Annotated in this window: 55 protein-coding genes, 1 tRNA gene and 3 pseudogenes (1 of these 59 cut by a window edge); 35 read left to right on the top strand and 24 right to left on the bottom strand. The window is 37.3% G+C overall.

Annotated features, from left to right (window positions below; translation table 11 throughout):
* A protein-coding gene (locus tag FJR09_RS02665; RefSeq protein ID WP_168653738.1) for a peptidylprolyl isomerase crosses the window boundary here: on the top strand, positions 1-528 show its 3' portion. The gene continues 210 nt to the left of window position 1, outside the view; the window shows 528 of its 738 coding nt (coding positions 211-738); its start codon lies off the left edge, out of view; it ends in the stop codon at positions 526-528.
* A gap of 160 nt (positions 529-688) precedes the next feature.
* On the opposite strand, the gene FJR09_RS02660 is transcribed toward FJR09_RS02665, so the two are convergent.
* The 4 genes from FJR09_RS02660 to FJR09_RS02645 form a co-directional block, all read right to left on the bottom strand.
* Entirely contained in the window at positions 689-1,735 is a 1,047-nt protein-coding gene (locus FJR09_RS02660; protein ID WP_168653737.1) for a radical SAM protein, read from the bottom strand.
* Between the two features lie 158 nt (positions 1,736-1,893).
* Positions 1,894-2,064, bottom strand: a complete 171-nt coding sequence (locus tag FJR09_RS02655) for a hypothetical protein (RefSeq protein WP_168653736.1) — start codon at positions 2,062-2,064, stop codon at positions 1,894-1,896.
* A 432-nt stretch (positions 2,065-2,496) separates the two neighbouring features.
* Positions 2,497-3,456: a DUF4351 domain-containing protein gene (locus FJR09_RS02650; RefSeq protein ID WP_168653735.1), complete on the bottom strand. Its 960-nt coding sequence runs from the start codon at positions 3,454-3,456 to the stop codon at positions 2,497-2,499.
* A 384-nt stretch (positions 3,457-3,840) separates the two neighbouring features.
* Positions 3,841-4,827, bottom strand: coding sequence for a cyanophycin synthetase (locus tag FJR09_RS02645; protein WP_168653734.1), 987 nt, complete (start codon positions 4,825-4,827; stop codon positions 3,841-3,843).
* Positions 4,828-5,105: 278 nt separating this feature from the next.
* Between FJR09_RS02645 and FJR09_RS02640 the strand changes: the two genes are divergently transcribed.
* The gene (locus tag FJR09_RS02640) at positions 5,106-5,363 is read left to right on the top strand and encodes a hypothetical protein (protein WP_015078330.1); all 258 of its coding nucleotides are present in this window, start codon (positions 5,106-5,108) and stop codon (positions 5,361-5,363) included.
* Positions 5,364-5,506: 143 nt separating this feature from the next.
* Here the strand turns inward: FJR09_RS02640 and FJR09_RS02635 are convergent, their stop codons facing one another.
* On the bottom strand, positions 5,507-7,633 hold the full coding sequence (locus FJR09_RS02635; RefSeq protein WP_168653733.1) for a M3 family metallopeptidase: 2,127 nt from the start codon (positions 7,631-7,633) through the stop codon (positions 5,507-5,509).
* A gap of 681 nt (positions 7,634-8,314) precedes the next feature.
* Here FJR09_RS02635 and FJR09_RS02630 point away from each other — a divergent pair.
* Both FJR09_RS02630 and FJR09_RS02625 read left to right on the top strand, forming a co-directional pair.
* The gene (locus tag FJR09_RS02630) at positions 8,315-8,692 is read left to right on the top strand and encodes a DUF1823 family protein (RefSeq protein ID WP_168651302.1); all 378 of its coding nucleotides are present in this window, start codon (positions 8,315-8,317) and stop codon (positions 8,690-8,692) included.
* Between the two features lie 312 nt (positions 8,693-9,004).
* Positions 9,005-10,048, top strand: coding sequence for a 3-deoxy-7-phosphoheptulonate synthase (locus FJR09_RS02625; RefSeq protein WP_168651303.1), 1,044 nt, complete (start codon positions 9,005-9,007; stop codon positions 10,046-10,048).
* A gap of 142 nt (positions 10,049-10,190) precedes the next feature.
* Here the strand turns inward: FJR09_RS02625 and FJR09_RS02620 are convergent.
* A tRNA-Arg gene (locus tag FJR09_RS02620) sits at positions 10,191-10,264 on the bottom strand.
* 33 nt (positions 10,265-10,297) lie between these two features.
* On the bottom strand, positions 10,298-11,395 hold the full coding sequence (locus FJR09_RS02615) for a tocopherol cyclase family protein (protein ID WP_168653732.1): 1,098 nt from the start codon (positions 11,393-11,395) through the stop codon (positions 10,298-10,300).
* Positions 11,396-12,076: 681 nt separating this feature from the next.
* Here FJR09_RS02615 and FJR09_RS02610 point away from each other — a divergent pair.
* The 6 genes from FJR09_RS02610 to FJR09_RS02585 all read left to right on the top strand — a co-directional run bounded on the left by FJR09_RS02610 (position 12,077) and on the right by FJR09_RS02585 (position 20,391).
* Complete coding sequence (locus FJR09_RS02610) at positions 12,077-13,501, top strand: sugar transferase (protein WP_168653731.1); 1,425 nt, start codon at positions 12,077-12,079, stop codon at positions 13,499-13,501.
* Positions 13,498-14,475: a UDP-glucose 4-epimerase GalE gene (gene galE, locus FJR09_RS02605; protein ID WP_015078337.1), complete on the top strand. Its 978-nt coding sequence runs from the start codon at positions 13,498-13,500 to the stop codon at positions 14,473-14,475. Before FJR09_RS02610 ends, galE begins: the two co-directional genes overlap by 4 nt.
* A 258-nt stretch (positions 14,476-14,733) precedes the next feature.
* Positions 14,734-16,923 (top strand): polysaccharide biosynthesis tyrosine autokinase, encoded by a 2,190-nt coding sequence (locus tag FJR09_RS02600; protein WP_015078338.1) that lies wholly within the window; start codon positions 14,734-14,736, stop codon positions 16,921-16,923.
* Positions 16,924-17,185: 262 nt separating this feature from the next.
* On the top strand, positions 17,186-17,746 hold the full coding sequence (locus FJR09_RS02595; protein WP_015078339.1) for a Uma2 family endonuclease: 561 nt from the start codon (positions 17,186-17,188) through the stop codon (positions 17,744-17,746).
* Positions 17,747-18,042: 296 nt separating this feature from the next.
* Complete coding sequence (locus tag FJR09_RS02590; protein WP_168634683.1) at positions 18,043-19,506, top strand: lipopolysaccharide biosynthesis protein; 1,464 nt, start codon at positions 18,043-18,045, stop codon at positions 19,504-19,506.
* Between the two features lie 105 nt (positions 19,507-19,611).
* Entirely contained in the window at positions 19,612-20,391 is a 780-nt protein-coding gene (locus FJR09_RS02585) for a class I SAM-dependent methyltransferase (protein WP_168634684.1), read from the top strand.
* A 23-nt stretch (positions 20,392-20,414) separates the two neighbouring features.
* Here the strand turns inward: FJR09_RS02585 and FJR09_RS26060 are convergent.
* Positions 20,415-20,603, bottom strand: a pseudogene (locus tag FJR09_RS26060) (IS30 family transposase); the annotation flags it as partial.
* A 117-nt stretch (positions 20,604-20,720) separates the two neighbouring features.
* Between FJR09_RS26060 and FJR09_RS02580 the strand changes: the two are divergent.
* The 7 genes and pseudogenes from FJR09_RS02580 to FJR09_RS02550 all read left to right on the top strand — a co-directional run.
* Positions 20,721-21,668: a glycosyltransferase family 2 protein gene (locus FJR09_RS02580; protein WP_168634685.1), complete on the top strand. Its 948-nt coding sequence runs from the start codon at positions 20,721-20,723 to the stop codon at positions 21,666-21,668.
* On the top strand, positions 21,665-22,612 hold the full coding sequence (locus FJR09_RS02575) for a glycosyltransferase family 2 protein (RefSeq protein ID WP_168653730.1): 948 nt from the start codon (positions 21,665-21,667) through the stop codon (positions 22,610-22,612). Before FJR09_RS02580 ends, FJR09_RS02575 begins: the two co-directional genes overlap by 4 nt.
* Positions 22,613-22,759: 147 nt before the next feature.
* On the top strand, positions 22,760-23,968 hold the full coding sequence (locus FJR09_RS02570; protein ID WP_217361107.1) for a hypothetical protein: 1,209 nt from the start codon (positions 22,760-22,762) through the stop codon (positions 23,966-23,968).
* A 311-nt stretch (positions 23,969-24,279) separates the two neighbouring features.
* On the top strand, positions 24,280-25,437 hold the full coding sequence (locus tag FJR09_RS02565) for a glycosyltransferase family 1 protein (RefSeq protein ID WP_015078345.1): 1,158 nt from the start codon (positions 24,280-24,282) through the stop codon (positions 25,435-25,437).
* Positions 25,434-26,615: a glycosyltransferase gene (locus FJR09_RS02560; protein ID WP_015078346.1), complete on the top strand. Its 1,182-nt coding sequence runs from the start codon at positions 25,434-25,436 to the stop codon at positions 26,613-26,615. Before FJR09_RS02565 ends, FJR09_RS02560 begins: the two co-directional genes overlap by 4 nt.
* An 11-nt stretch (positions 26,616-26,626) precedes the next feature.
* Positions 26,627-27,208: pseudogene (locus FJR09_RS02555) on the top strand (ISKra4 family transposase); the annotation flags it as partial.
* A 124-nt stretch (positions 27,209-27,332) separates the two neighbouring features.
* Positions 27,333-27,482 (top strand): annotated as a pseudogene (locus tag FJR09_RS02550) (GDP-mannose 4,6-dehydratase); the annotation flags it as partial.
* A gap of 64 nt (positions 27,483-27,546) precedes the next feature.
* On the opposite strand, the gene FJR09_RS02545 reads toward FJR09_RS02550, so the two are convergent.
* The 4 genes from FJR09_RS02545 to rpsF all read right to left on the bottom strand — a co-directional run bounded on the left by FJR09_RS02545 (position 27,547) and on the right by rpsF (position 30,772).
* On the bottom strand, positions 27,547-28,035 hold the full coding sequence (locus tag FJR09_RS02545) for a hypothetical protein (protein WP_015078348.1): 489 nt from the start codon (positions 28,033-28,035) through the stop codon (positions 27,547-27,549).
* Positions 28,032-29,141: an AAA family ATPase gene (locus FJR09_RS02540; protein WP_015078349.1), complete on the bottom strand. Its 1,110-nt coding sequence runs from the start codon at positions 29,139-29,141 to the stop codon at positions 28,032-28,034. The genes FJR09_RS02545 and FJR09_RS02540 overlap by 4 nt, the downstream gene beginning before the upstream one ends.
* Before the next feature lie 384 nt (positions 29,142-29,525).
* Positions 29,526-30,086, bottom strand: a complete 561-nt coding sequence (locus tag FJR09_RS02535; protein ID WP_015078350.1) for an Npun_F5560 family protein — start codon at positions 30,084-30,086, stop codon at positions 29,526-29,528.
* Between the two features lie 362 nt (positions 30,087-30,448).
* Complete coding sequence (gene rpsF / locus FJR09_RS02530) at positions 30,449-30,772, bottom strand: 30S ribosomal protein S6 (protein WP_015078351.1); 324 nt, start codon at positions 30,770-30,772, stop codon at positions 30,449-30,451.
* A 289-nt stretch (positions 30,773-31,061) separates the two neighbouring features.
* Between rpsF and FJR09_RS02525 the strand changes: the two genes are divergently transcribed.
* Entirely contained in the window at positions 31,062-31,835 is a 774-nt protein-coding gene (locus FJR09_RS02525) for a fumarylacetoacetate hydrolase family protein (protein WP_015078352.1), read from the top strand.
* A gap of 3 nt (positions 31,836-31,838) precedes the next feature.
* Here FJR09_RS02525 and FJR09_RS02520 read toward each other — a convergent pair whose 3' ends face one another.
* Together FJR09_RS02520 and FJR09_RS02515 are read right to left on the bottom strand one after the other, a co-directional pair.
* Positions 31,839-32,315 carry a Tic20 family protein gene (locus FJR09_RS02520; RefSeq protein WP_015078353.1) on the bottom strand — a complete coding sequence of 159 codons (477 nt, stop codon included), beginning with the start codon at positions 32,313-32,315 and terminating at the stop codon, positions 31,839-31,841.
* Positions 32,316-32,778: 463 nt separating this feature from the next.
* Positions 32,779-32,976 carry a hypothetical protein gene (locus tag FJR09_RS02515; RefSeq protein WP_015078354.1) on the bottom strand — a complete coding sequence of 66 codons (198 nt, stop codon included), beginning with the start codon at positions 32,974-32,976 and terminating at the stop codon, positions 32,779-32,781.
* Positions 32,977-33,328: 352 nt separating this feature from the next.
* Between FJR09_RS02515 and glyA the strand changes: the two genes are divergently transcribed.
* Positions 33,329-34,612 carry a serine hydroxymethyltransferase gene (gene glyA / locus FJR09_RS02510; RefSeq protein WP_015078355.1) on the top strand — a complete coding sequence of 428 codons (1,284 nt, stop codon included), beginning with the start codon at positions 33,329-33,331 and terminating at the stop codon, positions 34,610-34,612.
* 231 nt (positions 34,613-34,843) lie between these two features.
* Here the strand turns inward: glyA and FJR09_RS02505 are convergent, their stop codons facing one another.
* The gene (locus FJR09_RS02505; RefSeq protein ID WP_168634676.1) at positions 34,844-36,376 is read right to left on the bottom strand and encodes a YifB family Mg chelatase-like AAA ATPase; all 1,533 of its coding nucleotides are present in this window, start codon (positions 36,374-36,376) and stop codon (positions 34,844-34,846) included.
* Positions 36,377-36,496: 120 nt separating this feature from the next.
* Between FJR09_RS02505 and FJR09_RS02500 the strand changes: the two genes are divergently transcribed.
* The gene (locus FJR09_RS02500) at positions 36,497-37,102 is read left to right on the top strand and encodes a Uma2 family endonuclease (protein WP_168651313.1); all 606 of its coding nucleotides are present in this window, start codon (positions 36,497-36,499) and stop codon (positions 37,100-37,102) included.
* 40 nt (positions 37,103-37,142) lie between these two features.
* Positions 37,143-37,706: a Uma2 family endonuclease gene (locus FJR09_RS02495; RefSeq protein ID WP_015078358.1), complete on the top strand. Its 564-nt coding sequence runs from the start codon at positions 37,143-37,145 to the stop codon at positions 37,704-37,706.
* Positions 37,707-37,770: 64 nt separating this feature from the next.
* Here the strand turns inward: FJR09_RS02495 and FJR09_RS02490 are convergent, their stop codons facing one another.
* Complete coding sequence (locus FJR09_RS02490) at positions 37,771-38,676, bottom strand: Rpn family recombination-promoting nuclease/putative transposase (protein WP_168653503.1); 906 nt, start codon at positions 38,674-38,676, stop codon at positions 37,771-37,773.
* A 96-nt stretch (positions 38,677-38,772) separates the two neighbouring features.
* On the opposite strand from FJR09_RS02490, the gene FJR09_RS02485 reads away from it, so the two are divergent.
* The 7 genes from FJR09_RS02485 (at position 38,773) to FJR09_RS02455 (ending at position 44,027) form a co-directional block, all read left to right on the top strand.
* Entirely contained in the window at positions 38,773-39,123 is a 351-nt protein-coding gene (locus tag FJR09_RS02485; RefSeq protein ID WP_015078360.1) for a histidine triad nucleotide-binding protein, read from the top strand.
* Positions 39,124-39,346: 223 nt separating this feature from the next.
* Positions 39,347-40,429, top strand: coding sequence for a photosystem II q(b) protein (gene psbA, locus FJR09_RS02480; protein ID WP_015078361.1), 1,083 nt, complete (start codon positions 39,347-39,349; stop codon positions 40,427-40,429).
* A gap of 146 nt (positions 40,430-40,575) precedes the next feature.
* Positions 40,576-41,853: an AAA family ATPase gene (locus FJR09_RS02475; RefSeq protein WP_168652615.1), complete on the top strand. Its 1,278-nt coding sequence runs from the start codon at positions 40,576-40,578 to the stop codon at positions 41,851-41,853.
* Positions 41,850-42,353, top strand: a complete 504-nt coding sequence (locus tag FJR09_RS02470; protein WP_168652614.1) for a hypothetical protein — start codon at positions 41,850-41,852, stop codon at positions 42,351-42,353. The genes FJR09_RS02475 and FJR09_RS02470 overlap by 4 nt, the downstream gene beginning before the upstream one ends.
* Positions 42,354-42,382: 29 nt before the next feature.
* Positions 42,383-42,859, top strand: coding sequence for a GNAT family N-acetyltransferase (locus FJR09_RS02465; RefSeq protein WP_168652613.1), 477 nt, complete (start codon positions 42,383-42,385; stop codon positions 42,857-42,859).
* Entirely contained in the window at positions 42,856-43,515 is a 660-nt protein-coding gene (locus FJR09_RS02460) for a ComF family protein (RefSeq protein ID WP_168652612.1), read from the top strand. The genes FJR09_RS02465 and FJR09_RS02460 overlap by 4 nt, the downstream gene beginning before the upstream one ends.
* A gap of 56 nt (positions 43,516-43,571) precedes the next feature.
* Entirely contained in the window at positions 43,572-44,027 is a 456-nt protein-coding gene (locus FJR09_RS02455) for a PPC domain-containing protein (protein WP_015079953.1), read from the top strand.
* A gap of 431 nt (positions 44,028-44,458) precedes the next feature.
* On the opposite strand, the gene FJR09_RS02450 is transcribed toward FJR09_RS02455, so the two are convergent.
* From FJR09_RS02450 to cobS, 4 genes are all read right to left on the bottom strand, one after another.
* Positions 44,459-44,746, bottom strand: a complete 288-nt coding sequence (locus FJR09_RS02450; RefSeq protein WP_015079952.1) for a type II toxin-antitoxin system PemK/MazF family toxin — start codon at positions 44,744-44,746, stop codon at positions 44,459-44,461.
* Positions 44,736-45,101: a hypothetical protein gene (locus FJR09_RS02445; protein WP_200863818.1), complete on the bottom strand. Its 366-nt coding sequence runs from the start codon at positions 45,099-45,101 to the stop codon at positions 44,736-44,738. Before FJR09_RS02445 ends, FJR09_RS02450 begins: the two co-directional genes overlap by 11 nt.
* Before the next feature lie 325 nt (positions 45,102-45,426).
* Positions 45,427-47,013 (bottom strand): hypothetical protein, encoded by a 1,587-nt coding sequence (locus tag FJR09_RS02435; protein ID WP_168652611.1) that lies wholly within the window; start codon positions 47,011-47,013, stop codon positions 45,427-45,429.
* A gap of 345 nt (positions 47,014-47,358) precedes the next feature.
* Positions 47,359-48,138, bottom strand: a complete 780-nt coding sequence (gene cobS, locus FJR09_RS02430; protein ID WP_168652610.1) for an adenosylcobinamide-GDP ribazoletransferase — start codon at positions 48,136-48,138, stop codon at positions 47,359-47,361.
* 211 nt (positions 48,139-48,349) lie between these two features.
* On the opposite strand from cobS, the gene FJR09_RS02425 reads away from it, so the two are divergent.
* The 5 genes from FJR09_RS02425 to psbM all read left to right on the top strand — a co-directional run bounded on the left by FJR09_RS02425 (position 48,350) and on the right by psbM (position 51,029).
* Complete coding sequence (locus FJR09_RS02425) at positions 48,350-48,802, top strand: hypothetical protein (RefSeq protein ID WP_168652609.1); 453 nt, start codon at positions 48,350-48,352, stop codon at positions 48,800-48,802.
* A gap of 253 nt (positions 48,803-49,055) precedes the next feature.
* On the top strand, positions 49,056-50,192 hold the full coding sequence (gene tgt / locus FJR09_RS02420) for a tRNA guanosine(34) transglycosylase Tgt (RefSeq protein ID WP_015079948.1): 1,137 nt from the start codon (positions 49,056-49,058) through the stop codon (positions 50,190-50,192).
* Positions 50,193-50,267: 75 nt separating this feature from the next.
* On the top strand, positions 50,268-50,405 hold the full coding sequence (locus FJR09_RS02415; protein WP_006195022.1) for a photosystem II reaction center protein K: 138 nt from the start codon (positions 50,268-50,270) through the stop codon (positions 50,403-50,405).
* 133 nt (positions 50,406-50,538) lie between these two features.
* Positions 50,539-50,835 (top strand): 2Fe-2S iron-sulfur cluster-binding protein, encoded by a 297-nt coding sequence (locus FJR09_RS02410; protein ID WP_015079947.1) that lies wholly within the window; start codon positions 50,539-50,541, stop codon positions 50,833-50,835.
* An 89-nt stretch (positions 50,836-50,924) separates the two neighbouring features.
* A complete protein-coding gene (psbM, locus tag FJR09_RS02405) occupies positions 50,925-51,029 on the top strand; it encodes a photosystem II reaction center protein PsbM (protein ID WP_015079946.1) in 105 nt (34 codons plus the stop codon).
* A 146-nt stretch (positions 51,030-51,175) separates the two neighbouring features.
* On the opposite strand, the gene FJR09_RS02400 is transcribed toward psbM, so the two are convergent.
* Positions 51,176-52,027 carry a universal stress protein gene (locus tag FJR09_RS02400; protein ID WP_015079945.1) on the bottom strand — a complete coding sequence of 284 codons (852 nt, stop codon included), beginning with the start codon at positions 52,025-52,027 and terminating at the stop codon, positions 51,176-51,178.
* Positions 52,028-52,536: 509 nt separating this feature from the next.
* On the opposite strand from FJR09_RS02400, the gene FJR09_RS02395 reads away from it, so the two are divergent.
* Both FJR09_RS02395 and rnhA read left to right on the top strand, forming a co-directional pair.
* The gene (locus FJR09_RS02395; protein ID WP_015079944.1) at positions 52,537-52,947 is read left to right on the top strand and encodes a GNAT family N-acetyltransferase; all 411 of its coding nucleotides are present in this window, start codon (positions 52,537-52,539) and stop codon (positions 52,945-52,947) included.
* A 33-nt stretch (positions 52,948-52,980) separates the two neighbouring features.
* Positions 52,981-53,889 carry a ribonuclease HI gene (rnhA, locus tag FJR09_RS02390; protein ID WP_015079943.1) on the top strand — a complete coding sequence of 303 codons (909 nt, stop codon included), beginning with the start codon at positions 52,981-52,983 and terminating at the stop codon, positions 53,887-53,889.
* Between the two features lie 85 nt (positions 53,890-53,974).
* On the opposite strand, the gene FJR09_RS02385 is transcribed toward rnhA, so the two are convergent.
* From FJR09_RS02385 to FJR09_RS02375, 3 genes are all read right to left on the bottom strand, one after another.
* Positions 53,975-55,855: an ABC transporter ATP-binding protein gene (locus tag FJR09_RS02385; RefSeq protein ID WP_168652608.1), complete on the bottom strand. Its 1,881-nt coding sequence runs from the start codon at positions 55,853-55,855 to the stop codon at positions 53,975-53,977.
* A gap of 47 nt (positions 55,856-55,902) precedes the next feature.
* The gene (locus tag FJR09_RS02380) at positions 55,903-56,367 is read right to left on the bottom strand and encodes a hypothetical protein (protein WP_168651125.1); all 465 of its coding nucleotides are present in this window, start codon (positions 56,365-56,367) and stop codon (positions 55,903-55,905) included.
* Positions 56,368-57,176: 809 nt separating this feature from the next.
* A partial coding sequence (locus FJR09_RS02375; protein WP_371725015.1) for a WD40 repeat domain-containing protein occupies positions 57,177-57,671 on the bottom strand: 495 nt, incomplete at its 5' end.

Genomic DNA, 57,671 nt, shown 5'->3' with positions numbered 1-57,671 from the left:
TGGAAATGGTTAGAAAAATATGGTTTATCTATAGATGATTTTGAAGATATAGTCTATACTGGTGTGGTTACTGCTAAGTTAAGCAAACATTTATTTTCTGATCAAATCGAACCTTTCTTCTTTGAAAATCAGCTAAATTATGCTGGTGTGGTCATGTATGAAGTTGTATTTAATGATGAGGATTTAGCAATAGAACTTTTCTATGCAGTCAAAGAAGGTGAAATGAGTTTTTATGATGTAGCTCACCAATATATTCAAGATATAGAATTACGTCGTAAGGGAGGATATTTAGGAATATTAAATCGTCGGGATTTAAAGCCAGAAATATCTGCTGCTGTCTTTGGTGCGAAACCTCCACAGGTAATTAAACCGATAATTACTTCTAAAGGGGTACATTTAATTTTTGTTGAGGAGATTATTCAACCGGAATTGAATGATAAATTGCGTCAGCAAATTGTTAGCGATTTACTATTAAGTTGGATGAAAAAACAAGTTAATCAAACAGAGATTAATGTGAATTTCGAGTGATTTAATCACAAAAATGAAAAATGTTCTCGTTCCCATACTCTGTATGGGAATGAATTACAGAAGGCTCTGCCTTCATTGATACTAAGTCACGGAGGCAGAGCCTCTCAGTAGCATTCCCAGTCGGAGACTGGGAACGAGGAAACGAGAAAAAAATCTTTTTTTACACAGCAACAGACTTTCTTGATAAATTAGCACTAATTTCATCGCTACTGGGTAATGAAACTAAAGGACAACCTAATGTTTCAAAATCAAGGGTTTCAATTCCACGAACCCAAGGAGCAAAACGCCCTGGTATAAGTTTAAGCTGACCATCTGGCTGTAAAGTACCAACGTCATTACGTTCATCTGTAAGCGCTACTGTACATTTATTAACTTTTCCGTTAGCACGAATAACTAAAGAGTTAGGACGTGCAGCATAACAAACATATTCCGGTGATACATCATTATTCTGTGGTGATTTTAAGTCATCACCAAATAATTTAGATTGAAGTATTTTATTAGCTGCTTCCTTCTCAGCTTCTGAAAAAACCTTGATTGAACTATCATTAGGTCCACCAAAATGCTCAATACCTTTAAAGAAAGCAGAGAACCTGGAATCAGGTAAAAATTCTTTTTTAATATCTTCCAACAAAGGATCAAGCAAGTTAAATGTATCTGGATTAAAATGAAGACGTAACAAGATAGAAACTGGTAATGAACTATCCCGTATTGCTAGTAAATTATTCCAAATTCGCTCAAATGTACTTTTACCATCTGCCCGAATCCGGCTCTGATCATGAATTTCCTTTGGTCCATCAAGGGAAATTTGGTAATGTGTAACCCCTACATTAGCTAAAGCAGAAGCAGTATTAATATCTAGTAAATAACCATTGGTTGTCATAGATCCTGAATACTGCAAATGAGAATTTTTTGCCGCTAAAGATGTAGCATATTCAGAGATATCTAAAACAATATCCTTAGCAATCAGGGGTTCACCACCAAACCAGGATAGGTTTAAAAAATTCAACTTTGAAGATCGTTTGTCTAAAAGAGCTTTAATACCTGAGATTACTTCAGGTTTCATTCTCCCTATGGAAAAATCTTCATAGCAATAAATACAACGAAAGTTACATTGTTCTGTTGGGAAAATAATTAATTCAAAAGCTTTATCAGATATTAATCCCGCACGCACCAAGTTAGCTTGTTTTACAGTTTCTATTGTTGTCATTTGACAAATTCCTTATATTAGTTTTTTGCTTGAAAATGCGATCGCTACATTTAGTATGTTGTAACGATCGAATTTCAAGTAAGTGTTATTATTCAGAGGATATCTGATTGGATGAAGAATGAGATTGAGGCGTTAGACTGAACCTAGACCACTTCTCATTATTTGATTTTGCACTTATTGTTTATTACAACACATTTTTTGTTTGTTGCACCACCAACTATCATGTTAAGTTCTTCAGGCTTTAACTCTTGAAGCGCCCCTGCTAATGCTGGATCATTTACTAGTAATTCTCCATCTTCATTAATTTCAAAGATTTGAATGTTAGCCATCTTAGTATTCTCCTTGGTTTTAAAAAGTCAAAAAATCTAGAAAAAACAGGAAATGTTATACTTTTTCATTTCCTGACTACATCCTATTCAAAATAAAAACCTCTGTCTAGAGACTTAGACAAAATAAAAGTGACATAATTGTTTCAGTTTTGTCACTTTCAATAGCTTGATGATAACAGCATTTTCCGCACAAATATCCGTAAAATTGCCCTTTTAAGTTGAAAATATCACTAAAAAACGCACAATTACGGACTAAAAATAGCCAAAAAAAGTGACATAATTGCAGCAATTATGTCACTTTTGCCTATTAACTTAAATACAAACAAATGCCCGACTTACTTAAGAAGTCAGGCATCTATCTTAATCAAGACTTATTTTATGTACTTTATTGCTAATCTACCTTACATATATTTGAAGATTTCAACAAGAGGATTAATCTAATTGCAACCAATTAAGTAAATCCGCCATACTGCTAAAATCTAGTAAAGCCTCGCTTAGATTTTCCAACTGATTAACAGAAAGAGATTGAATCCGCTGTGTTGTTTCCGGTGATAATTCACCCAATCGCCTTTTAAGCAGTTTTAAAATAACCAACCGTTCTCCTTCCTGTCTACCTTCTTCTATTCCCCGCTCGTAACCTATGCGCTCACCAGTGGTAATATATCTCATAGTTCGCTCCTGCTCGAATTTTTTATACTCCGACCACAATTGATTTTCCAATGGTTTTGGTAAAATCATCACCCAGTCTATAAAGCGATACAGGTTACGAATATCTTGCTCTTGTAAGCCTAAATCGTATAACCTGCGAATTAAACTGAATTTCCAGATTTTGCGTTTTTGGGGATATGAGCGCGTTTGCTGGGTTTTCAAATGCGCCATAACCACTGTAGCAAAAGGATTCTTACTATTTTCTAACTCTTGCCACCGTTGTTCATAATCTAACAGTTTAATGCTACCAAATTCAAAATTTAACTTTGTCTGGGGATAATTGTAACCGTAATTACTCGGTCGCCATTCACGGTTTGTGTCACATAAAATCGCCAAACTGGTTGCGGGTTGACCAAAACTGTCAAAAATGCGATAATTGTAGGTAAACATCCGTTGACTGAAATTATCTTCTTTTTTTCCCTGAATTTCTACATGGACTAATAACCACAATTGTTCACCCTGAATTTGCCAAACTTTGACTAATTGATCAGCATATCTCTTTCCTTGTTCGGCTTCACGGGTAATTTGTTGAAATTCTTTATCCAGAAATTCATAAGGACGTTCCCAGTTAATTAGTGCCTCGGTTTCGGGAAAAAAGAATTGCATTGCTTGGGGAAAATATGCGGTGAGAATTTCTTTCCATGGACTATCAAAATCAGCCCGTTTATTAGTAATATTGGTCATGAATTAATGGCAGATGATTATTTATCTTACCTCAAATTATTAGTTACTGAATAAGAGTTATATAATCTGAATTATAGATATAGCAATTCTCCCTGGTTTGTGAAGGGATTTTTTGGAACGAACCACAGAGGACACAGAGGACACAGAGGTAGAGAAAAGGAGGTATTTATGTCTTATTTAGGATACATAATTGCAGCAATTATGTCCCTTTTATTTTTTACTTTCAATATAAACAGATACCCGACTTCTTTAAGAAGTCGGGTATCTATATTAATCGAGGCTGATTTAATGTATTCTTTTGCCAACCCACCTACGCTTTAAATAGGGATTAATCTGATGGAAACTCCAGCAATTTTTCACTCCTATTGCTTTTTTCAGCCAGCCCTAACTATCATTCTCTAGGACTTGGAGAATTTTCAGATAAAACTCTTCCACCCTTTTTGCTGCTACTTCACCACTAGCAGCATAGTGATTTAAACCAGGAGAACCATTGACTTCAATGAGCGTATAATCTACCATCGGCATAGTTATATCATGGGTGAGTATATCCACCCCTGTTAATCTTAATCCCATATCTTTAGTAATGTTAATTGCTAATTTTTGAAAATCAGGATGAATCCTTTCAGAAAAATCTACCGCTTCACCTCCACTGGATAAATTAGCACTATCCAAAAGATAGATAATATTATTATTAGGAATCACACTATTCCAATCAATATTTTGCGTTTTTAATTTTTGGGAAATGCGAAAATCATCAAATTTAATCACATTTTTTCTCCCCATGTTCAAAAATTTTTCCTGTTTTTGTTGAAGTAACTCTAAAACATTAGATATACCATCACCAACAACAAATAAGGGAATTCTTTGATAAGCGGTAATCACCTCATCATCCAAAACAACAATTCTATAGTCATTACCACTATAAAACTTTTCTACAATCAATCCTGATTTAATTTCAAAGATTTTATGAGCTACATCATAATATTCTGCCTGATTATATACCTTAGTCACCAAAATGCCTTGACTAAGATTCAGAGGTTTAACAATTACTGGAAATCCGATTGATTGTGCATAATTAAATCCATCATGAATATTTCTAGGATGAGCTATTTTCGCACATAACTGATCAGTAAAAAATGTCTTACCCTCCGTTACTCGATATCCAAGCTGCTTGAGGAAAAAATTACTATAGGCTTTATCTTTGACTAACTCGGCTGAAGCAAGACCGTTAATATTCAATTTGGCATAACTAAAAACTGATCTTTTCCCGTTTTTAAAAGTAATATGCCCAACTAATTTATATTCTGGTTCAAGTAAAACCACAGCCCCTATTTGTAATGCTACTTTTTGGATGATTGATGTAATTGACATTTTTATTTTGCAAGATGATCTCAAATGATTGAAGCTTGGTATGGTTTATACCAATATTTCTTGTCTCTATTTAAGTTTAAATACTGAACTAATACAGTATATATTAGTCCGAATTAAATAAAAGCAAAGATTGTCAGAAAATAAGTTGTTGCACCAAGTATTGACAATTTTTAAAATATGTAATAACAAGGTGGCATCATCAATAAAAGACGCTAGTAAATCTTTGGTTAAGAGACATACTAACGCCCTTCACTCAAGTTCTTATGCATAAAATAATCATGCCACAAAATACGGATTACAAAAATAGCACTTCAGAAGATCTCACAATTCCTGCGGCAAGAGAAGATAACGCCTACAAAAAAAGGCTGAATGGTTGGGCTGTAGCCCGTATCGTTAGCGAACGGGAAAAAGTTATTGTTTCCCGGTTTCGCAGTCGTTCTGATGCCGAAGGCTATATTCAACACATCCGTCAGATGATTCCTGATACTGTTTTTGAACTTTTCTTTGATTGCCAACGGGAAGAAGTTGTCGTGTAAATTTACGGAATGGCTGACTGGTGCAAGGGAAAAATTATCTTCCCCAACCTCCCCAACCTCCCCAACCTCCCCAACCTCCCCAACCTCCCCTACTTCCCCTACCACCCCTACCACCCCTACCACCCCTACCACCCCTACCACCCCTACCACCCCTGCTTATCCGAACAGCATTGAGTCAGCAGTCCATTGTGCTTGAGTAAAGCCTTGGTACTGGGTTCTCGTCCCCGGAAGGTTTTAAAGACATCCATGGGATGCTGACTGCCACCTAGTGCTAAAACCGTATCTCGGTAACGTCTGCCAATGGCGTGGATTGCGGCTTCATCTTCTAAGCCCACTTCTTCAAAAGCAGCAAAAACATCAGCACTGAGAACCTCAGCCCACTTATAGCTATAGTATCCGGCTGCATAACCCCCTTCAAAAATATGACCGAAAGCACATAGAAACGCATCCTCCGGCAATGGTGGTAATACAGTTGTTAACTTAGCAATGCGGTGTCGCAGATCTGTCACGGTTTCCTGACTATTGGGAGAATAGCGGTAGTGTAATTCCAAATCAACACTACTAAAATCTAGTTGCCGCAACATAGTTGAACCGCTCATGTAATTACGTGCTGCCAACAATTTTTGGTAATAATGCTCTGGTAATGATTCCCCTGTTTGATAATGTTTAGCCATACCAAACAAGGTTTGGCGGTCATAGCACCAGTTTTCCATAAATTGGCTCGGTAATTCCACAGCATCCCACTCAACATTATTAATACCTGCTGCTCCCAGATAATCCACCTTAGTCAGCATATGATGTAAGCCATGGCCAAATTCATGGAACAATGTCTCCACCTCATCAAAAGCCATCAAACTCGGATTTCCATCCACAGGGGGAGTTTGGTTACAAATCAAATAAGCTACAGGGAGACGGATAGTAGTCAAATCATTTTCTGTAACTTTCCTCCGGTGAATGCAAGCATCCATCCAAGCCCCACCACGCTTTTCTGCGGGACGGCTGTAAGCATCTAAGTAAAAATAAGCAATAGGTTCACCATATTTATCAGCAATTTGGAAATAACGCACATCCTCATGCCATATTGGGGCTTGGCCATCAGCCGGTGTCACCGTCACCCCAAAAAGCCTTTTTACTAGCCCAAATAGCCCATCTAGGACTTGAGGGAGGGGAAAATAGGGCAGTAATTCTTCCGCAGTAAAAGCAAATTTTTCTTCCCGTTGCCGTTCAGCCCAAAAGCCAATATCCCAATGCTGCAAATTTTCGGCTTCTGCTGCTCCCTTGGCTTTAGCAAAGGCTTTGAGTTTTTCTAAATCTTTGACAGCAGCATGATAACTAGCTTGACGGAGTTCTTCTAATAGTTTTTCGACAGAGGCAACATCTTTGGCCATCTTACTAGCCAAACTCAGTTCAGCAAAAGTCTCAAAGCCAATTAATTGAGCTAGTTCTTTTCTTAACTCTAAAATACGGATAATCAAAGGATTATTATCTAATTCCCCAGAAGATGCCCTGGTAATATAAGCCTTATAGATTTTTTCCCGTAAATCCCGCCGGGTACTGTGCTGCATGAACGGGAAATAGCTAGGAAAATCTAAAGTAATATGCCACGGTCCATGTTCTGGTGTAGCATTTTCCTCTCCAGCCGCCCGCGCAGCTTGGGCTGCAAGACTCAACAAGCTACTTGGTAAGCCATCAATGTCATTGTGGGTGGTGAGAATTAAAATAAAGCCTTTAGTGGCATCTAGAACGTGATTAGCAAATCTAGTCGCTAGTTCTGCTAATTCCATTTGGATATTATTAAACCGTTCTCTGTCTTTTCCTTCTAAACCAACACCAGACAATTCTGCATCTCGAATTGCCGCTTTGATAATTCTCTGTTGGGCTGAATTTAAAGTTTCCCAGGTAGGACTATGGCGAATTGCTTTAAAAGCATTATAAATAGGTTTGCTTTGTCCCAGGATATTCATAAACTGAACTACTTGCGGCTGTACCTTTTCATAGGCAATACGTAGTTCTGGACTATTTTTTACACCCATTAAATGATTTAGGATTCCCCAACTCCAATTTAGCCGTTCTGTCAATTTTTCTAGAGGTTCTACTAAGCCGCTCCAAGTAGGCTCTATATTTGCCTCTAAGTCAGTTAATTGCTTTTCAAGTTCTCCTAACAGATAACTAAAAGCTGGTTCGACTTGCTCCGATTTAATAGCCGCAAATGCGGGTAAACCAGAGCTTTGAAGTAGGGGATTCTGATAAATAGTAGCAGTTGCACGCATGGTAATGAGCTAATAGCCGATGAATTAATTGGGAACAACGATTGATTTTTCTTTATATAACTAATAATTTAGCGTTACGACAAAATTTCGCATTGCTAGAATGGCAATCTTACTAAACAGAATACAGAAGTTAGGAGATTATGAGCAATTAAGTAAGGTTTTATACAATAAATAATTGAATCTACCTCAATTCTTATGCCAGTTATACAAAAAAGTTCATTTTGATAGCGTAGCGTAGTGTGGCGTAAACCATCCTCCTGCAACTTTTAACAACTGAATTCCTGTTTGATAACTGAGATACATCATCCAGAAGCTAAAAGCAGAATTGTAGCAATTATTTTCAAAATAATGACTTTTATTTTGTCGAGTTTTGTGGTGATAATTCACCATAATCAATTTTGAATACTTAATAAAGTTATGAAATTTTGACTTTCTGTTTTGCTGACACTGCGCTAGTGTTGTTAAGTTCTGCTCATGTATTAGCAGAACTTAAAACTAAAACAATTGAGTACAAGCAAGGAAGTACAGTATTAGAAGGATGTCTTGCTTATAATGATGCTATTGAAGTTAAGCGTACCTTTACTAAGTAATATTTTGTGGGTTTGAACACTGATTATATCTGCAAGGGCTGGTAATTGGTAAAATTATCATCTGTTACCTGTTCCCTGTTTTCTCAAAATTATGTCTCATCTTCCCCCACTAAATACAGAAACAATTTGGGCAATCATTAATGATAAAATTGATGATGATACTGTAAAAAAATTATTATGGTATCACCTGGGTTATCGCTATAATCCCATTACAGACACATGGACTAATAGTGAAGTAGCACCAACCTGGAGAGATGAATATCCACAACCACCGGATTTTATTGATTCTCGTCCAGCAATTATGAAATTGACTCGTTCTATTCCTCCAGAAAATAAACAGGCTCTCAAAGAAAAACTCGGTTTTAAAGGTTACAAAATCGGTGAATTTAGTCCGCGACAAACTCGCAGAGCCACATCAGCAAATTGGTTATTAAGTTATATGTTAATAACCACTGGTAAAATTGAGTAAAGTTACTATATTTAGTAATTTTCCAAAAATATCCCCTGCTTCTCTAAGGTTGGGGACAGGAGCTTTTTATCTAAATTTCTGGATTAAATTATTGTTTTATGTCCAAATGTTATGGAAATAACACGGACTTATCTTGTATTTTTCTGAAAAACTGTGTATATTAATATATTCAACCCTTGCATAGAGTAATCTGATCTAAATTTGTGCAACTTGTTTTTTTAACAAACTACTTTAGGCTTAAAGAGAACAAGAAACGTTTTCACAGATATTTGAGAATTACTACCGTATAACACAAATCCAGAGATTTCTGCTATGATCCACAAATTAATTAACACTAACATTAAGAGTTCTCATGTTTTACCAACTCCTAATGAAGTGAAGGCAAAATTACCTTTAACGAAAACTGCTGAAAATACAATTTTAAAATTCAGACAAGAAATAGAACATATTCTAGATTTTCAAGACCGACGTAAATTCATTGTCGTCGGTCCTTGTTCAATTCATGATCCAAAAGCAGCCATAGAATATGGAGAAAACTTGCTAGGTCTAGCCGAAAAAGTTCAGGATAAACTGCTGCTAATTATGCGGGTTTATTTTGAAAAACCCCGAACTACAGTAGGCTGGAAAGGATTAATTAATGATCCAAAAATGGATGATTCTTTTCATGTAGAAGAAGGAATTTCAATTGCCAGGAACTTACTATTAAAGTTGACAGAGTTAGGATTACCAACTGCCACAGAAGCACTTGATCCCATCATCCCTCAATATATCAGTGAATTGGTATCTTGGTCAGCAATTGGCGCAAGAACCACCGAATCGCAAACACACCGAGAAATGGCCAGTGGTTTATCTATGCCGGTGGGATTTAAAAATGGTACAGACGGGAATATTCAAGTTGCAGTAAATGCGCTTAAATCAGCGAACACACCCCATCATTTCCTGGGTATCAATCAAAAAGGACAAGTGAGTGTATTTCAAACTAAAGGAAATGCTCATGGCCATGTAATCTTGCGTGGAGGAACTCAGCCTAATTTTGATGCAGAGAACATTAAACTAGTAGAAGAACAATTAAAAGCAGCCAACTTATCACCAAGAATAGTTGTTGATTGTAGTCATGGTAATACCAACAAAGATTATAGATTACAATCCATAGTCTTTGAAAATATTATTCAGCAAATAATAGATGGCAATAATTCCATCGTCGGCATGATGCTAGAATCAAACTTGTACGAAGGTAGCCAACCGATAACCGGAAAACGAGAAGACTTGCAATATGGTGTTTCCGTAACAGATAAATGTATCAATTGGCAAGAAACAGAAAGAATTATTTTAGCTGCTCACGCTAAATTGGAGTAAACCGACAGCATTTTTCATGTATTTACACCGTAAATAGATATACCTCTTCCTTTGCGTCTTTGCTCCTTTGCGTCTCTGCGCGAAACAAAAACAAAATGTAGTTGCGCTTTAATTCCAAGTGCAGCTACATGACAAATACAAATGGGATTGGTGCGGATCGAACGCACGGCCTAGCGCTTAGGAGGCGCTCGCTCTATCCAACTGAGCTACAACCCCAAGAATGAACCAAATATTATCATAGCAGTATTTTTAGTGAGACTGCCAGTAATTATCCCAATCATCACCACCAACTTCTAAACCGCATAGATTACTACTGGCATTGAGGATAACTTGAGATTTGCTGCCATTAAGTTCTCGCAATTCTAAATTTAGCTCCCCTTGCATAGTATCCCGACAACAAAAATTTAAACCATTGCTTGTCGGTGCGCGGAGAGATGTACCTGGTAACTGGGTAGTTCCTGTCAGTTCAATTTCGTAATTTAGGTTTTTGGCTTGCATTTGCCATCTACCCCAGGGCTGAATTTGCCATTTTACTTCTGAATTCCAAGGAACAAATTCATAAAATTTGCCTTGGTGGTGGATACCAATCATCGCCACTGATTCCATCCACCATAATACACCACGTTTACCGCCACCGGCTGTTAAAGCTAAATCGGGTTGATTAATAAAAGAATTGCAATTTAGCCAAAACCATTTTTGGGGAAAAGCACCACCCCAATTTTTTTCTGCGTATGCTGGAGCATTTGTAAATTCATAAATTTTACCATGCCAATCAATCCAACCACTGGCTAAACCGTGAGCCATTAAAATTTGCCAGCCGGGTTCAAATATCTGCGAAAATGATAGCCAACCAGCGGTTGATTGCTGAAGACTATTTTGATTTCCCCATGCGTATACGGGTTTAATTTCGTATTCCCATCGGCAATAATTACCAGTGGCAGGATCTGTAATTATGCCTTGATTTAAGGTGGCTGTGGCTTGATAACCTTCTTGAATATGGTGTGTAAATTCACTGGGGATAAGATACAGGGGGGAAACTTGTAAGTTAGTTTTTCCCCAATGTCCTAATCCTAAAACATCCCGACTCGCCCAAAATTTATTCACATCGGGAAAGGTGCGACAAAGATATTCATCATTTATGCCCAGTATTTGGGCTGCACCGCCGCTGTAGGGCTGATTACCGCTGGGATCTTCGATAGAGTACATGAAGGCGATAGTTTGCTTAATTTCGGGCAGTGTGACGCGGTAATACCAGCCTTCAAAGAAACGACGATGGCTACAGTCCCAATGATAGCCGCTATGGGGAGTTTGAGTGAAATCGAGGAGGTTTTTAGGAATACTCGGCATAAGGTGTCTTTTTTGCTTACTTTTCAGTATGGGCAATGCGGAGATTTTGGATTAAGATGATTCAGGATGCGATCGCCATATCAAAGCAATCACTGAATTTAATCTTATGTCACATTCCGTAATCTCGCTGTTGCTATCCATAATTACTCGAAAAAATGCCCCCCCAAAAATAAAATCAAACATCTGTAGCCACAAAAGACATTTGATTAGCTGTCAATATTCCCATCTGCCAATAAACCCTACTTTCAAATGCGGGTTGGGTTGGTAAGTCTCCCATTAACTCAGCCTTGCTGTATCGTCTTTGTACCGCTTAGTCTCAACTTCAGCAGTGAGAAACTTTACATTTTAGTATCTGCTGTGATTAAATATTTAGTGTTGGGTATATCTATTTAGAATTCACCCACTAACTGTCGCAAAATCCCGCAGTCTATTTAAATTGTATCCATCCGGGAAGAATTGTGAAAGTATGGGGCTGAATATTTTACAAAGCAACAGCGCAACACAACGCTCATGTTATGTTTCATGGTGATTGCTCTGCAACGCAAAAGTAAACAACCTAACCTACAAATTAAGGCTTCTTACAATTTTGACAAGGTATTTATGAATTAAAGCTTTTTTTCAATTTGGCGAAGCTATTGTTTACAAGTTCATTTTTTTACAAGCAACTTCAAAAAAATACTTATGTTAGAGATAGGATTTGAGACTAATAGAGGCAGCAGCAGCATTCAGTTAGTAAAACTCCCACGCTTTATATCTCTATTCCTGATGGTGGGGGATGTCCTTGGCCTATTTGTCTGCTTGGGACTTACTTCTTACTGGACGTTAAATAATCCATTGACAGGATTTGACCCATTTGTCTGCGGATTTATCTTACTGGTTTTAACAGGGATGTATTTGTCAGATACATACCATCCAGAGAAAGAAATTGCAGGTTTACAAGCTCCAAATCGCATTCTCATCAGTAGTGGAATAATTACCCTCATCACTTCATTGGTAATTTATCTATCGGAGAGTTGGGAACAGGATTCAGGAGGGATGAGGGGTATATTGCTAGTTAATCTGGGAATATTTACAATCTGGGCAATCATATTAAGACTATTGGCATTCAATTGGTGGCGATCAAAGTCCCACCAGGGTCGTTGGTTAATGCTAGGATCTGGCAATCATGCGATAAAGTTTGCCCAAATGTTCTTAACACGGAATCCCTTGGGAAGATTAGTTATCCTGACTGAAAATGGCCAACAACTGCCTGAATTAGCAGAAATAGAACCCCAACTAAGTCATGAAGGCTGCCTCAGCGACCTATCTGATTGGAGTCAGCAACCCTTATTAGGGGTGGTAGTAGGGACAAAAATCAGTCTCTCTGATGTACAAGTGCAAAGTTTAATGCAACTACGACTCAAAGGCATCCCTGTTTACCAGTTGCCCGATATTTGGGAAACTTTATGCTACAAACTTCCCTCCTCTCTACTTGAAGATGAGTGGTTTGCTTTTAGTAGTGGCTTTAACCTGGTATTTTGTGGTTTTAGTCTCAAAATCAAGCGGTTTACAGATATAATGCTGACTGGAGTATTATCTGTGCTGCTACTGCCACTCATGGTCATTGTTGGTTTAATCATTAAGTTAGATAGTCCAGGTCCAATTTTCTATAGCCAATTACGAACAGGATTATACGGTAAACCATTTCGGGTTTACAAGTTCCGTTCCATGTCTCAGGATGCTGAAAAGAAGGGCGCACAATGGGCAATTCAACGAGATCCACGCATTACCAGGGTGGGATATTGGCTACGAGTTTTGCGAATTGACGAACTACCTCAGATTTGGAATGTGTTATCTGGAGAAATGAGCCTGATTGGTCCTCGTCCAGAGAGGCCAGAGTTTGATGTCAAGCTCAAAGAAGCAATTCCTTATTATGAAATGCGCTATTTAGTCAAACCAGGAATCACAGGTTGGGCGCAGGTACTTTATCCATACGGAGCTTCCCTGGAAGATGCCTATGAAAAGCTGGCTTACGACCTTTACTATATCAAGAACTATTCTTTATGGTTGGATATAGTCATAGTCTTAAAAACCATCAGAGTTGTTTTATTGGGTAAAGGCAGATGAATCAAAAAGTCTTGGTGACAGGAGGTGCAGGCTATATTGGTTCCCACGTCGTGCGTCAACTAGGCGAGGCTGGTTATAATATAGTCGTATATGACAATTGCTCTACGGGTTTACCCCAATCCGTACTCCATGGTGAGCTAATTATTGGCGATTTAGGAGATATAGACCGCCTTTACCAAGTCTTTGGCAAACATCAATTTAGTGCAGTCCTGCACTTTGCAGCTAGTCTAGTTGTACCAGAATCCGTTGCCTATCCCCTCGATTACTACGCAAATAATACACGGAATACTCTGAATTTGCTCCGGTGCTGTAGTGTCATGGGTGTTAACCAATTGATATTTTCTAGTACAGCCGCAGTTTACGGCGAACCCCAAGAAAATCCAGTCACCGAGTCTACTCCTACCCTACCAATTAATCCCTACGGACGCTCCAAACTGATAAGCGAATTCATGATTCAAGACTATGGACTAGCTTCTTGTCTGCGGTATGTAATTCTCCGCTATTTCAACGTCGCCGGAGCCGACCCCGGTGGCAGAATCGGACAAAACTCAAGCAATGCAACTCATTTGATTGCCAATGCCTGTAATGCCGCCCTGAAACGCCAATCAGAATTGAAGATCTTTGGCACTGATTTTCCCACCCCAGATGGTACAGGAATTCGAGATTATATCCATGTTGAAGACTTAGCCGCAGCCCATGTTGATGCGTTACGCTATCTGGAACGAGATGGAGAAAGTCAAGTTCTCAACTGTGGTTATGGAGAAGGTTATAGTGTCCGGCAAGTTGTGGAACGGGTCAAAGCTATTTCTGGTGTGGATTTTCCCGTAATTGAAGTAGCGCGTCGTCCCGGAGATCCAGCCTGTGTGACTGCTGATGCAGAGAAAATTAAGCAGGTATTGAACTGGCAACCCAAGTATAATAACCTAGACAATATCATCTACAGCTTTCTATCGTGGGAAAAAGGTAAGACATGAACTTCTTTGATTAAATTTCATAGCCTGTAATTTTGCAAACTCTTCAATTTATCGAATAGTGTGTAAAAAGGATTATTTACTACCTTGTCCATTTTCTGTTTTGTTGGATTTCGCTGTCGCTTAACCCAACCTACAAATCAAGACTTTTGGCGATTTGGACAAGGTATTGCCGGAAATGACTTAATTTTGTGCAAATACATGATCTACAATTTCTACAACACTTAAGTTCTAACTTAGTATATTTTTTTAAATTAATTTATGTCTATTAACCAAGAAGACCAAGATTCCTCTTTTGATATCCAACAATACTGGCTAACATTCAAAAGACATTGGCTGGTGACATCAATTGTCTTTGCCTCTGTCTTAGGAGTCACAGCCTTGCTCACTTACTCAGCAAAACCAATTTACGAATCCGAAGGCAAGCTGGTTTTCACCAAAAAAAGTGGGGCTTCCTCACTCGCAGGTCTCTCCCAATCTCTGGGAGAACTGGGCGGATTGACAAACCTCAGTAACCCAGTAGATACCGAATCTGAGATCATCCGCTCCTACCCCATTGTTATAAAAACTATTACCACACTGAATTTGACAAATGATCAAGGCAAACAGATTTCTTTGGAGAACTTTCTCAAAAAACTGAAGCTGAAGACTATCCGAGGAACGGATGTGATCCAGCTTTCTTACAGGAGTACTAATCCGCAAGAAGCAGCAGATGTGGTCAATTCTTTAATGAAATATTATCTGGAGAGTAATATTCGCACTAACCGCACCGAGGCCAGATCCGCGCGAGAATTTTTAGACAAGCAATTACCAGAGGTCGAGAAAAGAGTTACGAAGGCAGAAATGACCTTGCGTCGCTTTAAAGAAAACAACCGGGTGGTAGCTCTGGATGTAGAAGCCAAAACTGGTTTGGAATCTCTTGGAAAACTAGATGAGGCAATTACCCGCAGCCAAGGCGAATTAGCGGCAGCTTACACTCGATCTGTGGCTTTGCAGTATGAAATGAAGTCAACTACACAAGAGGCGGTTGATCTCAGTGCATTAAGTCAATCTCGTGGCGTACAGCAGGTACTCACAGAATACCAGAAAACACAATATGACCTAGCAACAGCGCGAACACTTTATACTAGTGATAATCCAAAAGTTGTGAATTTGGTATTGAAAGAGGCATCTCTTAAAAAGTTACTAGAAGAGCGAGTTACCCAAACCATTGGTAGTTCCAAGTCTCTCCCCCAACAGAATTTGCAGGTAGGAGAACTCAAACAGGCATTAACTCAAGATCTAGTCAAATCAGAGGTGGAAAGGTTAGCCTTAACAAACCAAATCGGAGAATTGCGAAAGGTATTTATAATTAATAGGCGACGTTTGGATAGCTTACCTCGACTGGAACAACAACAGCTACAGCTACAGCGACAGTTATCCGTGGCACAAATCACCTATCAAGAATTTCTGAAGCAATCTCAGTTAGTTCAGGTGCTAGAAAATCAGAATGTAGGTAATTCGCGGATTATCTCTGAGGCTTTAGTTCCTGAACGTCCCGTTTCTCCCAAGATTCCCCTCAACTTAGCACTAGGCGGATTTTTGGGAATCCTCTTAGGTGCGGGAACAGCGCTGCTGTTGGAATCTATGAATCAATCTCTCAAAAATGTTGAAGAAGCGAATCGGCTGTTGGGTTTTCCTTTGCTGGGGGCGATTCCCCAATATGGTGAAAAAAATCCAAAACATCGGCAGGAAGGTCGGCAAGAGTTGCCCTTGTTGGATAACCCCTATTCACCAGTCAGTACATCTTTTGAAATGCTCCAGACTAATTTAGGCTTTACCCTATCTGACAAAGAATTACGGGTAATTTTGCTCACTAGTTCAACCCCCGGAGAAGGTAAATCTTTTGTGGCAGCAAATTTAGCCCTAGCCGCAGCCCACGTAGGACGACGAGTGCTGTTAGTGGATGCCGATATGCGCCGTCCCCGTCAGCACCGCGTTTGGGAAATACCCAATTTATTGGGACTAAGCAATATCTTAGCAGGTCAGATGCAGTTAAAAAATGCTGTCCAGGAGGTATCTCCCCAGGTGAATATGTTGCCAGCCGGAAAAATTCCGCCTAACCCAGTCGCACTTTTGGATTCCCAGCGCATGGCTGACTTGATTGCAGAAGCAAGGAATGATTATGATTTTGTCATCATTGACACACCACCCTTGACTGCTGTTACTGATCCACTGATTGTTGGTAAGTATGTGGATGGATTATTGCTGGTTGTCCGTCCTGGCAAGGTGGAATATTCAGCGGTGAAGTCATCGAAATTATTACTTAATCATGGGAAAGTGCCTATTTTGGGAATGGTAGTGAATGGTATTAGTGAGGAAAGTAGTTATGGTGGGTATTATTATCAGAGAGGTTATTACGGTCAGAAAGTAGATAGTAAGGGGAAGTTTTCTCAGGCCAATCTGCGGTAAGATTTGACTTTATTTCCCGCTCATGTAATATTAACCTAATAAGATGTAGAGTTTTTTGGTTGGTGCAAATACAGTTTGCACCGCTAAGAAATTAACTAAAATTATTCGTTTTTTAGGAGTTGAGCTTTGATGGTCTTTTGATCTCAGTTCCTCCCTCGCCACCTACTCGTAACTGGGAAGGCTGAAGTAGGGGAAAGCTATGTCTAAATTATGGTATAATTATCAAAACGATGTCGACTAAGGGCTACAATAATTATCCTTTATGACCATCAGCGCCATAAAATATCTCACATTGCAGGAGTTTCTGATGCTACCGGAAACAAAGCCAGCATCAGAGTTCTTGGGTAGGGAAATTATTCAAAAACCTACGCCGAAAGGAAGACACAGCCGACTGCAAGGGAAACTTAGTGGCGAAATTAATTTGGTGAGTGAATCTGAAAAAATTGCCTATGCTTTCCCTGAACTCAGGTGTAGCTTTGGTAATCGCTCAATTGTTCCTGATATAGCAGTTTTTACATGGGAACATATTCCTTTCCTTAGCAGTGGAGAAGTCCCAGATAGATTTGAAGTAGCTCCCGATTGGGTAATTGAGATTCTTTCTCCTGAACAGAAATCAAATAAAGTGATTGGCAATATCTTGTATTGTATGGAGCATGGGTGTAAATTAGGATGGTTTCTTGATCCTGATGATTTAAGTATTCTAGTATTTTTGTGCGATCGCCAACCAATACTGATGGAAAAAACCGATATTCTGCCTGTATTGGCAGGAATAGAGTTAAAATTAACTGTTGATGATGTATTTGGCTGGTTGAGAATGGCTTAACTAAGCAATACCTTGTTTTAGGAGTTGAGCTTTGATAGTCTTTTGATCTCAGTTCCTCCCTCGCCACCTAGTCGTAACTGGGAAGGCTGAAATAGGTGAAAGCTATGTCTATATGATATAACCACTCAATTGTAACCGCTCAATCAATAGGGACAGACTACCTGGCTGAGAACGGTTTTAAGTTAGTTGATACTTATAACTAAACGCGCTACCGTGAATTATTGGGCGGTTACACTTAAATTATTCAAAAAATCTATTGTTTAACGACACCAAATTACTGAAGTAAATTTACTAAATTGAAAAACAGCTTTTTAAAGAATGGATTCTATAATACTGCTGGCGGAATTATCCGAATTGGTTTGGCTATACTTACAATTCCTTTACTGATTCGCTTGATTGGAGTTGAGGAATATGGACTTTGGACTCTAGCTTCTAGTGTTATCGCAATTGTTGGTTTAGCTGAAGCTGGTCTTGCTACTGCAACCACTGTGTTTGTTTCTCAGGACTTAGGAAAGGAAGATAGTGATGGGTTATCACAAACTTTAACTGTGACAGTTGGAGCCATGCTGATATTGGCTACAATCGCAGCGTTCGCTCTTTGGTTTGGTGCTGAGGGTATTGTTAGTATATTTACTAAATTAGATAATACACAACAGTTGACAGGGGTAAAAGCTTTACAGATTGGTGGATTAGTATTGTGGTCGCGATTACTTCAACAGGTTTTAGTTGGTGTGGAGCAAGCATATCAGCGCTATGGTTTGATGAATCTGCTAAATACGATTCAGTCTGCACTAATTACACTGGGAATGTTAGTGATAGCTTACAGAGGAGGACGGACAATAGCATTGATGCAGTGGCAAGCTGTTGCTGCTGTAGCAGTTTTGTTAAGCCATGCCTGGGTGGTGCAATCATTACTTAAAACTGTAAATCTCCACCTGGCTTGGAGTAAAGATAAAGGACTTGCAGTAGGACGCTATAGCGTAATGATTTGGTTGAGTTCTTTGGGAAGCGCACTTTTTGCAAGAGGAGATCGTATAATTGTAGGAAGTTTGCTAGGGACTCAAAGTTTAGGGGTTTATGCGGCGATAACTGATATTACAACACAAATTAATGTACTTTCTTCATTACCTGTACAACCTTTAGTTCCTGCGGTCAGCCATTTAATCCAAAATTTAAATAATGAACAAACAAAACAAAACATTAAGCAAGCTATTCAGTTGAATGGTCTCGTTGCTCTTGGTTTAGGAGGTATATTAATAACACTTTCCCCATTGATATGTAGCTTAATTTTCACAAATGTAATAGATATTAAATACATATTTTTATTTTGTATTTCTACGGTAATTTATTCACTTTATTCTCTCAATGCTGTTGGTTACTATATCCTACTTGGCATAGGTGCAGCTAATATTTGTGCTATTGTAGTAGCAGCTAGTGGCTTTTTATCTCTCATAATGATTGCGTTGGGGGCATATAATTTTGGTTTAATCGGAGCAATCTGTGGAAATTTCCCTTATTTATTAACAAATCTTCTATTATTAATGGGAGTTAAACACTTTTGTATTCCTCAAAATACATTGATAAAATGGTTGAAGTTCCCTTTGCTGTTTTTTTGCATTGTCGTGTGTTTACATTATTTTATACTTTATAGCAATGTATTAAGACTAGGATCTGCTATACTGCAAAGTTGTATTTTATTGATTTGGTTCACCGCCAATAACAAAGGTTTTTTCGCAAAAAAATTACTTAACTTTAAGTGAGGTCTAATTATGAACTGCGTTTACTGTAAGGGATATCTTAAGGAATTTAGTGTCCGAAATGTCCGAAACGACCCAAATACTAAATCCATAAAAGAGCATGTGCTTATGTTAAATTCTTCTGATTTAAAGAATATTCTTCCATCAATGACTCATGGTAAATGTGTTAGTTGTGGTTCTATTATCGCTACTGATAATAGAATGAAAAGTGAAGAATTATTACTAAGCATGTACAATGATCTTCCAAAAGATTATTGGCAAGAACTCGAAACAGAAAAAAGTAATTCTTTCTTTGTTGAATTGGGGAATCTTCTCAATCCGAATCAAAATAGTATTATGTCTATCTGTGACGTTGGTTGCGGTGATGGTAAATTCTTAGATTGTATCAACGAATCTTGGCAAAAATTTGGTGTAGAGCCAGGTAAAGCTAGTGAAAATATGATAAATCATGAAAAAATTACTTACTTTAATGGAACTTTAGATAAAAGCCCATTTAGGAAACATTCAATGGACATCATCACTTACATAGATGTTTTTGAACACTTAGCTGATCCTATAAAAGAGATAAAAATAGCAAAAGAATTTTTATCCCCAAATGGTAAGATAGTGATATTTACAGGTAATGCTAATAGCATATACTCAAAAATGTCTGGAAAAAACTGGATATATCTTGCTTATGTCGGTCATATTGCAGTTGCTTCTGAAAAAGGTCTAATAAATGCTTTAAATTCATGCGGTCTTAATAAGATAGATGTATTAAACGTAAATCATCATTCTTCTGTGAGTTTTCCAAAGTGGCTATTTTATTTACTTGCTAGTAAGTTGTTAGGGAATCGAGGTAATATACCATTATTCAATGACCATATGATTGTGATTGCAAGTGTTTGAAATATTAAATTTTGAAGTATGGATATTTTAAAGTTCGTGGGTTTGGGATAGAATTGTCGAGTTAATCCATTCGTGTATTCGTTCAATCCACGCTTCCATAAATGATACGGCTTTGAAAAGAAACATTCTAATTTCAAGCTTTCAGATAGCTTCTGATGTCCACAGAATTCTCCTTCATTATCAATCTCAAGCCTCATAAACGTCTCTTTTTTCAACGTGGCTTTCAGGCTCTATCCCTTATGAAACAAGCTGTTTAGCCGCCTTGTCACCCGTTAAGGCTCTATGGTCGTAGCACTGACACTCTTGAATCTTTCCTTTTTTATGACTTTATGGAAATCTCCAGCATCCCAGAATATTTGAAAAAAAAATCTTGTCCTGAACGTATAGAAGGCGGATCTAGAAAGATTAATAGTAATCGCAAGGATGAAAATCACCAACATAATCAACCATTGGTGACGATTATAACCGTTGTGTTTAATGGAGAAGAATATATAGAATCTACAATTAAAAGTGTAATTAATCAAACACATGAAAACATAGAATATTTAGTGATAGATGGTGGAAGCAATGATGGCACTTTAGAAATACTTAAAAAGTATTCAGCCCATATTGATTACTGGCTTAGTGAACCAGATAATGGGATTTATGATGCTATGAATAAAGGTATAGCCTTGTCTTCTGGTGATATTATAGGGTTGCTTAATGCAGGTGATACATATCTACCAAATGCACTTTCATTGTTAGTTGAACAATTTGTTCCTAGCGATGATTTATCCATTTATTATGGTGATATTTACCTTGGCTACACAGATGCGAATATTACTATAAAATCTCCTGCAAGTATTGATAGACTAAAATACTCAATGACTATTTGTCATCAAGCTATATTCATTACGAAGCATACCTACTTAAATCAAGGACTATATAATCTTAATTACAAATATGCTTCAGATTACGCTTACGTATTCTCTTTGTTACTCATTGGTGCTGAATTTCATTACTTAGATGGCGTAGTTGCATATTATCAAACTGGAGGAGTAAGCGATAATAAAATTTTTAATTTGAAATTAGAGTATATCAAAATTCATCGGAATTTGAAAAGCCCATTTTTCTATCGTGCATTAATTTTATACATTCAAGAGTTATTTTCATACTATTTCTATAAAATAGTAGGATATTTTTTCGGAAAGCAAAAAGGCGCAGAGTTCAGAAAACAACGTTTAATAAATAAATATCAGACACACATACTACAAAATCAAGAGGTTAAATCTAAATGAATAAATTAATAAATACCCCAATTTTACTTTCGCTTATTGTCCCCGTGGTAAAGCCTGAATTGTTTTTAGAAAAACTATTTATTTCTCTTAGCAATTTGAAGCATGAACAAATCGAACTAGTCTTGATTAACCAATCAGGGAAGGAAATAGATATACTTAGGAAAATTCTTAATATTGAATTAGTTGAGTATGTACGAAATAGCGTAATTCCTGCTGCTGAAGCCAGAAATCTTGGAGCATCACTAGCATCCGGTGAATATCTCTTTTTTTTGGATGATGACGCTTTTATCTACTCCAACATAATATCCCTAGAAGAACTGATTATTAGTTTGCCAAATGGGCCAAATCTGCTGGTACCTCAACGAGGAGAGGTAATAGATGGCTGCTATATTTCTCACTGGCCACAGAATACATCGAAAATAACGTATAGAAATTTTTCAAGATTTATAATTGAATGGAACTTAATTATAAAAAAAGAGCTATTTTTGCAATTAGGCGGTTTCAATGATATGGGTCCTGGTTCAAATCATGCATGTCAATGTGGGGAAGCTTTTGTTCTAACTTCAAAAATCATAGTAACTGGCCAATCAATCAAGCTATGTCCTAACATTAAAGTTGCACATCCTGGACTATTTGAAAAGGCTAAAAACACTAAAAATGCTCTTGCTTATGCTTATGCTACAGGATTTGCAATTGGAATTGGATTAAATTATTTTAATTTTATCGCTAAAATTTATTGGATTAATAGGGGAATTTTCTCTGCTTTTTATGAACTATTGAGACATAGTAAAAATCAAATTAAACTAATTGAAAATGTTAATTTATTTGCATATAGGATAGCTATATTGAAATGTAAAATTTTGGGTTTAATTGATGCTGTTACTAAGAGTAATCCCCGGTCTTTAATATGGTTAGATGCAGAAGCAAAAAAAATAATAAATTAGTGATAGTGAAAAATGAACGATTTTATATTCGATTGGATATGTTTGTATACACAAATTTTGTTACTAATTATTCTAATAATTCGAGAGCTTGTTCAAAATCGTAACCGTAACTTATATGTTGTATTTACATCAGTAACAATGTTGACTTTGGTTCAAGGTCAAGCATGGTGGTTATTAAGTCAATTCCAAAATGGAGATTCGGATATTGTACATTTGTATCAGTTATTGAGCTTGGAAAGCACACGATTAGCAAATTTATATGCAGGTTTATGTACTATTAGCCTATTCATAACTTATACATGGATGGCAAGGCATAAATTTAAAAACAAAGGGTTTTTAAATTCAGGAGTAGTTGTTTTTTCAATCAAAAATACTAACTCCCTCGTGTCATACATAGTGATAGCCCTTTGGGTTACGGTTTTTGGTGGAATTTTAATACTTCTGCTAGGTGGGTTACAAGCAGCTATAGATAATCCAGGAAATTCTGTTGGAGGACAGACTTTCCTTCTAATTGGTGTTAGTTTGGGTAAAATGCCTTTACTATACAAATTATCTCTTAAACAAAGGCTGAATAGAGTTGATATCCTAACATTTGGCTTTACTTTCTTGCTGACCTTAATCAATTCCCGTTTTTTAGCAACTTTCATGCTTGTTCAAGTCCTATTAATATTCAACTACTGCTGGAAACAAATTCCACGCCGTTGGATTATTGCTAGTGGTTTTGTTTTCATATTTATCTTTATAATTTATGGACTGTATAGAGATAACAGTGCAATAAATTATAATTTAAGTCTATTTGAAAGGTTAGAAGAAATCTCGAGTCGTTTGAATCAGCAAGACAGTCCAATTGAATGGTTTTACCGTACCAATGTTGAGGTTTTTGCGGGCTTAGCAGGCATTTTAACTTATGAAAATAACGTAGGAGGTATTAACAGTGATTTCGGTTTATCTAATCTAAGCTTATTCACGCAATTTATTCCAAATATGATTCGCAATGACCCATATCTAGTAGGTCCGTTAACAGATTTCTTGAAGTCATTGTATCCATACCCTGAAGGTTCAGTTGTTCCATCAGGACTGGAAACTTTTTATGCTCATTTTGGTGTATTTGGACTAATACTTTTGGGCATATTGTTAGGATATTTATCCTACTTTTTGCATATGAAAATGCTTTATCAAAATGATGATACTTTGAAAGTATCTTTACTATCAGTACAATTAATTAATATAGTCCGAACTATGCTTTCTAATGTTCTATTTTTTGGATTAGCAGATTGGACTATGCTTTTCGCTTATAGACTGATATTAAATTTTGGAAAAAAGCAAGATAAGCGAGCAGATTACAAGAGTTATTAGGTTGTTTATTTGATGACAACGAAATTGTTCTTTTATACAAGGAATTGTAAAATGATTAAAAGCTTTGAATCAGACTGTCAATATATCATTAATTCAGCACATAATTTTGCAGTCAAAAATCCAGATTTTACAGGTTCTCTTTGGTTTCTGCTAAAGAGGTTTATCGATAAATTATGGTGGGTTATAGGCTATAAGCCTTAATTATGCTGGATTATTACTTTGCATCAACACCATAATTTATTTCAACATGAAATAGTCATTAACCCTACCTGCTATTTACGATTACGTCAAGACTGAAGGAGTACCTTTAATTGATTATTGGAATTGATACCCGCTTTGCACTCAAAAAGCGTAGGGGAATAGGCAACTATACCCTCAATTTATTGCAATCTTTAGCAAAAATAGATCAGGAAAATCAGTATTTTCTTTATACAGATCAACCTGATTCTGAAAATATTTTACCAAAAGCTGCAAATTTTGAAGTTAGAATCCTAGTCCCAGCCAATTATTTACTATGGGAACAGCTAGTTCTGCCAAGACAAGCAATTAAAGATGGTATAGACGTACTTCATTGCACTGCTAACACATCTCCAGTTTTTCTAAAAAAAAGTACAAAACTGATAGTCACTATTCATGATGTGATGTATCTGAAAGATTCCGTACTATTGCCAAAGTCAAATGTTGCTTATCAAAGACTAGGTAGGATATACAGAAGTGCTATTGTCAGCAAAACTATTAGAAATGCTACTAAAGTGATTACAGTTTCTAACTTTTCTAAAAGCGATATTCTGCATCACTTTCCCAGTCTTCAAACAAGCTCAATTATAACTACCTATGAAGCACCGGATGCTGCATTTAGGATACTTGACAGGGGAAACGCATCTAAAATTATCAAGAATAGTTTTAATCTATCTGGAAAGTATTTATTAACTTTAGGTGGTACAGATCCACGAAAAAACACAAAATTAGTTATTAGAGCTTTTTCAAAGCTAAAGCAAACGAAAAACATTGATGAAAAGTTAGTTATCGTAGGAATTCCGAACTGGAAGCAGTCTGAATTTTATGATCTTGTGTGTTTACTTGAATATGGAAATGATGTTATTTTTACTGACTATGTTACTCAGGAGGAATTAGTATGTCTCTATAATTGTGCAACATTATTTATCTATCCTTCTTTATACGAAGGCTTTGGTATCCCACCCTTAGAATCAATGGTTTGTGGTACTCCAGTTATTACCTCTAATACAACATCTATTCCTGAAATTGTTGGAGATGCCGCTTTGCAAGTAGACCCCACCAATCAAGAAGAACTTGAAACAGCAGTATATAAATTATTGATTGACAGTTCTTTAAGAAATAACTTAATTCAGCGTGGATTAGCAAGAGCAAAGCAATTTTCTTGGCAAAGAATGGCTGAAGAGACTCTAGATATCTATAAATCTATTATTGCTTATGATAATAACTCATGAAAATACTTTTTGTTACTCCGAGATTTCCTTACCCCTTGTTACAAGGAGACCAACTGATACTCTATCATCGTCTTCGTATCTTAAGTCAGCGACATGAAATTACATTGTTGACCCTTTATCATAGTTCGTGGGAACTAGAAAATATTGATCAGATACGTCCTTACTGTAAAGCAATATATACTGTTCCTCTTCCTAAATGGCAATCACTTATCAATGTAGGAAAAGGTTTATTTACTTCACAATTACCTCTTCAAGCTTGCTACTACTCTTCTAGTAGGTTTCAGCAACAGCTAGATTCAATTTTAGCAGCCAACAACTTTGATATAGTTCATGCTTTTATGATGAGGATAGCCCCTTATTTTCATCATATACACACCCCTAAAATTATAGAACTGATTGACTCGATGCAACTAAATTTAGAGCGTCGTGTAGTGTTGGAATCTTTTCCTCGACGCTGGATTTTTCAGGAGGAACTTCAACGAGTCATCCGCTACGAACGTGATTTGCCTAACTTATTTAATAAGTTAGTAGTTGTATCTGAAAAAGATGCACAACTAATTCCTAGTGACCGAGTGAAAGTTATCCCAAATGGGATAGATACTGATTTTTTTAGTCTACAACAACAATCTCCAATAGATCCAACTCTAATTTTCTCTGGAAATATGAGTTATGCACCTAATATTCATGCTGTTAAGTGGTTTGTTGAACTTTGTCTACCAATAATTCAACAAACAGTTCCTAATGTTTCTCTTATAATTGCTGGAGCAAAACCTTCTAGAGAAGTTCGCAGTTTAGCGCGAAAAGAAGGAGTTATAGTGACTGGTTTTGTAGAGTCTATGCCAGAAACTCTGAAACAGGCAAAGGTTGCGATCGCTCCTATGCAATCAGGATCAGGTATGCAAAACAAAATTTTGGAAGCAATGGCTTCTGGACTACCTGTAGTCACTACAACATTAGGACTTGGTTCTCTGAGTGCAAAACCTGACAAGGAAATTTTGATAGCAGATAGTCCAGAAGATTTTGCGAAAGCTACGATTACTCTGCTACAAAACTCTGATCTAGCTAGAGAGATTAGAAATCTTGCAAGACAATTTGTTGTGAATAAATATAGCTGGGAATTTTCAGCTAACCAAGTTGAAAACCTGTACAATCAGATAATCATTGATAGAGGCAGATAAACTGAAGTTTTCAAACTATCAAGAAAACAACAGCCGCGCAAGTACCCAAACGGCAAGTGGAAGAATTAGCGCAAACAATTGCCAGAGACTTTAATGAGTTCTATGAATACCAGCAATCACAATCACAGCAATTAGAACAGACAGGAGAAATCATCGTCATCAGTGCCGATGGCAAGGGTGTAATCATGGGTCGAGAAGATTTACGCCCCAGTACCCAAAAACGAGCAATTGCTAGTCAAAGGAAACTAGAAAAACGATTGACCAAAGGGGAAAAGCGTAACTCAAAGCGGATGGCAACGGTAGCTGCTGTTTATACTATCAAACCATTTATTCGTACCGCCGAACAAATTATCAACCCCAAGGAATTTCCCCAGAGCCAACGTCCTCGTCCTGAAGTCAAGCGCGTTTGGGCTTCTTTAGTCAAAGAACCGGAAACGGTGATTTCTGAGGCGTTTGATGAGGCATTGCACCGTGATCCAAATCAACAAAAACACTGGGTGGCATTAGTTGATGGCAATAAGACACAATTACGTCTTCTCAAACAATTGTCTCGAAAACACAATATTAAGCTGACAATTGTTCTTGATATTATAAGGAAGAACGCCGAAAACCCTTGAAAATGTGGCTGACTCAGGAAGCCACATTTGGGCCAAAGGTGTCTCTCAAGCTCGTTGCTCTACTACTCCACCACCAATACCAATGGTTGTTTGATCTCCTGCTTTTAACTTTGTTGGGTTAAACTGGCAAGATTACGTTGTTGTTGATCCTGCTTTTTACCGACCAGATGAATCAGTGCAATTAGTGGGTAATATTGATAAAATTCACAACCAATTAGGTTGGAAACCCCAATATTCCTTATTTTTTTAGAGGAAGATATTAAATTTCTCTTTTTTTAGGCTTTTTCTTAGCAGTGTAACTATTGTTTCTTGGTTTAATTTGGAAACAAAAATGGTTTAATAGATAAAATCATCCGTTCTAACTCAGGTTTATTATGTATGAGAAGACAATGTTCCCATAATTTATGATTGTTTTCCGCGCAATCTGTAGCCAGAGATTCTCCAATAGTCTCAAAATTCTTTTGAATATCCCTTTTAAGACTCTCTGGATTAGATTGTACACCTAAAACAAATACTCTATTTTTTATATCATCTGGAATATAACTTTCTACAAAATTTAATCTATCTTCACATTCATCAAAATCAATAATTAATAGGATGTTTCTCTGTGGATATTGTCGCATAGCTTTGATATGATCATTTGTGAATTTATCTACAGCTTTTTTCCAACCATCAGCAATTGGTAGGATTTGAATAGCCCGATTATTCACATTCAAATTTTGAATAAATCCATTAACAATCTGACGATTAGCATCATCTTCAGGTAAAATTAACAAATGTGGTTTATTCTTATTTATACTCATAATTCTATATCACCACAAATCAAAGAATTAATCAAATCGCCAGTAACAGGTATATCACTAAGCAATCTAATTAAAGTTGGTTCTAAGTGACTTTTTCTATCCAGAATAAAAGTGTTTTCATTGGAGAATTTTCTAATTGCTTCAGGATTATGAGAAGTTACTAAAATTTGGCCACTATCCTTAAATGAACGTCTCAGAGATGTGATAAAATGACCTACTTCTGAGATAGAGAGATAGTTGTCAGGTTCATCCCAAAAGCAAAAAACTGACCCATAGAATTTATTAGCTGCTAATACCACAGCACAAAGAAAAAAGCATTTTTCACCATCTGATAAATCTTGAAAGTTAACATTCAAGGTTGCATTATTTTCAGCAAATCTCACAATTAGACTTTTGAACTCTTTACCGATAAGTTCATTCAAGAAATCTTGAAAATCGGGCATAACTTCCCGTAAATATTTATCAACGTCTCTATAGGCCGCAGGATATCTACCAAGTAAACCAGAAAACCATTCCCCAATATTTGCACCATCTCTGTTTGGTTGTAAAGTTTCTCCGTGGGAATCTCCAGTCATTAAACTAGGAATTGGTGCTAGAATAATTATATGAGCCAGCCAATTTTTGAAAGTATGAAGTGGATCTGTTTCTGATTGCTCCTGAATAACTGGAAGGGCTACTAAATGCCAATCTACTAAAAACTGAGATTCACGATTTTGTGAACTACTATAAATAGTAACTTGTGCTTCTTTCCGAGAGTAAATTGGATTTCCTGCAACTAAAAGTTGTTCTTCAAAAACTCGCAATTCTTTAAATTTTTCTGGCAACTCTAAGGCCAGGACGTATTTATATAATTTCTCCTCAAGTAATACTTCTATTTCCAAGCGAATGGGAACATCATACCTGCCACGAGTAAAATCTTTAGACTTGACAAGTTGACCAACTCTATTTATGCCTCTACCAATAGATTGAAATACCTCTAATGCGGTTGCAATAGTTGATTTACCTGTGCCATTTTTTCCAATCAAGAGAGCAGATGACATCTCCTTCATTGTTAATTCAAAGTTTTCTAAACACCTGAAGTTGTGTACATATAGTCTTTGGAGCATAATCAAATAATTTCCCGGAATGGCAAGTGAAATAACTTTTTGGTGAGATATACCAATTATAGGTTCAGATACCTGACTTCGTAGAAAAATCAGGGTTTTAGCTTAACCATGAGTGGTTATCACTAACTTATTCTCAATGTCTGCAACAAGTCTATCTAGATATCCTCAATTTTCCAAATCCGACAAAGAAAAATGCACCTATTCTATTTTGAGACACCATCAGCCAAAACCTTGCACTTTTCGACAACAAAAAAACCTGAAACCCTTATCTGTTATTCCTTCTAATCTTATTCAGCAAGCCCTAACTAAAATCCGCAGTACCTCAAAAAAAGATAGGTACTGCGGAATAAAAATTTTGATTTATTTCAAATACAGTCACAAATTTTAGACATTTTGGGCAGCAGGTAAACTATCGGTTGCAACTTCCGAACGAGGAAAAGTAGGTAAATCAATACCGCCATGATTGGTGTAGCGGTTCTTGAGTGCTAAACGATAACTCACACTTTGCAATTCGGCTTGCAATTGGCGATTTTCTCGTTGTAGGATTGTTACCTTGTCTCGCACTGGTGTCATGCGTTCCTCAAACTTACGACGGTAAATTTGGGGTAATTCCTGTACTACCTGCTCCAACATTCGACTACGATCAGTTAGTTCTTGTAAAGACTGTCGTAATTGGTAAATCTCCGTATCACGATTCGTAATTTGTTCTTGGTAGAACGTCAACTGCTGTTCGACGGCTTGGATTTGATCTCTTAAAGCCTGCAATTGACTCAAATCTATCTCTGGCTCAGATTTTGGCGGTGTAAAGTTAGTATTACCCTTAACTAGCCGGAATAGTTCTTGAGATAACTGTTGAACTAATTGATCTCGCAGTTGCAAGTCTTGGCGCAACTGCGAGATTTCGGTGGACAGTTCTTGGATGTTTGGTATATCAGATTGGCTCACAGTCACTTAAAGCTCTTACTTAATATATATAGTTAATTTTTCACTTGCGCCGATTATATCACATAGGTCGCAGTTCGAGTGAAATAATTGAGCGATTTTTAGTAATTTCCTGATGTCGCAGTATGACGCAGGCCATACTGCTGAACTGCTAAGAGACTTCCAATTAAAGAAATATCCAAAATTTCTTGTAGTGCGGGCATACTTCGACCCTTCGACAGGCTCAGGGCATCGCAAGCTCAGTACAAGTCTTGCCCGCTAATAATACAAGAACGATACCACAAACTTGGACAGCGAAGCCCTGCTGCAAGCAGTTCATCTTTTTTGTGGAGTTATCTAACTAATAACCTCGGAAAACGCGGTTATTAAGCTGCTACAACTTCTTCTGGTTTTTCTTTGTGAACTTCTTGCTTGACTGTCATATAGCGAATCACTTCTTCACTCAATCGCATTGCGCGTTCCATGATAGCAATTACAGTTCCAGGACCTGTGTAGTTGAGTTGAACATAAACGCCATCACGATGCTTTTGAATTTCATAGGCCAGACGACGCTTACCACGGTTTTGAATTTCAATATTCTCAGCACCGTGTTCACGAATTAAGTTTTCGTATTTGGCGATTTGTTGTACTACTTGCTCATCTCCCAAGTCAGGACGCAAAATGTACATGGTTTCGTAAACTGTGGTCATGTTTTTTAATTCACCTTATGGACAATGGCTGAAGAGGTATTAATTTATACAAATATTGCTATGGGCGATACTTTAATTGATTAACATCTCAAGCAACAAGGAATTTTGACAATTTTTTAGTTATTCTACAGTAGCACAATTTTGAGCAGGATTTGTCCACTGGTTAATAGTTTGTTAATTAAGGTCATAAGATTTTCAATATTTATCATATAATCTTACAAGTTTTTAATGGCAATCATTAAGCACATTCTGCTGGAACAAAGTATATTCAAGGATATTTGTCAAAGTTATGGCGCAGCGATATGTGCGAGTTCAAAGTCAAGAAGGGAAAATTTACTATGGGTTACTCCAGCTTTCTCAGAATGTAGAAGTGCTGGATGCTCCACCTTGGTTGGATGGTCAACCTACGGATTTAATCCTGCCATCCAATTCTTACAAGATTCTAGCCCCCTGTGCGCCTTCAAAAATTGTGGGTGTAGGCAAGAATTATGCTGATCATGCGGCGGAAATGGGAACACCTGTACCCGCTGAACCGCTAATTTTTTTCAAACCGCCTACATCTGTGATTGCGTCAGAAAGAGAAATTAAGTATCCTCATCAGTCTCAACGGGTAGACTATGAAGGAGAATTGGCTTTGGTGATTGGCGATCGCACAAGTGATTGTACCCCAGCCCAAGCCCAAAGTAAAATTTGGGGTTATACCATTGCCAATGATGTTACAGCCAGGGATTTACAAAAAAAAGACCCCCAATGGACAAGAGCCAAAGGTTTTGATACTTTTTGTCCTTTGGGACCTTGGATTGTCCGAGAATTAAACCCAGGAGCGAGATTACAGACGTTTCTGAATGATAATCCCCATCCAGTCCAATCTACTTGTATTGATCAAATGGTATTTTCCCCAGATTTTTTGGTGTCTTATATCAGTCAAGTGATGACCTTATTACCTGGGGATATAATATTAACTGGTACACCAATGGGGGTAGGAGCTTTGCAAATAGGCGATCGCATCCGTGTAGAAATTGAAGGAATTGGTCGCCTAGAAAACACAGTTGTGGAGCGTTAACTGTTAGCGTACTTGCATATGTACTGCATCGGAAATCGCGGGAATTTCCGCATACTTACCCATTAATGACTGAGCAACGGAATAAACAACTGCTGCTACTATCCCCATGAAAATGGTTGTATAAAGTGTTTGCATAGCAAATCCACTACCAGGAACTAATTTCACAATATCGGTCAAGATGCTACATAAAAAGATCACAATATCGAGAATGATGGCTTGCATCGTGTTAAAACGAATAAAATGATTAATTTTCTCGTTTCTGACCACCAACAGCCACAAAGCAAAGAAAATAATCATTCCCGCATAACGGACACCATAGTAAATTCTTAATAGTGGCAACAGGGGCAAAAATATCAGTCCTAAAAGTGGAAAATCATTCATTAAAAACTGACCGAAAGCAAATACCTCAATCAAAGGCAGTAGATAAGGTAAACAGGCAAAAATTCGATCAGGGAAAGTTGTAGACCCGCGCCAAGACATTTTGTGTTCTCCTGTGGCTAAATTTTAACAGCTATTGAGCTTAGGATAACGCAGATGCTTGACCTTGCTGACAAATCACCAAATAGAACGAAAGGCACGGAAGCCACTTGGCAATAGATGCGTGGAGGAAGTGCCAACGGCGAATTTATTCGCCGTGACATGATAGAATTAATTAGCAAGTAGGAATAACCATCAACGCCAAGAAGTGTTTTATTAAGGAGAAACCCCTGATTTATCTCGTCTCGGCATAGCCGTAGCCTGGGTAAACAAGCAATGGTAAATCATGGAGCGTTTAACATTAAAAATTGATGGACTCACAAAAGCAGCAAAAAAATCAAAAGTAAGCGCAATTGCAATACCTGTCGTACTGGTAGTTGTCTTGAGCGTCTAGGAGGATAATTGACTATCCTTTTTAAGCAGGTCTTAAAGAATCTGCGTGTCTTTAGACCGCAGAGTATCAACATTATTCTACATTGGCGACACGAAAGCCCATGACACACTCGTATTGATCTGGCTGTTGTTCCGTAAACTTACTAATTGCTTGACCACAGCGCAGTTTACCTCCACCCCAGCGAGGTTGTCCACTACCATTTGCTAGTAAACAAGACTGACAGACCTTTTCAGAGCTAAGGATTTGATTGTCCATTACAATGACTAACATCTCAACCCCTCCTTGTTCCAAATAGAGTCAGGAATGTAATCTAATGTTGGGTTACACTGTCGCTTCACCCAACCTACAAAGAATTGTAAGTTAATAAATCCACGTTCCTAACTAGATAATCTAGGTTTATTGTATCTTATATATCTTAGATTTTTGTAAGTTTGAGTACAAAATAATACATAAATTCAGGCTACCACGTTGATGAAAGTCAGTAATTCTTAAATAATGACGTTCCCAGTTCTCAAAGCTTTTCAGTCTAAATCCTATAATAAACAAGTTGCCTGATTTCTAACTTTGGTAATAGGTTTAACCGCAATCTCGATTTTCGTCAACTGCCATAAGGATAATAAACGTGACAAAAACTAATTCAGACCTGTTAAAAAACTCTGATCCTGCTATTAATGAACTAATTAACCAAGAATTACAGCGTCAACGAGACCACTTGGAATTAATTGCGAGTGAAAACTTTACCTCCGCTGCTGTATTAGCTGCTCAAGGTTCAGTATTAACCAACAAATACGCTGAAGGATTACCAGGTAAACGCTATTATGGCGGTTGTGAGTTTGTTGACGAAATTGAACAAATAGCCATTGACCGGGCTAAACAGCTATTTGGTGCGGCTCATGCCAATGTTCAACCCCATTCCGGCGCACAGGCTAATTTTGCCGTCTTCCTAACCCTGCTGCAACCAGGGGACACAATTATGGGTATGGACTTATCCCATGGAGGACACCTTACCCACGGTTCACCAGTGAACGTTTCTGGTAAATGGTTCCAAGTCCGTCATTATGGCGTAAGTAAAGAAACTGAACAATTAGACTATGACCAAATTCGTGATTTAGCTATCAAAGAACGGCCTAAACTCTTGATTTGTGGTTATTCAGCCTATCCTCGGATTATTGACTTTCAAAAGTTCCGCAGTATTGCTGATGAAGTTGGCGCGTACTTACTCGCAGATATTGCTCACATTGCTGGTTTAGTGGCGACTGGTCATCATCCCAACCCCCTGCCTTATTGTGATGTTGTCACAACTACAACTCATAAAACCTTACGTGGACCTCGCGGCGGCTTGATTTTGACTCGTGATGCAGAATTGGGTAAAAAGCTGGATAAATCAGTTTTCCCCGGTACTCAAGGTGGACCACTAGAACACGTGATTGCTGGTAAAGCTGTGGCTTTTGGTGAAGCTCTTAAACCTGAGTTTACAACCTATTCTGGACAAGTAATTGAAAATGCTCGCGCTTTGGCTACGCAATTGCAAAACAGAGGATTCAAATTAGTGTCTAATGGCACGGATAATCACTTAATGTTAGTAGATTTACGTTCTATTGCCATGACTGGGAAGAAGGGAGATCAACTAGTCAGCACTGTTAATATTACCGCCAATAAGAATACAGTTCCTTTTGATACTGAATCACCTTTTGTTACCAGTGGTTTAAGATTGGGTTCTCCCGCTATGACTACTAGGGGTTTAGGTGTGGCAGAATTTACGGAAGTTGGCAATATTATTGCTGATCGTTTACTTTCTCCAGATGCGGATACAGTCACTAAAGATTGTTTGATGCGAGTGGCGGCATTGTGCGATCGCTTCCCATTATATCCTCACTTGGAAATTCCTGTACCAGCCCTAGCTTAATAAACTTTGGATTTTGGGTTATTGATACTGATCCAAAATCCAAAATTTGGTTTTTAAACCGACTATTTTTGCTTTATTTGTTCTATCGCACTGGACAGGGTAAGTAGGTGAACACAATAAAACCAATCTGTGTAAAGAAAAGTAAAATCGCCCAAACCCTCTTCACTCTTGCCTCTTGCCTCTTGCCTCTTGCCTTGCCATAACGACAATTTTTAATGCTAACCTACTTAGTTATTGCATTCTATCAATTGTCCGATATTGAATTGCTTCGGCTACGTGCTGGGGTTTAAGGTTTTCATCTGCTGCTAAATCTGCTATAGTTCGTGCTACTTTAAGAATGCGATCGCTTGCTCTTGCTGATAACCCTAATTTCCTAATTGCTGCTTCTAATAAAGTCCGACTAGCATCATCTAAATTACACCATTTTTGTAAATGACGACTTTGCATTTGAGCATTACATTGTAAATCTTCTTCTTTTTGAAATCGAATCATAGCCAATTCTCGTGCTTTTTTCACTCTTTCTGCTACAGATTTTGACGCTTCTCCCGTTGGTTGTTGAGTAATTTCTTCGGGTTTCAAACGATTTACTGCTACTTGCAAATCAATTCTATCCATTAATGGTCCAGACAATTTTGCCCAATATTGTTCCCGTTGTCGAGGTGAACAAGTACATCCTTGAATTGTATCACCATAATAACCGCAAGGACAGGGATTTGTACTGGCTACTAATGTAAATTGTGCCGGAAAAGTGACAGATTGTTTAGTTCTAGAAATTGTCACAAAACCATCTTCCAAAGGTTGACGCAGAAACTCCAAAACATCTCTTTTAAATTCTGTTAATTCATCTAAAAAAAGTACACCTCTGTGAGATAATGAAATTTCGCCAGGACGAGGAAAAGTACCACCACCAACTAAAGATGGACCAGATGCAGAATGGTGGGGACTTCTAAAAGGTCTTTCTCTAACTAATGAACCTCGATTTTTCAACAATCCAGCCACAGAATGAATGCGTGTTACTTCCAAAGATTCAGGAAAACTTAAAGGTGGTAAAATTCCCGATAAACGCCTTGCTAACATCGTTTTTCCGCTTCCTGGTGGTCCAACGAAAATCAAATTGTGTCCTCCCGCAGCCGCAATTTCTAAAGCCCTGCGGGCGTGCGCTTGTCCTTTGACATCTTGCAAATCTGCTAAATTTAAAGATGTTTCTTGGGTAGTTTCTACTGCTTTATTTAACTGGACAGGTTGATATTTTTTAGGATTATTTAATAAGTCCACTACATCAGCAATATCTTTACAACCATAAACCATTAAACCTTCAACAACAGCAGCTTCTTGGGCATTATCAGCAGGAACAACTAAACCTGTAATTCCCATCTTTTTTGCAGTTGCAGCAATAGGTAAAACACCAGCAACAGGACGCAAACTACCATCTAAAGAAACTTCCCCCAAAAATAAAAAATCTCCTAACAAATCGGCGTTAACTTGTTCAGAAGCTGCTAAAATTCCCACACTAATCGGTAAATCAAACGCGGGTCCCTCTTTTCGTAAGTCTGCGGGAGTTAGGTTAATGACAATCTTTCGGATGGGAAAAGCAAAACCCGCATTTTTTAAAGTTGCTTTTACCCGTTCTTTAGATTCTTGAATTGCGGAATCTGGTAAACCTAAAATCACAATTCCCGGTAAACCACCAGAAACATCAACTTCCACACCCACTTTTACAGCGTCAATCCCGATGATAGATGCACTCCAAACTCTAGCCAGCATTTTTTATATATCAATAAACCTTGATCATATCAAAGCAGATTTGTGGGTATATTAACAATGAGTGAAATCACCCAAGAGGATTGTTAATATAATAATAGCAGCTAAAGATGCAGGTGAATTATGGTTCAAGCATTAACAAAATTATTAACCTTTGCACAATTCATCCTTGAATACGGTAACAACCCCCGCTATGAACTTGCAGACGCAGAATTGATTGATATGGAACCAACTGGACCACATGAAGCCGTGGGTGGTAAACTGGCAACCAAACTGGGTATTGCTATTACTCATGCTGAACTTCCCTGGTTTATTCCTCGCACCTGTCTAATCCGTCCTTTTGCAGAAACAGCCACAGCCCGCCGTCCTGATATTGTAGTATTAGATGAAACTGTACTTGACGATGAGCCTTTTTGGGAACATGAACCAGTGATTGCTTTAGGAAAATCTATTAAGTTAGTTGTGGAAGTTGTTAGCAGTAATTGGGAAACTGATTATGCGCGTAAAGTTGAAGAATACGCTTTATTAGGAATTCCTGAATATTGGATTGTTGATTATCGGGGATTGGGTGGCGTTGTTTTTATTGGTAAACCAAAACAACCTACATTTACAGTTTGTCAACTAATTGGAGAAGATTATAGTCAGCAAAAATATCGGTTAGGAGAATTTATTAAATCTCCTCTTTTACCCTCGCTGCAACTGCGGTTAGATGATGTGATGCCACGATAATTGATTTAGAATAATTACAATTCACTTAACTCAAACGATAATGGTTCAAACTCCCACTAAACTCCTAACCTTAGATGAATTTCTCAAACAGCCAGAAACCAAACCAGCCAGCGAATTTATAGACGGTAAAATTATCCAAAAACCTATGCCTCAAGGAAAACACAGCACGGTGCAACTTGATCTCGGTGCTGATATCAATATAGCTCTCAAACCCCAGCATATCGCTCGTGCTTATTCGGAACTGCGCTGTACCTTTGGGAGTAAATCTATTGTTCCTGATATCGCAGTTTTTACTTGGGAACGTATTCCCCGTGACGAAAATGGTAAAGTATCTAATACCTTTGCACTCGCACCAGACTGGACAATTGAAATTCTTTCTCCTGATCAAAGTCAAACTAAAGTTGTTCGCAATATCCTTCATTGTCTCACTCATGGGACTGAAATGGGGTGGTTGATTGACCCAGAAGAAGAATTAGTATTTGTTTATTTTAGCAATCGTACCATTGAAGTTTTTGAAGTTGCAAGCGATCGCCTACCTGTTCCCCATTTTGCAGAGTCCTTTAAGCTAACAATTGGTCAACTTTTTAGTTGGTTAAGCGAATAGCAAAACATGACAAATTATCTCCATTTTTACCTTTTATACTCGTGATAGTTGAGATTTGAACTTGTTATGACAAATTTTGGAGTATGTGTTTTAGTTCCTCTAAACTTGCAACGGTGAGAATCGAACGTTGAACTATTTTTAGTGTCTCAAGATCAGATATTTCTGATATTTTCGGCATGAATTTTAATCCTTCATTGCCAAATTTAACTTCTAAACATAACTCAATGCTAGAGAGTCTGTCTTTTCTTTCTCCTTGTTGTTCACCTTGTTGCATTCCTTGTTGCATTCCTTGTTGCATTCCTTGTTGCATTCCTTGTTGCAATATTTCTTGATACCAAGGTGATTCGCGTAAAACTGTCATATCCCACCTCATAATTTCTTGAACTAAGGAACTATCTAATACAAACGTAGCAAAAAAAGCAAGAACCGTTTCTAATTGATTTAATTGTTCATCAGCTTGCAATAAACGCAATGCTTCCCGAATTATAGATTCATCTTCACCACCTTTGAGAATCGGCACAAAAGGCAGTAGAGACGGTAAAGGTTGTTCTAAGGCAATTTTAACATCTACTTCCCACAGGTTAATTACACGGTAATCTTGACGCACTTCTAAACCAGCAAGATTAGATTCATATCGCGTTGGTATTTCAGCATCACCTGTTTTGAGAATGTTAATTAGTACAGGATATGTGGGTAATTTATATTTTTCCTCAGCTAATCCTGCATAAGCTCGCATTCTTCGCGGCATTTCTGGTTTATACCGCAATTGTAATTCATTGAGAACTAAAAACTTCCCATATTCTTTACTTTCAACCCGGATAAGGACATCACTTTCTCGACTAATCCATTGAAATTCAGAATTGAGAATTTCCCCAGCAACCACATCCGGGATTTGCGTTACCCATTTTACCCAATTATTGGGTGCAAGACTAATTAAGCGTTTGGTACTAACATCCGCAGGTTTGGCCATAAAACTATAAATGCACTGACTACACAATAGCTTAACTTTTTATCGCCTGTTCCAGCGATCGCTTAAAATCTTGAGCAGATGAGTAAGTAAAACTGTATGAGTCAGAACACAGAAACGATTTTCAGTAAAATCATTCGTAAAGAAATCCCCGCGAATATTGTTTATGAAGACGATTTAGCACTAGCCTTTACAGATGTTAACCCTCAAGCACCAGTTCACATCCTTATTATACCCAAAAAACCCATAGTTAGCCTAGCTACCGCAGAACCTGAAGATCAAGCACTTTTAGGACATCTATTATTAACAGTCCAGAAAGTTGCAGCACAAGCAGGACTGGAAAACGGTTATCGCGTAGTTATGAATACTGGTGTTGATGGCGGACAAACGGTCTATCATCTTCATATACATATACTAGGCGGTCGTTCTATGTCCTGGCCTCCTGGTTGAATTTTACATCTGAAATAGTCCAGAACTCTTGTGGGGTGGGCATCCTGCTCGCCCAATTATCACAATAGCTGCTGTAAATCCCATGATATCAGAAAAACTAATGACTTTCATAACTAATACCTACTTTAAATAGCTTTACAAATCCAAACATAAAGCTTAATATAAGTTCATGAGGTAGAAACACCTACCAAAACATACATAACTCAAACGCAATTATAAACACATGACAACTACCTTACAACAGCGCGAAAGTGCTAACGTATGGAATCGCTTCTGCGAATGGATCACCAGCACTGACAACCGTTTATATATCGGTTGGTTCGGAGTATTAATGATCCCTACCCTCCTCGCTGCAATTACTTGCTTTGTAATTGCATTTATCGCTGCTCCTCCCGTGGACATTGACGGTATCCGCGAACCAGTTGCAGGTTCTCTACTCTACGGAAACAACATCATCTCCGGTGCAGTAGTTCCTTCCTCCAACGCTATCGGTTTACACTTCTACCCTATTTGGGAATCTGCTTCTTTAGATGAGTGGTTGTATAACGGCGGTCCTTACCAGTTAGTAGTATTCCACTTCTTGATCGGCGTATTCTGCTACCTCGGTCGTGAATGGGAACTTTCTTACCGCTTAGGAATGCGTCCTTGGATTTGCCTAGCATTCTCCGCACCTGTAGCTGCTGCTACCGCAGTATTCCTAATCTACCCAATCGGTCAAGGTTCATTCTCAGACGGTATGCCTTTAGGTATCTCTGGAACGTTCAACTTCATGATCGTGTTCCAAGCAGAACACAACATCTTGATGCACCCCTTCCATATGTTAGGTGTAGCTGGTGTCTTCGGTGGTTCTTTGTTCTCTGCAATGCACGGTTCACTCGTAACTTCTTCCTTGGTTAAAGAAACAACCGAAAACGAATCACAAAACTACGGTTACAAATTCGGTCAAGAAGAAGAAACCTATAACATCGTTGCTGCTCACGGTTACTTCGGTCGCTTGATTTTCCAATACGCTTCCTTCAACAACAGCCGTCAACTACACTTCTTACTCGCTGCATGGCCTGTAATTGGTATCTGGTTCACAGCTTTGGGTGTTAGCACAATGGCTTTCAACTTGAACGGTTTCAACTTCAACCAATCTGTCATGGATTCTCAAGGTCGTGTTATTGCTACCTGGGCTGACGTAATCAACCGCGCTAACTTAGGTATGGAAGTAATGCACGAGCGTAACGCTCACAACTTCCCTCTAGACTTGGCTGCTGCTGATGTTGCTCCTGTTGCTTTAAGCGCTCCTGCTATCAACGGTTAATAACTAGAGTCTAGTTAAATAAAAAACGCTCTCCACGAGGGGGGCGTTTTTATTATGAAAAATAAATTATTGTTAATCAGATTTTGAATTATAATGTTTTTACTAGAAAAGGAAAACGAAGTAAATACAGCAAATAAAGATGATATATGAGTCAAATAAAAGTTAAAAATTTCGGACCAATTAAGTCGGGTTTTGCAGAAAATAATGGATTTATAGACATTCGCAAAATTACTGTTTTTATCGGTAATCAAGGAACGGGAAAAAGTAGTATTGCTAAGTTAATTTCAACATTTAGCTGGTTGGAAAAACAGTTATATCGTGGAAATTTAGAAATAAAAGACGTGAAAAACTATAATAAGTTTATTAAAACATATTGTAACTATCACAATTTAAAAAACTATTTCTTGCCAGAAACTGAAATTGAATATCTAGGAAATGCTTTTAATTTTTCTTTTCAAGATAGGAAATTAAACATTGATTCCAGAAATTTTGAAGCAATCATTTTCAATAGTCTGTGTATTATTAATAATATTCCCAAAGAATATTTTGTACCTAAAATCATGTATATTCCGGCAGAACGAAACTTTTTTAGTGTTGTCAAGGGTGCTGAAAAAGTAAAAGGGTTGCCTCAATCATTATCTACTTTTTTTGAGGAATTAGAGCGTTCACAACAGGAATTATCAGAAAGTCTGACTTTACCAGTGGGTGATGTAAAGTTGGAATTTGATAAAATTAATAGTAGTTTAAATATTCTAGGACAGGATTATAAATTAAATATTTCCGAATCTTCAAGCGGGTTTCAGTCTTTTATTCCTTTGTTTTTAGTTTCTAGAAATATTGCGTTGTCTATTGGTCAAAATAAAGATTCTTCCCAAAGTGAATTGAGTGGAGAAGAACAACAAAGATTAAAAATAGAAATCGAAAGAATCCTATCCAATGATAATCTTTCTGAGGAAGTTAAAAAAGCTGCTTTGGAAGTATTATCTTCTAAATATAAAAATGAATGTTTTTTAAATATTGTTGAAGAAATAGAACAAAACCTGTTTCCAAAATCGCAAAAAGACGTTTTATATAAATTATTAGAATTTGCTAACCTTACAGAAGGTAATACACTAATTCTCACTACCCACAGTCCTTATATTATTAATTATCTGACATTAGCAATCAAGGGATATCAGGTTTTACAGAAAATTCTAGATTTACCAAACAGCAATTTACTAAAAGAACAACTAGAAAATATTGTTCCTCAAGTATCTTGTGTATCTGATAAAGATTCAATTGTATATGAATTAACAGAGACAGGGGAAATTATCAAACTTTCTACTTATGAAGGATTACCTACTGATGAAAATTATCTCAATTCTTTCTTAGCAGAGACTAATAACCTTTTTGATAATTTACTGGAAATTGAGGAACAAATATGAGTATAAATTTTTTTAAATCTACTTGTCAAAGTCAGACAAATCAGTATAAATTTGGACTTTGTGATGATCCTAACAAAGATAAAGATCCTGCTTATATTGACACTGTTGATTGTAGTAAATGGATTGCTATTGTTGAAAATAATCAAGAAATAGAGGTGATATTTACCGCTATTGATAATTGTATTGAAATTCTCAGATCAGATGGTACAATGGATAATCGTTGTGATGGTATGCTGACTTACAACAATCATCTTATTTTCGTGGAATTAAAAGAGAAAAATTATAGAAATAATTGGGTTGTAAACGGAGAGAAACAATTAAAAAATACAATTAATGTTTTTATAGCAAATCATGATTTAGCAATTTATAAATCTAAAAAGGCATATATAGCTAATAACAAAAAACCTAATTTCCAGTCTTCACAAATGGGAAGAATGGCCAGATTTGAAGCTGAAACAGATTTTAGATTAATCATCCGAAACACTATAGAAATTTCCTAAATAGTATTCTAATTTAATGGACTAAATTTATGTATCAATACCAAGATTTTATCATTCGCAATTGGCAAGAAAAAGACCGCATTTTTGCACCCACAGTTATTAGTTCTGTATTATCAGAATACGGTTTACCTTGGCAACCGGAAGCAGCAGACAAGGATGTATTAAATATTGAAGAATATTATTTAGCAACTGGTGGAGAATTTTGGGTAATTGAACATCAAAATCAGATTGTCGGGACTGCTGCCTATTATCCCATAAATCGCGGCGAAAAAGCGGTAGAAATTAGAAAAATGTACCTTTTACCAAAAGTGCGCGGTTTAGGATTAGGCAAATATTTATTACAACAACTAGAAACAGCAATTGCTTTACGGGGATTTAAGCAAATTTGGATTGAAACCGCCAGTATTTTAGCTGAAGCTGTTAAACTTTATGAAAGTAATGGTTATCTACCAACAACAGGTGTAGAAACTAGCAGATGTGATTTAGTCTATGTAAAATATCTATGATCAAGATATTCCAAAACCTTCTGAGTCTTTTTCTTAAATCCTCTTGTCCCCTGTGTCAACGTCCTACACCCAGGGAACTTTGTCCATATTGCATCAAACAAATTCAAAGTTGTCACAAACAAAATCCTGCTTATTTATGGAAACAACCATTACCAATATTTGTGTGGGGAAATTATGGTGGTGCAGTCAAAAGAGCGATCGCTGCATTAAAATATGAGAATCAGCCACAAATTGGTTATGTGTTAGGAGAATGGTTAGGGGAATCATGGTTATTACATTCACCGCAACCACAACAACAGCTTTTAGTTGTTCCTATCCCTATGCACCCCAAAAAACAAAAACAACGGGGTTTTAATCAAGCTGCATTAATAGCTGAAGGTTTTTGTAATGTGACAGGATACAAATTGAAAATCAATGGTTTAGAACGCATCAAGGAAACCAAAGCACAATTTAGTTTATCCGCAGTTCAAAGACAAGAAAATTTAGTAAATGCTTTTGTGATTGGTAAAGATTTGCGTCGTCATCCCCATATACCAATCTTATTAGTGGATGATATTTATACTACTGGTGCTACTGTTAAAGCTGCTGTACAGACTCTTGAACAACATCAAATTACAGTCTTGGGTGTAGCTGCTGTTGCCACGACAAATAAATAAAAATCAAGCTATATTAGATTAGTTACCCTGTATTTCTGGGAACAGTATTTCAATTTATGAAAAAGATTTTTGCAGTGGGTTTCAGAAACATCTTAATTATTCCTATTACATTGCTAACAATGGGGATTTGGATCAAAACAGCCTCAGCACAAAATAAGTTATATAGCCCTATTCCGTTAACTAATTTGACAGAAATTTCTGATACCTTATCAAACAAAGATATTCCCACAGGACAAGGGGGATTTGCTCGTGATTATGCAATCAAATTAAATCAGGGTGATAATTTATCTATTGATTTGTCATCGGAAAACTTTGACAGCATTATTACACTATTAGCACCCAATGGTTCAACAGCAGGAGAAAATGATGATGCTCCCGACGGTACAAGTAATTCTCTATTATTTACCCGCATTACAGAAACAGGAACTTACATTGTGCGCGTTCATTCTTTTGGGGAAACTGGGGTAGGGAAGTTTAAACTCAAGGTGACAAAACTGCAACCTGTGAAGTAGGGTTTGCGCGTTCAATCCATCCTTAATTGGGTATAATTGAATTGACGAGTTAAACGAAATAAATTATGAAAATTCAAGTAATCATATATGAAGCAGAAGCAGGCAGTTTTTGATTAATTTATCACAGATTATACTCAATAAAACTAAGAAAATAAAATTTTATGTTTTCAATAGTCGGTTTTAACCGACTTTAGCTATAAGACAGGGAATTTTTTCCCTGGATTTTGGAACATCAATTTTGAATATAAAAATCCGCTAATTATATATCTTGACAATAGCACAAAATTTCAAGATGTCAATACCCTAGTAAACTCGTTAGCTTATTGATTACATTCTCAATAATCTTGAGAATTAACTCAGAATATTCTCAATAAACACAAGGATGTGATTTTTTTGAAAAAGAGAGATTGAAAAAACTTATATGTCTGATGTCAGACTACCACGATATGCCACAATCCGAGAAACATCAATCGAAGTGTTACCAAATGATCAAGTCTGATGGTTGATGATTTGCGAAGACCACTCATAATAAAATCTGGATTTTCTGGTCTGAGAATAATATCTGTATGAAGGGGATTTTCGGGAATACGGCTGGTGATTAGGGCAAAAATAATGTGCTGATATGCTCCAATTGTATTGGTTAGACAATAGGCAGGACGGACTTTACTGGAAGATAAATCGTCAAAGGGAAATTGAATTAAAACGATTTTACCCTTCATGAGCTACAGGTTGTCCATCTTTCAGGGTATAAATATCTTCTTCTGGATCATGCAGAAAAGCAAAGCTAGGGTTATTGGAAACAGCATCTAACCAAGTTTGTTCATTAAGTTCATCTTCTGGCATTAAAAGAATAACGCGCACAACCCTGTCCTTTGCTTGGGGAATGGGATGATCAAGTTTGATTTGCCCTTGGGTATTTAGGATACCAGTGGTTTCAATCGCACGCATAGCTAAATCTAAGAGGGGTGATTTTATTCTAACATTATTTGGCTCGTTTATTGTCGCATGAGAAATTAGTAACTCGCGGACAATTTGGCGATATTTAGCTACACAAGTATCAAGTAAATATTGCATAAATTCAATTAAAAATATTAAACTGAAAATATGGTTTCATCAGGTGGCAGCAATTCGTTTCGATAGGACTCAAAGGTAATACTATCTGCAAAACCTTGATGTTGCAAAATTAGATTTGACCAAGTTCTAGTTTTGTTTTCTAGAAATGTAGCTAATACAGTGCCTTCGTGAATGTCCTTTGGTATTTCAGCAAGTTGGATTTTTCCATCTTTATAAATTCCCTGAACAGTTTTTAGTATGGATTAATCTCAACCAATTGGGCGATCATTATTACTATCAATTGTACTACAAGACATCCCTTGTTATTGTCGGCGTACGTCCTTAATTAAATATAATATATGTCATCAATATCTTGATTGTCTTTGGTTATTTTTATCATTATGACACATTCCACATTAGATAATTCTCGGTTATTTTCTTTAATCTTCTTCGTCAGTTTTTCTGATACCTTTTCCCAATCTTTTTTTAAGAATTTTGCAGTTTCTAATGTTCCTTCCGATGATATACCACCAACAATTGTTACTTGTTTTTCATTTATCTTAGTTTTGCATATTAATCCCCAAAAAACGTTAGTACCATTATCAGAGTCATCTTGGTATGACACTTTTTTACCGGGCGAACTATTTATATTTATAATAATTTTCTTGTTTCTAGTATCTGTAGTATCTAACGTAAATAAGCGATTATTTGTTTCAAAATGAGATACTAATTTATTAGAAAATAAACCTAAAATAATTAGACTTTTATATTGATATTTTTCGATTTCGGAAATGTCGATATCATCTGTATGAATTTTGTCTATAATATATTCTTTCGCTGCCAATAAACTAGTGATATAACAGAGAGATTTTGTATCTGAAGTTGCCACAAAGTTAAGTTCACTTAATTTTTTACCAGTATTTTGTTCTAGATCACTGTGTTTAATTTTCTGTGCAAGGTATTTTGCATATTTATCTATTTCATCTTCTTTTAACATATTTTTATCTATCTTAAATATCGTCATTGCTTTATCTATTGTGTCCTTAATATTAATATTAGGATAACTTTTGAAATTTATCCTAATAATTTTCTTGATATAAGCTTCTCTTATCTCTTTTGCATATTCACTGTCTAGAGTGTTCCTGGAATATTGAATATTTTTAAGAATTTTAGATATCAAGTCCGAGAGTTTAAGATTTGGATTTTCTACTATGTATTGTATTTCATCCATTATATTATCTACATCTATATTTTCATATCTGTCGTTGTCAGTTATATAGTTGGAGGTATATAAGTATTCTATTAATTTTTTTAACTTATTCTTGTCGATATTCTGATTCTCCATTATGTCGATATTGTTCATTATTTTTTCTAACAATTTATCGGGATCTCTCCTGTATTCTTCATATAAACCGGTTATTATTTCTTTAAAAAACGACATCGGAAAAGCCTGAATATGAAGTATTATATGATTAATTAAAAATTCTTTTGGAAAATAATTTTCACTATTATTAAAATTAGGATTTTTTAGTATGTGATTTATTACATTTTCTAAAGATTTCAATGGGAAATCTGGGATTACAATTGCAACATCATTCTTATTATTTATAGGATAAGAATCAAACCCAAAAAAATCATCGAATGCTATTTTTTTATCTTGTGTTGACCAAATTTCAGCTACGCGAGTAAAAATTTGTACTAGTGAAGCAGTAAACAAAGCCCACTCTAAAGTAGTAATTCTATTCCATACTTGACAACTAAGTTGTTTGTCTCCACAATAATCATTTTTTGAAAAAAAGCTTGTCTTAATTATTGTAGTTATCAATATTACAAGAATAGCAAAAATAGCCAGATACCAAAACTTTTTGTACCCAGTTCCAAGTTTAGAAGATGGACTAAAAAATCTGAAAAGTTTTCTAATATCTTTCAACATAATCCTTTTATCCTTCATTGCTTTTTGGTTTCAGTTTTAGCATACAAAAATTTTAGTATTTAAAATATTTAAAACAGACATTTTAGTTATAAATTATAGTTACAAAATACACTAAATTAACTTCATAGTTGGTTTACAGGCAACTACTCAATAACCCTCTTTCATCAATTTGGCTTTTCCAGGCTATATTTATCCTTTCCTCAAGATTTCGGCTCAATAGCACCATACCGAATATCATCAATGAGTTATTTCTAATCAAAAAAGTGTCACAAGAGTTACATTAAAAGACTTTGCTAAAAAAATTATGCAACAAACTGGTAGATATATTTTTTATCACTCTGTCTTCTAAGTCGAGATAGTGCTAATTACACACAAAAACAACGCTTCAGTCCACTCCACCACAGCCCCATAAGTATCTCCCGTATGTCCACCCAACTTATAATCAAACCAAGCTGCGGTAACAACAGAAATCACACTTCCAGTCAAAACCATCCCCACAGATAAAACTAACTTATGGGGATTAATTAACCAAACAACAGCACTCAAACCTAACAATAAAAATAAACTTGGTAATAAATCTAAATAAGAACGAATAGCTAGTTTATGAAATGCACCCTTACCAGTTGGTTTTAGATAAGGATATTGACAAATAGCCATTTGTTGTCCCCAACGTCCCCAGCCACAACCAGCCATTAACACTAAATAATGATTTTCGGCTATATCTGTTAAAGCAGTAATTTTCAAAATAATAATCATAATAGCAGACATTGCCCCAAATGCACCAGTAGCACTATCCATCATTACCTGCAATCTACGTTCAGAATCACCTACTGCTAAACCATCAGCCGTATCCATCGCACCATCTAAATGTAACCCTCCCGTAATTGCTATCCACGCACCTACTACCAAAGCATTACGAGTTAGCACGGGGACACCCAAATAATTCATTCCCGTATCTAATCCACCTAAAATCCCCCCAATCATCAACCCAATCACCGGTGCAAAACAAGCAACCTTCTGGAAGTCCAAATTTTGCAGATAGGGTAAGGGAATAGCTGTATAGAAAATCACAGCCGCAACTAAATTTAGCAATTGCTGTTGCCACCAGCGCAAAACATTAGCCATACTTTAGAAAGAGTTCAATTAGCTAAATACTTCCAGTATTCATGAATATAAATGTTCTCATCATAAATCACTCCCAGGCTGACAATCTACCTCAAAAGATGAGACGATCGCCTCCTAAACTTGATATTTTGGAACTATGGGAAATTAACAATCCATCTTATTGATAGTCTGGCTGCGTTGTCACTCACCTTTCATAAACCGCTATTTCTCTATGAGTAATCATCTACCCCACACCAAAACGCCAGCCCCGTGCATAGTCAACATGGGCATAGTTGTCAACAAACTCGATATCCGCCGATTGCTGAATGATTTAGGTAGAGTCCACTACATTTACACCCAAGAAAATAAGCTACTGAGTGAGGGTGACGGGGATGTAATGGAAGTATTCGCTAATTCCCATCGCTCTACCTTAGTCACCAATAATGCACTATATGTGAATGTGGATAGTTTTGATTATCTGGAGTTAAAACTATCCCCACAACAAGAAACCTACTTCGACTTAGTTCAAGAGGAAATGTGTTTACGGTTGATTCCTCTTTCTACTCCTTTACAAGCAAGACGCGATCGCCAATTTAACGTTACGGTTATAGAAGCGATGATGGATCAAGTCCTAGCAGCTAGATGGGATGCGGAAATTGATGACGACTGCTGTGATTCTTTTTAAAGGAGTCAGGAGTCAGGAGTCAGAAGTCAGGAGTCAGGAGTCAGAAGAAGGAGAAAAAGAAAGGATGTAACAACGTAGGAATTGTAGATCCCCCTACGGTATTAGCAAACCCTAACAAAAAAATCATATCCTCTTTGGGGTCATAGTGGATTGCGGGGTATGACCCTCACAAGACAAAAACCCCCACGAACGCCCTAAGTAACACCAAAAATGTTAAGTTGATGGATAAATTTAGCTAACTAGTATTTTTGCCTTGAGCGCCAATTTTTCCTTTGAAAGTCTCGCTACCTGTAGCCAGACCAAAGCTAGAGCCGGAATATTTTCTACTCCCCACGGAATTGTAGAAACACCCAGGTTTATGCCTGTGGGAACATTAGCTAATGTCAAAACTATCACCCCTGCCCAACTGGGAGCAACAGGAGCGCAGATGGTTTTAGCTAATACCTATCATTTACATCTCCAACCGGGAGAAGCCATTGTTGCTGGTGGTGGTGGATTACATAAGTTCATGGGTTGGTCTGGTCCCATGCTCACCGATTCCGGTGGATTTCAGGTTTTCAGTCTGAGCGAAATGCGGAAAATTACTGAAGAAGGTGTAACTTTCCGTTCTCCTCATGATGGGCAAATCATTAAATTAACGCCAGAACGCTCTATTGAAATTCAGAATATTTTAGGGGCGGATGTGATCATGGCTTTTGATGAATGTCCTCCCTATCCTGCCACTCGTCAGGAAGTTGAAGCCGCCACTGACCGAACCTATCGCTGGTTAAAACGCTCTATATCCGCCCATCAACGCCAGGATCAGGCATTGTTTCCCATTGTCCAGGGGGGAGTATATTTAGACTTACGCGCCCGTGCTGCTCAAGAATTGGCGCAGTTGGATATGCCGGGATATGCCATTGGTGGGGTCAGCGTGGGTGAACCAACGGATTTAATGGCGCAAATTGTCCAAACTACAGCGCCGTTGTTACCGCTGAATAAACCCCGTTATTTGATGGGTGTGGGAACTTATCGAGAAATGGCCATTGCGATCGCTTCTGGTGTAGATTTATTTGATTGCGTTATTCCCACCCGCTGGGCTAGACATGGAACGGCTATTGTCTCCGGTGAACGCTGGAATATCAAAAATGCTAAGTTTCGTGAAGATTTTACACCATTGGATGCAGATTGCCCTTGTTACACCTGTGAAAATTTCAGTCGGGCTTATTTATCTCATTTAGTGCGATCGCAGGAAATATTAGCATATACTTTGTTGACTATTCATAACATCACCGAATTAATTCGCTTTACTCAAAAGATTCGCGCATCAATTTTGAGCGATCGTTTTGTTACCGATTTTGGTCATTGGTTAGAACCATCAGCAATTGATTTAGAAAAAACTGAGGACTGATCATTGAGCTAATCATGATAAAATATATCTCGCATATAAAATCTGTATTTGATTATTAGGTGGATTTAAACAAACATGGAAGCAGCACTATTACTAGCGAAATTGCCTGAAGCTTACCAAATCTTCGACCCCTTGGTAGATGTTTTACCTGTTATTCCCGTCTTCTTCTTGTTACTTGCATTTGTTTGGCAAGCAGCAGTGGGTTTTAGATAAATTACCCATTGCCAATTTTTTGGACAGGTAACATCCACCTGTCCTATTTTTTGGTAAAATTAATAGTTCTTAATATTTTGCAAGAAATCCATATAATTAATCCAGTCACATACTAAATTACCAGGAAGCTACGATGGGAAATATCAAATTTGTTAAAGAAAATCAAGAAATAGTCGCCGCAGATGGTGCTAATCTCCGACTTAAAGCTGTAGAAAATGGCATTGATATATATAAATTTTTCGGCAAAATGACCAATTGTGGTGGTGCTGGACAATGTACTACTTGCGTTGTCCAAATCACTGAAGGATTAGAAAACCTGTCTCCGCGTACAGATTTAGAAACCAAAAAATTCAAAAACAAGCCTGATAACTACCGTCTCGCTTGTCAAACCTTAGTTAATGGACCCGTGACTGTTATCACCAAACCTTAAAGGCTGATAAAAAAATTTGGCTTCACTCTGTCATGGATGATGCTATTCTAGAATAGTTGACTCGAAATTACACAAAAGGCTATCTTGCTATGCAAGTTAATGATTTGGGTTTCGTAGCGAGCATTTTGTTCGTATTAGTACCCGCCGTGTTTTTAATCATGCTTTACATCCAAACCTCCAAGACTGAAGGTTAATTAACAGCCTTGCGAACAGCTATTAGCTTTTGTGAGCATTTTAAAATCGGTGGAAAAGATAGTTAATACTTGGGCTATAAAATAAAAACCCCCCTAAACTCATATAGTGTAGGGGTTTTTATTTAGTCATCGCTAATATGAAGACATTATCCAATAGTGCGTGCCAAGAGAACTGGACAGGTAGCATTAACACGAACATAGTCAGATAAAGACGAGCCAATGAGCCGATCTATATCAACAAAACTCTTAGCAATAGATGGGCGACGGTCCGGGGAACCAATCAATAATAAGTCTATATTCAACTCATTAGTTAAACGACAAATTTCTTCCCCAGGTTTACCACTGCTAGTAATACAACGCACTGCTACAGATTGCTTTTCTGCCTCTGCCACAGCCATTCCTAACACAGAATTTCTCTCTGGTTTAAGATCAGTAATACCTGATAATTTACCACCTAAATCTGCATTAACATTAGCTAAAACCAATTGTCCACCCGCAACACCCCTAAGTAAGAACAAAGCCAAATTTAAAGAGTTTTTGGCAGATTCAGAATTATCCATGGCCACCATAATGCGCTTAATGTTTTTGACATAAATGTCATCTTTCACTAGCAACATGGGACGGGAAGACAGTTGGAAAACGTACTGACTGACGGAATTGGAGAAAATAGATTGTAGCCGCTTCATTCCCCGTGAACCCATAATAATCAAGTCAGCTTCCATTTCGTCAGCGACTTGACAAACTACATCCTTGGGATCACCTTGACGTAAAATAGAAGAAACTTGGCTGGGGTCTAAGTTTAAATACTGAATAGCCTTAGCGAGAATTTTGCCCCCTTCTTCCCATTTGTCGGTCATTACAGCCGCAGTGCTTTGTGGGGTGACAACGTGGAGAACTGTGACCTTTGCTCCTCGAAATGAAGGTAGTTCTTTCAAGTTCTTGAGCATTTCTTCCGCGTGTCCTAAACCGGAGACAGCCAACAAAATTTTTTGGATCATTTTTCCGTCTTTGTCGTGAAGGTTTTTGTGGTTTTTGCTGCTAGTATTGAGCTATGGCTGCGTCAGGCAAGCTATCAGAATGTTTTTTTCTGATGTGCTAAATAACCAAGTTAAGTATTTAGGCATAAATTAACTGATTAGCAGTAAAACTAATACCAACAAGCAGAAGAGTGATTAATATTAAGTTTATTTACGCCTAACTACGTGAAGTGACAACCAGGTTGCCTATCATTCATATCATACAACTAATTGTGTCTAATGAAATTAATAAAAGATGATGTTAGTTATGATTTGTCATCTATGTTAATTTTTTTTAATTTAAGTTAATTATTACCATGATCATTTTTCGGAAATTAAACAACAAATAGCAGAATATCAAGCTTATGCTGAAAAAATGAGAGCAAAAATACCGTTTATATTGTCAGCATTCAGCCGTCAATTTTCAGCTTTTCGTAAAAAGATAAATTTAATTTCTGCTTGAGATTTACAGGATTGATAAAATCAAAAAAATGAATTACCAAGTTGTTAATCAATTAGATGAAACCCAAATTTCCGAACTTGTGGAATTATACAAAAATGAGTTCTGGAGTCACAACCGAACATATCCAGGTGTTGTCAAAATGTTAGCTGCATCTGATATTATCATCGCTTTAGTAAATGAGGAAAAAGAACTAATTGCTTTTTGTCGTATTTTGACTGATTTTGTTTATCGCGGAGTTCTTTATGATGTCATTGTTAAACCTAGTTACAGAAAAATGGGATTTGGTGCTAAGTTATTAGATGAAGTCGTTAATCATCCCCAATTAAAAGAAGTTGAAAATATGGCTTTGTTCTGTTTACCAGAGATGATACCATTTTATCAACAGTGGGGTTTCACTAATGAAGTTGTGAACTTAGAATTAATGTATCGTTATCAATAATATATCAATCCTTGAGAATTCTCTAATTTGATCATGTCTACCCAAAGTCTAATTCAAAGTATATATACAGATGGCGCTTGCACAGGTAATCCTGGCCCTGGTGGTTGGGGTACAGTTGTCTATTTTCATGATGGTTCAGTGCATGAAATGGGTGATTCATCCCAGCACACCACTAATAATAAAATGGAAATGCAAGCTGCGATCGCTGCCTTGGAATTTTTCAAATCATCTCGACAAACTGAACCTATTACCCTGTACACAGATAGTAAATATGTCATTGATTGTGTGACAAAATGGGTAAAAGGCTGGAAAAAGAACGGCTGGAAAAAAGCAGATGGGAATCCCGTTCAAAACCAAGACCTCCTAGAAATCCTGGATCAACTCAATAGCCGACTGGTACAATGGGAACACGTTCGCGGACATTCTGGTAATATTGGCAATGAACGCTGTGATGTCATTGCGCGTTCCTTCGCCAACCATAAAATCCCTCACCTCAAACAATTATTACCTGGACTTCTTCACGAAAATTTACCTAAAATTGGGGAAATAAGCCCAGCAAAAGTATCTAATGATCCAATAAACTCTACAATAACTAATAAAAACACACTAGAAAGCAGTCCGTCTGCATCAGATACAAGCACTATGGAACTATCTACAACACCAACTGCGACTACAACCAACGAACAACCCACGGAAATCAGGGTTTTACAACTTCGCAACTTGGTGGAAACCTTACGGATTGCAGACGAAATTGCCGAAAAAGGCTACCTAATTACCAGTTCAGAATTAGCAGACTTAATGGGTGTTCACTCTAGCGCCGTTACCAGCCGAGGTGATGAATGGCGGTGGCGAAATTGGATAGTTTCACGGGTAAGACGGGAAGGAAATCAAATTCTTTGGGAACTCGAACGTGGGGACAAAATAGCCACAGAAATAGATTGAAAAATATAATTTTTGATTTTCCTTAAATCTTAAAACCCATAGGGGCGCAGGCTATGCGCCCTTGATTGCATTTCAAGATCTTTGATTAAGCTCCTAACATTTGTAAATTGTGCAAAGTGGCATAAAATCCTTGTTGTTGTAGCAATTCTTCATGACTTCCCTGTTCAATTAATTCCCCCCGTTTCAACACAAAAATCCGGTCTACATTGCGAATTGTTGAGAGACGGTGAGCAATAATAATTGAAGTCCGTTGGATTAACAACTGATTTAAAGCTGATTGAACTAAAGCCTCCGTCCCCACATCTAAACTAGCTGTGGCTTCATCTAATACCAAAATTTGGGGATTACGAATAGCCGCCCGCGCAAAGGCTAAAAGTTGTTTTTGTCCACTAGAAAGATTTGTCGCCCGTTCTCGTAATTGAGTATCATAACCTTGGGGTAATTGGTTAATAAACGTCGCTACATTCGTCTTTTCTGCTGCTTGTTGAATTTCTGCAAAACTGTAATTATCACCTAAAGTAATATTACTTTTAACATCACCAGCAAACAAAAACGCCTCTTGCAAAATCACCGTCATATAACGTCGTAGTTCCACTTGAGGAATCTCGCGGATATCCACACCGTCAATCAGAATGCGTCCTTGGGTTGGTTCATAAAGACGACATAACAGCCGAATAATTGAACTTTTACCCGCACCTGTGGGACCAACTAAAGCCACCTTTTCCCCTGGGTGAATGGTAAAGTCTAAATTCTTAATCACATAATCATCATCTTTATAAGCAAAGGAAACATTTTCAAACTTAATTGCTCCCAAAGCCGGAACGGGTGTAAAATCTTGAGATTCTAACTTAGAAACTATCTCATTAATATAGCCAAATTCAAAATCTACATTTGCACTTTGAGGCTGAGAGTAATCTTTAATTTCGATAGGTTCATCTAAAATATCCACTACTCTTTCAATAGCCGTAAACCCAGATTGAATCACCGTAAACTTTTCCGCAAAATTCCGTAATGGTTCAAAAAATTGTTGGGCATATAAAATAAATGCTGATAAAATCCCAAAGGAGATTTGTTGATCTAACAATAACCAACCACCTAACCATAATACTCCAGCAATAGCAATTAAACCAACCCATTCTAAGGTTGCAGAAACTGCGGAATCATACCAAATGCTAATATCTACTTCCTTAATATAACGTTGGTTAGCAGCTCGAAATAACTCAACATTAAATTTTTCGCGGCGAAATAATTGAACTATATTAATCCCGACAATATTTTCTTGAAGTTGAGAATTGAGTACAGAAAGTTCTTCCCTGGTTTTATAATTAGCCCTTCGATACCGCTGTTGAAAATAAATCATCAACCAAGTTATTGGAAACAGGATGAATATCAACAAAGAAGCAAGTTGCCATTGAATAGAAAACATCAATCCTACAATTACTACCATAGATAGTAAATCAGAAACAATGCCTACAGCCCCAGTGGAAAAAACATCTCCTAAACTTTCGACATCACTCGTTAGTCTAGTAATCAATTTACCTACAGGTGTCTGATCAAAAAACCGCACAGCTAAAGATGTTACATGAGTAAATAAATCCTCACGAATATCTGCTGTGATTTTTTGCCCTAATTTTTGCACTAAATAACCTTGGACACTTATTAATACTAAGCGGATAGTAGTTGCAATGAGCAACATTCCAATCAAGATATTTAAGCCTTGCCATAAAGGCATATTTTGCAGAAATTGATATGTACTTGGTTCTTTGCGAATTAACGAAATTGCCTGTCCCACTAATAGGGGTTTGATAGCACTAGCAACAGCAATCGGAACAAGCATTAACATGGATACTGCTAATAGTTTGCCATGACGACGACCATAGGGAACTAAGCGTAAAAATAACCGCCAGTCATTTTCTCGACGACGGTATTCGGGATTGGATTTAGTTGGAGATGGAGAGATGCCCATAAATAACAATTTAGGAGAAAAATAATGTGAAATTCTGCCCTGGGAGACTAATTTTTTTCAAAATTTAAGCCATTGATTTCTTGACATTTGGCCTGTGCGGCTTGATAAGCTGTCAAATATTCTAGCCCCCCCAACATAACATCACCATAATAATCATAGGGGGCTTCACCATAAATAGGTAAAGGATCATCCTCTGGATAATCTTCTTTGGATTCTTCCACAATGGCTTTGAGTTTTTTGGTACTTAGAGCTTGAGCCGGAAAATAATAAAGTTCTTGGGGATTTTTTTGTAAATGGGGAAGTGTCGGATCTATAATTACATCATTAACTTCAATCCAACCATGTTCAACTGGTTTATAGGGTTGACCAGCAAATACTAAAAAGCCTTGGATATACTTTGCCCCTTGGGTGATTAAAACTGCTTTATAAGCATTATCAAAAGGTTTTTTAGCTTTACTTTTGATGGCTTTGGCAATTTCATGAGATAGGGTTTCATCTAATAATTTGTTCATGGGGTAAATTCTCCTTTAATTATTTTGTCAATTATTAATATACACTGTATTAGGCAATTTTTAATCACCTGGACTATATAGCGATCCTAAATTAGTTATGAAAAACAAGATCCCCGACTTCTCTAAGAGGATGTTTGAAAAGTTTTAGGTTGTGATTTTAGGCACTTACAGATCCCCCCTAACCCCCCTTAGCAAGGGGGGAACTAGAGTCAAAGTCCCCCTTAAAAAGGGGGATTTAGGGGGATCTGAAAATATTTGATACACCATGAGGGACTTTTCAAACACCCTCTAAGAAGTCGGGGATCTGACTCTGGGAATGTTCACAAATCAAATAGGATTACTATATGCTAATTATTGTTGATATCCGATAATTACCCCCTTTAATCCCTCGATACTTTGGGGGGAAACCAGAAAATCCAGTCCCCTCCCCTTTGTGAGGCTATCGTGTACACACAAGTTATACTCGAAACGGCTGGATTGTTTGATTCTAAACGTAGGGGTAAAGCAAGAGCTTCATTGGTGTCAACTTAACCTAAAACCCATAGCCCACCTGGGAATGAATTCCCAGTCTAATAGCAGAAGTCATCTGAAGATGACTAAATAACCCGGAAATTTTTGAGTAAACTTTAGTTTACTTTCGCTATTAGCCCGGAAATTCATTTCTGGGTGGGTGTGGAAGCCAACAAATAAGCCATCTGTAGCCTAAGTTGACACCAATGGGGTGGGGTTAATTCCTTCAACACCGCATCAGTAAAGGGATTTTTCCCCGCCTTCAAATCCCTAATTTGCCCTTTTTGGACAACACTTTCTCACTCCGCTAACTTGCGTTTAGCTTTGCCTTTGTTAGCAAACTCCTGTGCTTTTGCTTGGGGGTCAAATTGTAAATTTTTATCCCATTCTTTGGCTTGACGGAAATTAGCCACAGCCCCATTCAGATCATCATTTGCTGCCAAGTTCTCACCTTGGATCACTAACACCGTTGCTGCTAATAATAACCGAGATGGAGTTTGGCAATCCTTTAATTCTGCCAACACTTGAGGATTACCAATCAAATAATTATTCAGCAAATTGCAACCACTGGTGACTAAATTATCTAAATCCAAATCCCATAAAATGATCGTCTTGTCAGCACTCCCAGAAGCCAGTTTTTTGCCGTCGGGGCTAAATCCCACACTCCAGACCGTACTCTCATGACCTTTCAGGGTATTGAGGACTTTCCCTGTGGTTACGTCCCAGATTTTGATCGTCTTGTCATCACTCCCAGAAGCCAGTTGTTGTTGTCCGTCGGGGCTAAATCCCACACT

Source organism: Dolichospermum sp. UHCC 0406 (assembly GCF_009712025.1).
Lineage (GTDB): Bacteria > Cyanobacteriota > Cyanobacteriia > Cyanobacteriales > Nostocaceae > Dolichospermum > Dolichospermum lemmermannii.
This window is presented reverse-complemented; position numbering and strand designations above follow the sequence as displayed.

Excerpts from the sequence above, each read along its gene's own strand:
- FJR09_RS02660 (WP_168653737.1), bottom strand. The coding sequence starts at position 1,735 with ATGACAACAATAGAAACTGTAAAACAAGCTAACTTGGTGCGTGCGGGA.
- FJR09_RS02655 (WP_168653736.1), bottom strand. The coding sequence starts at position 2,064 with ATGGCTAACATTCAAATCTTTGAAATTAATGAAGATGGAGAATTACTA.
- FJR09_RS02650 (WP_168653735.1), bottom strand. The coding sequence starts at position 3,456 with ATGACCAATATTACTAATAAACGGGCTGATTTTGATAGTCCATGGAAA.
- FJR09_RS02645 (WP_168653734.1), bottom strand. The coding sequence starts at position 4,827 with ATGTCAATTACATCAATCATCCAAAAAGTAGCATTACAAATAGGGGCT.
- FJR09_RS02640 (WP_015078330.1), top strand. The coding sequence starts at position 5,106 with ATGCCACAAAATACGGATTACAAAAATAGCACTTCAGAAGATCTCACA.
- FJR09_RS02635 (WP_168653733.1), bottom strand. The coding sequence starts at position 7,633 with ATGCGTGCAACTGCTACTATTTATCAGAATCCCCTACTTCAAAGCTCT.
- FJR09_RS02630 (WP_168651302.1), top strand. The coding sequence starts at position 8,315 with ATGTCTCATCTTCCCCCACTAAATACAGAAACAATTTGGGCAATCATT.
- FJR09_RS02625 (WP_168651303.1), top strand. The coding sequence starts at position 9,005 with ATGATCCACAAATTAATTAACACTAACATTAAGAGTTCTCATGTTTTA.
- FJR09_RS02615 (WP_168653732.1), bottom strand. The coding sequence starts at position 11,395 with ATGCCGAGTATTCCTAAAAACCTCCTCGATTTCACTCAAACTCCCCAT.
- FJR09_RS02610 (WP_168653731.1), top strand. The coding sequence starts at position 12,077 with ATGTTAGAGATAGGATTTGAGACTAATAGAGGCAGCAGCAGCATTCAG.
- galE (WP_015078337.1), top strand. The coding sequence starts at position 13,498 with ATGAATCAAAAAGTCTTGGTGACAGGAGGTGCAGGCTATATTGGTTCC.
- FJR09_RS02600 (WP_015078338.1), top strand. The coding sequence starts at position 14,734 with ATGTCTATTAACCAAGAAGACCAAGATTCCTCTTTTGATATCCAACAA.
- FJR09_RS02595 (WP_015078339.1), top strand. The coding sequence starts at position 17,186 with ATGACCATCAGCGCCATAAAATATCTCACATTGCAGGAGTTTCTGATG.
- FJR09_RS02585 (WP_168634684.1), top strand. The coding sequence starts at position 19,612 with ATGTTAAATTCTTCTGATTTAAAGAATATTCTTCCATCAATGACTCAT.
- FJR09_RS02580 (WP_168634685.1), top strand. The coding sequence starts at position 20,721 with ATGGAAATCTCCAGCATCCCAGAATATTTGAAAAAAAAATCTTGTCCT.
- FJR09_RS02575 (WP_168653730.1), top strand. The coding sequence starts at position 21,665 with ATGAATAAATTAATAAATACCCCAATTTTACTTTCGCTTATTGTCCCC.
- FJR09_RS02560 (WP_015078346.1), top strand. The coding sequence starts at position 25,434 with ATGAAAATACTTTTTGTTACTCCGAGATTTCCTTACCCCTTGTTACAA.
- FJR09_RS02545 (WP_015078348.1), bottom strand. The coding sequence starts at position 28,035 with ATGAGTATAAATAAGAATAAACCACATTTGTTAATTTTACCTGAAGAT.
- FJR09_RS02540 (WP_015078349.1), bottom strand. The coding sequence starts at position 29,141 with ATGCTCCAAAGACTATATGTACACAACTTCAGGTGTTTAGAAAACTTT.
- rpsF (WP_015078351.1), bottom strand. The coding sequence starts at position 30,772 with ATGACCACAGTTTACGAAACCATGTACATTTTGCGTCCTGACTTGGGA.
- FJR09_RS02525 (WP_015078352.1), top strand. The coding sequence starts at position 31,062 with ATGGCGCAGCGATATGTGCGAGTTCAAAGTCAAGAAGGGAAAATTTAC.
- FJR09_RS02520 (WP_015078353.1), bottom strand. The coding sequence starts at position 32,315 with ATGTCTTGGCGCGGGTCTACAACTTTCCCTGATCGAATTTTTGCCTGT.
- FJR09_RS02515 (WP_015078354.1), bottom strand. The coding sequence starts at position 32,976 with ATGTTAGTCATTGTAATGGACAATCAAATCCTTAGCTCTGAAAAGGTC.
- FJR09_RS02505 (WP_168634676.1), bottom strand. The coding sequence starts at position 36,376 with ATGCTGGCTAGAGTTTGGAGTGCATCTATCATCGGGATTGACGCTGTA.
- FJR09_RS02500 (WP_168651313.1), top strand. The coding sequence starts at position 36,497 with ATGGTTCAAGCATTAACAAAATTATTAACCTTTGCACAATTCATCCTT.
- FJR09_RS02495 (WP_015078358.1), top strand. The coding sequence starts at position 37,143 with ATGGTTCAAACTCCCACTAAACTCCTAACCTTAGATGAATTTCTCAAA.
- FJR09_RS02490 (WP_168653503.1), bottom strand. The coding sequence starts at position 38,676 with ATGGCCAAACCTGCGGATGTTAGTACCAAACGCTTAATTAGTCTTGCA.
- FJR09_RS02485 (WP_015078360.1), top strand. The coding sequence starts at position 38,773 with ATGAGTCAGAACACAGAAACGATTTTCAGTAAAATCATTCGTAAAGAA.
- psbA (WP_015078361.1), top strand. The coding sequence starts at position 39,347 with ATGACAACTACCTTACAACAGCGCGAAAGTGCTAACGTATGGAATCGC.
- FJR09_RS02475 (WP_168652615.1), top strand. The coding sequence starts at position 40,576 with ATGAGTCAAATAAAAGTTAAAAATTTCGGACCAATTAAGTCGGGTTTT.
- FJR09_RS02470 (WP_168652614.1), top strand. The coding sequence starts at position 41,850 with ATGAGTATAAATTTTTTTAAATCTACTTGTCAAAGTCAGACAAATCAG.
- FJR09_RS02465 (WP_168652613.1), top strand. The coding sequence starts at position 42,383 with ATGTATCAATACCAAGATTTTATCATTCGCAATTGGCAAGAAAAAGAC.
- FJR09_RS02460 (WP_168652612.1), top strand. The coding sequence starts at position 42,856 with ATGATCAAGATATTCCAAAACCTTCTGAGTCTTTTTCTTAAATCCTCT.
- FJR09_RS02455 (WP_015079953.1), top strand. The coding sequence starts at position 43,572 with ATGAAAAAGATTTTTGCAGTGGGTTTCAGAAACATCTTAATTATTCCT.
- FJR09_RS02450 (WP_015079952.1), bottom strand. The coding sequence starts at position 44,746 with ATGAAGGGTAAAATCGTTTTAATTCAATTTCCCTTTGACGATTTATCT.
- FJR09_RS02445 (WP_200863818.1), bottom strand. The coding sequence starts at position 45,101 with ATGCAATATTTACTTGATACTTGTGTAGCTAAATATCGCCAAATTGTC.
- FJR09_RS02435 (WP_168652611.1), bottom strand. The coding sequence starts at position 47,013 with ATGTTGAAAGATATTAGAAAACTTTTCAGATTTTTTAGTCCATCTTCT.
- cobS (WP_168652610.1), bottom strand. The coding sequence starts at position 48,138 with ATGGCTAATGTTTTGCGCTGGTGGCAACAGCAATTGCTAAATTTAGTT.
- FJR09_RS02425 (WP_168652609.1), top strand. The coding sequence starts at position 48,350 with ATGAGTAATCATCTACCCCACACCAAAACGCCAGCCCCGTGCATAGTC.
- FJR09_RS02415 (WP_006195022.1), top strand. The coding sequence starts at position 50,268 with ATGGAAGCAGCACTATTACTAGCGAAATTGCCTGAAGCTTACCAAATC.
- FJR09_RS02410 (WP_015079947.1), top strand. The coding sequence starts at position 50,539 with ATGGGAAATATCAAATTTGTTAAAGAAAATCAAGAAATAGTCGCCGCA.
- psbM (WP_015079946.1), top strand. The coding sequence starts at position 50,925 with ATGCAAGTTAATGATTTGGGTTTCGTAGCGAGCATTTTGTTCGTATTA.
- FJR09_RS02400 (WP_015079945.1), bottom strand. The coding sequence starts at position 52,027 with ATGATCCAAAAAATTTTGTTGGCTGTCTCCGGTTTAGGACACGCGGAA.
- FJR09_RS02395 (WP_015079944.1), top strand. The coding sequence starts at position 52,537 with ATGAATTACCAAGTTGTTAATCAATTAGATGAAACCCAAATTTCCGAA.
- rnhA (WP_015079943.1), top strand. The coding sequence starts at position 52,981 with ATGTCTACCCAAAGTCTAATTCAAAGTATATATACAGATGGCGCTTGC.
- FJR09_RS02385 (WP_168652608.1), bottom strand. The coding sequence starts at position 55,855 with ATGGGCATCTCTCCATCTCCAACTAAATCCAATCCCGAATACCGTCGT.
- FJR09_RS02380 (WP_168651125.1), bottom strand. The coding sequence starts at position 56,367 with ATGAACAAATTATTAGATGAAACCCTATCTCATGAAATTGCCAAAGCC.